67 protein-coding genes, 2 pseudogenes and 1 CRISPR repeat array (1 of these 70 running past the window's edge) are annotated in these 57,671 nt (G+C 39.7%); of the genes and pseudogenes, 62 read left to right on the top strand and 7 right to left on the bottom strand.

Annotated elements, in window-relative coordinates; translation table 11 throughout:
- Both rpoC and Q0C76_RS05895 read left to right on the top strand, forming a co-directional pair.
- Positions 1-1,746, top strand: partial view of a DNA-directed RNA polymerase subunit beta' gene (gene rpoC, locus Q0C76_RS05900; RefSeq protein ID WP_295730892.1) — the final stretch only. It extends 1,920 nt beyond the left edge of the window; the window shows 1,746 of its 3,666 coding nt (coding positions 1,921-3,666); its start codon lies off the left edge, out of view; the stop codon is at positions 1,744-1,746.
- Between the two features lie 115 nt (positions 1,747-1,861).
- A complete protein-coding gene (locus Q0C76_RS05895; RefSeq protein ID WP_295730889.1) occupies positions 1,862-3,028 on the top strand; it encodes an ABC transporter permease in 1,167 nt (388 codons plus the stop codon).
- 22 nt (positions 3,029-3,050) lie between these two features.
- Here Q0C76_RS05895 and Q0C76_RS05890 read toward each other — a convergent pair whose 3' ends face one another.
- Positions 3,051-3,722, bottom strand: a complete 672-nt coding sequence (locus tag Q0C76_RS05890) for an A24 family peptidase (RefSeq protein ID WP_295730886.1) — start codon at positions 3,720-3,722, stop codon at positions 3,051-3,053.
- Positions 3,723-3,967: 245 nt separating this feature from the next.
- Between Q0C76_RS05890 and rpsL the strand changes: the two genes are divergently transcribed.
- The 49 genes from rpsL (at position 3,968) to Q0C76_RS05645 (ending at position 39,063) form a co-directional block, all read left to right on the top strand.
- Positions 3,968-4,381 (top strand): 30S ribosomal protein S12, encoded by a 414-nt coding sequence (gene rpsL, locus Q0C76_RS05885; RefSeq protein ID WP_006916608.1) that lies wholly within the window; start codon positions 3,968-3,970, stop codon positions 4,379-4,381.
- Positions 4,382-4,404: 23 nt separating this feature from the next.
- Positions 4,405-4,875 (top strand): 30S ribosomal protein S7, encoded by a 471-nt coding sequence (rpsG, locus tag Q0C76_RS05880; RefSeq protein ID WP_295730883.1) that lies wholly within the window; start codon positions 4,405-4,407, stop codon positions 4,873-4,875.
- A 103-nt stretch (positions 4,876-4,978) separates the two neighbouring features.
- A complete protein-coding gene (fusA, locus tag Q0C76_RS05875) occupies positions 4,979-7,066 on the top strand; it encodes an elongation factor G (protein ID WP_295730880.1) in 2,088 nt (695 codons plus the stop codon).
- 300 nt (positions 7,067-7,366) lie between these two features.
- On the top strand, positions 7,367-7,675 hold the full coding sequence (gene rpsJ / locus Q0C76_RS05870; RefSeq protein WP_295730878.1) for a 30S ribosomal protein S10: 309 nt from the start codon (positions 7,367-7,369) through the stop codon (positions 7,673-7,675).
- Between the two features lie 50 nt (positions 7,676-7,725).
- On the top strand, positions 7,726-8,388 hold the full coding sequence (gene rplC, locus Q0C76_RS05865; protein WP_295730876.1) for a 50S ribosomal protein L3: 663 nt from the start codon (positions 7,726-7,728) through the stop codon (positions 8,386-8,388).
- 18 nt (positions 8,389-8,406) lie between these two features.
- Positions 8,407-9,030, top strand: a complete 624-nt coding sequence (gene rplD, locus Q0C76_RS05860; protein WP_295730874.1) for a 50S ribosomal protein L4 — start codon at positions 8,407-8,409, stop codon at positions 9,028-9,030.
- Positions 9,030-9,323: a 50S ribosomal protein L23 gene (gene rplW, locus Q0C76_RS05855; protein WP_295730871.1), complete on the top strand. Its 294-nt coding sequence runs from the start codon at positions 9,030-9,032 to the stop codon at positions 9,321-9,323. Before rplD ends, rplW begins: the two co-directional genes overlap by 1 nt.
- 25 nt (positions 9,324-9,348) lie before the next feature.
- Positions 9,349-10,194, top strand: a complete 846-nt coding sequence (rplB, locus tag Q0C76_RS05850) for a 50S ribosomal protein L2 (protein WP_295730870.1) — start codon at positions 9,349-9,351, stop codon at positions 10,192-10,194.
- A gap of 34 nt (positions 10,195-10,228) precedes the next feature.
- The gene (rpsS, locus tag Q0C76_RS05845; protein WP_251545483.1) at positions 10,229-10,510 is read left to right on the top strand and encodes a 30S ribosomal protein S19; all 282 of its coding nucleotides are present in this window, start codon (positions 10,229-10,231) and stop codon (positions 10,508-10,510) included.
- 19 nt (positions 10,511-10,529) lie between these two features.
- Positions 10,530-10,877: a 50S ribosomal protein L22 gene (gene rplV / locus Q0C76_RS05840; RefSeq protein ID WP_006916619.1), complete on the top strand. Its 348-nt coding sequence runs from the start codon at positions 10,530-10,532 to the stop codon at positions 10,875-10,877.
- A 12-nt stretch (positions 10,878-10,889) separates the two neighbouring features.
- Positions 10,890-11,549: a 30S ribosomal protein S3 gene (gene rpsC / locus Q0C76_RS05835; RefSeq protein ID WP_295730862.1), complete on the top strand. Its 660-nt coding sequence runs from the start codon at positions 10,890-10,892 to the stop codon at positions 11,547-11,549.
- 3 nt (positions 11,550-11,552) lie between these two features.
- The gene (rplP, locus tag Q0C76_RS05830) at positions 11,553-11,987 is read left to right on the top strand and encodes a 50S ribosomal protein L16 (protein WP_006916621.1); all 435 of its coding nucleotides are present in this window, start codon (positions 11,553-11,555) and stop codon (positions 11,985-11,987) included.
- The gene (gene rpmC / locus Q0C76_RS05825) at positions 11,977-12,183 is read left to right on the top strand and encodes a 50S ribosomal protein L29 (protein ID WP_006916622.1); all 207 of its coding nucleotides are present in this window, start codon (positions 11,977-11,979) and stop codon (positions 12,181-12,183) included. The genes rplP and rpmC overlap by 11 nt, the downstream gene beginning before the upstream one ends.
- A gap of 24 nt (positions 12,184-12,207) precedes the next feature.
- Positions 12,208-12,474, top strand: a complete 267-nt coding sequence (rpsQ, locus tag Q0C76_RS05820; protein WP_295730858.1) for a 30S ribosomal protein S17 — start codon at positions 12,208-12,210, stop codon at positions 12,472-12,474.
- A 68-nt stretch (positions 12,475-12,542) separates the two neighbouring features.
- Positions 12,543-12,911, top strand: coding sequence for a 50S ribosomal protein L14 (gene rplN, locus Q0C76_RS05815; protein WP_006916624.1), 369 nt, complete (start codon positions 12,543-12,545; stop codon positions 12,909-12,911).
- Positions 12,912-12,942: 31 nt separating this feature from the next.
- Positions 12,943-13,251, top strand: a complete 309-nt coding sequence (rplX, locus tag Q0C76_RS05810; RefSeq protein ID WP_295730854.1) for a 50S ribosomal protein L24 — start codon at positions 12,943-12,945, stop codon at positions 13,249-13,251.
- A gap of 29 nt (positions 13,252-13,280) precedes the next feature.
- Positions 13,281-13,823, top strand: a complete 543-nt coding sequence (rplE, locus tag Q0C76_RS05805; RefSeq protein WP_295730851.1) for a 50S ribosomal protein L5 — start codon at positions 13,281-13,283, stop codon at positions 13,821-13,823.
- 18 nt (positions 13,824-13,841) lie between these two features.
- A complete protein-coding gene (locus Q0C76_RS05800) occupies positions 13,842-14,027 on the top strand; it encodes a type Z 30S ribosomal protein S14 (RefSeq protein WP_295730849.1) in 186 nt (61 codons plus the stop codon).
- Positions 14,028-14,056: 29 nt separating this feature from the next.
- Positions 14,057-14,455, top strand: a complete 399-nt coding sequence (gene rpsH / locus Q0C76_RS05795) for a 30S ribosomal protein S8 (RefSeq protein ID WP_006916628.1) — start codon at positions 14,057-14,059, stop codon at positions 14,453-14,455.
- 27 nt (positions 14,456-14,482) lie between these two features.
- Entirely contained in the window at positions 14,483-15,019 is a 537-nt protein-coding gene (rplF, locus tag Q0C76_RS05790) for a 50S ribosomal protein L6 (RefSeq protein ID WP_295730847.1), read from the top strand.
- Positions 15,020-15,074: 55 nt separating this feature from the next.
- Positions 15,075-15,431 (top strand): 50S ribosomal protein L18, encoded by a 357-nt coding sequence (gene rplR / locus Q0C76_RS05785; protein WP_295730845.1) that lies wholly within the window; start codon positions 15,075-15,077, stop codon positions 15,429-15,431.
- A gap of 22 nt (positions 15,432-15,453) precedes the next feature.
- Entirely contained in the window at positions 15,454-15,963 is a 510-nt protein-coding gene (gene rpsE / locus Q0C76_RS05780; RefSeq protein ID WP_295730843.1) for a 30S ribosomal protein S5, read from the top strand.
- Between the two features lie 15 nt (positions 15,964-15,978).
- On the top strand, positions 15,979-16,161 hold the full coding sequence (rpmD, locus tag Q0C76_RS05775) for a 50S ribosomal protein L30 (protein ID WP_006916632.1): 183 nt from the start codon (positions 15,979-15,981) through the stop codon (positions 16,159-16,161).
- Between the two features lie 29 nt (positions 16,162-16,190).
- A complete protein-coding gene (gene rplO / locus Q0C76_RS05770; protein ID WP_295730840.1) occupies positions 16,191-16,625 on the top strand; it encodes a 50S ribosomal protein L15 in 435 nt (144 codons plus the stop codon).
- Positions 16,625-17,923 carry a preprotein translocase subunit SecY gene (gene secY, locus Q0C76_RS05765; RefSeq protein ID WP_295730837.1) on the top strand — a complete coding sequence of 433 codons (1,299 nt, stop codon included), beginning with the start codon at positions 16,625-16,627 and terminating at the stop codon, positions 17,921-17,923. The genes rplO and secY overlap by 1 nt, the downstream gene beginning before the upstream one ends.
- A 22-nt stretch (positions 17,924-17,945) precedes the next feature.
- Positions 17,946-18,596 (top strand): adenylate kinase, encoded by a 651-nt coding sequence (locus Q0C76_RS05760; protein WP_295731000.1) that lies wholly within the window; start codon positions 17,946-17,948, stop codon positions 18,594-18,596.
- A gap of 135 nt (positions 18,597-18,731) precedes the next feature.
- Positions 18,732-18,950, top strand: a complete 219-nt coding sequence (infA, locus tag Q0C76_RS05755; protein WP_006916636.1) for a translation initiation factor IF-1 — start codon at positions 18,732-18,734, stop codon at positions 18,948-18,950.
- Between the two features lie 32 nt (positions 18,951-18,982).
- Positions 18,983-19,099, top strand: coding sequence for a 50S ribosomal protein L36 (gene rpmJ, locus Q0C76_RS05750; protein WP_006916637.1), 117 nt, complete (start codon positions 18,983-18,985; stop codon positions 19,097-19,099).
- 24 nt (positions 19,100-19,123) lie between these two features.
- Positions 19,124-19,489, top strand: coding sequence for a 30S ribosomal protein S13 (gene rpsM / locus Q0C76_RS05745; protein WP_295730831.1), 366 nt, complete (start codon positions 19,124-19,126; stop codon positions 19,487-19,489).
- Between the two features lie 25 nt (positions 19,490-19,514).
- On the top strand, positions 19,515-19,901 hold the full coding sequence (rpsK, locus tag Q0C76_RS05740; protein ID WP_006916639.1) for a 30S ribosomal protein S11: 387 nt from the start codon (positions 19,515-19,517) through the stop codon (positions 19,899-19,901).
- Positions 19,902-19,981: 80 nt separating this feature from the next.
- Positions 19,982-20,923, top strand: a complete 942-nt coding sequence (locus Q0C76_RS05735) for a DNA-directed RNA polymerase subunit alpha (RefSeq protein ID WP_295730827.1) — start codon at positions 19,982-19,984, stop codon at positions 20,921-20,923.
- 29 nt (positions 20,924-20,952) lie between these two features.
- A complete protein-coding gene (gene rplQ / locus Q0C76_RS05730) occupies positions 20,953-21,333 on the top strand; it encodes a 50S ribosomal protein L17 (protein WP_295730825.1) in 381 nt (126 codons plus the stop codon).
- Positions 21,334-21,534: 201 nt separating this feature from the next.
- Positions 21,535-22,371, top strand: coding sequence for an energy-coupling factor transporter ATPase (locus tag Q0C76_RS05725; RefSeq protein ID WP_295730822.1), 837 nt, complete (start codon positions 21,535-21,537; stop codon positions 22,369-22,371).
- Positions 22,338-23,216, top strand: coding sequence for an energy-coupling factor transporter ATPase (locus tag Q0C76_RS05720; RefSeq protein ID WP_295730820.1), 879 nt, complete (start codon positions 22,338-22,340; stop codon positions 23,214-23,216). The genes Q0C76_RS05725 and Q0C76_RS05720 overlap by 34 nt, the downstream gene beginning before the upstream one ends.
- A complete protein-coding gene (locus tag Q0C76_RS05715) occupies positions 23,206-24,006 on the top strand; it encodes an energy-coupling factor transporter transmembrane protein EcfT (RefSeq protein ID WP_295730818.1) in 801 nt (266 codons plus the stop codon). Before Q0C76_RS05720 ends, Q0C76_RS05715 begins: the two co-directional genes overlap by 11 nt.
- Before the next feature lie 12 nt (positions 24,007-24,018).
- Entirely contained in the window at positions 24,019-24,777 is a 759-nt protein-coding gene (gene truA / locus Q0C76_RS05710; protein ID WP_295730816.1) for a tRNA pseudouridine(38-40) synthase TruA, read from the top strand.
- Between the two features lie 122 nt (positions 24,778-24,899).
- Positions 24,900-25,343 (top strand): 50S ribosomal protein L13, encoded by a 444-nt coding sequence (rplM, locus tag Q0C76_RS05705; RefSeq protein ID WP_006916645.1) that lies wholly within the window; start codon positions 24,900-24,902, stop codon positions 25,341-25,343.
- Between the two features lie 13 nt (positions 25,344-25,356).
- Positions 25,357-25,752 (top strand): 30S ribosomal protein S9, encoded by a 396-nt coding sequence (gene rpsI / locus Q0C76_RS05700; RefSeq protein ID WP_006916646.1) that lies wholly within the window; start codon positions 25,357-25,359, stop codon positions 25,750-25,752.
- Between the two features lie 126 nt (positions 25,753-25,878).
- Positions 25,879-26,652, top strand: a complete 774-nt coding sequence (locus Q0C76_RS05695; protein WP_295730811.1) for a (S)-acetoin forming diacetyl reductase — start codon at positions 25,879-25,881, stop codon at positions 26,650-26,652.
- Positions 26,653-26,786: 134 nt separating this feature from the next.
- On the top strand, positions 26,787-27,416 hold the full coding sequence (locus Q0C76_RS05690) for a glycoside hydrolase family 73 protein (protein ID WP_295730809.1): 630 nt from the start codon (positions 26,787-26,789) through the stop codon (positions 27,414-27,416).
- Between the two features lie 9 nt (positions 27,417-27,425).
- A complete protein-coding gene (locus Q0C76_RS05685) occupies positions 27,426-27,995 on the top strand; it encodes a xanthine phosphoribosyltransferase (protein WP_295730807.1) in 570 nt (189 codons plus the stop codon).
- A gap of 18 nt (positions 27,996-28,013) precedes the next feature.
- On the top strand, positions 28,014-29,174 hold the full coding sequence (locus tag Q0C76_RS05680) for an ATP-grasp domain-containing protein (protein WP_295730804.1): 1,161 nt from the start codon (positions 28,014-28,016) through the stop codon (positions 29,172-29,174).
- 110 nt (positions 29,175-29,284) lie between these two features.
- Entirely contained in the window at positions 29,285-31,564 is a 2,280-nt protein-coding gene (pcrA, locus tag Q0C76_RS05675; protein WP_295730801.1) for a DNA helicase PcrA, read from the top strand.
- Between the two features lies 1 nt (position 31,565).
- Positions 31,566-33,590 carry an NAD-dependent DNA ligase LigA gene (gene ligA, locus Q0C76_RS05670; RefSeq protein ID WP_295730798.1) on the top strand — a complete coding sequence of 675 codons (2,025 nt, stop codon included), beginning with the start codon at positions 31,566-31,568 and terminating at the stop codon, positions 33,588-33,590.
- Positions 33,591-33,594: 4 nt separating this feature from the next.
- The gene (locus Q0C76_RS05665) at positions 33,595-34,701 is read left to right on the top strand and encodes a CamS family sex pheromone protein (RefSeq protein ID WP_295730796.1); all 1,107 of its coding nucleotides are present in this window, start codon (positions 33,595-33,597) and stop codon (positions 34,699-34,701) included.
- Between the two features lie 133 nt (positions 34,702-34,834).
- Positions 34,835-35,146 carry an Asp-tRNA(Asn)/Glu-tRNA(Gln) amidotransferase subunit GatC gene (gene gatC / locus Q0C76_RS05660; RefSeq protein WP_295730793.1) on the top strand — a complete coding sequence of 104 codons (312 nt, stop codon included), beginning with the start codon at positions 34,835-34,837 and terminating at the stop codon, positions 35,144-35,146.
- Complete coding sequence (gene gatA / locus Q0C76_RS05655) at positions 35,146-36,618, top strand: Asp-tRNA(Asn)/Glu-tRNA(Gln) amidotransferase subunit GatA (protein ID WP_295730790.1); 1,473 nt, start codon at positions 35,146-35,148, stop codon at positions 36,616-36,618. Before gatC ends, gatA begins: the two co-directional genes overlap by 1 nt.
- Position 36,619: 1 nt before the next feature.
- On the top strand, positions 36,620-38,044 hold the full coding sequence (gene gatB, locus Q0C76_RS05650; RefSeq protein WP_295730787.1) for an Asp-tRNA(Asn)/Glu-tRNA(Gln) amidotransferase subunit GatB: 1,425 nt from the start codon (positions 36,620-36,622) through the stop codon (positions 38,042-38,044).
- A gap of 14 nt (positions 38,045-38,058) precedes the next feature.
- Positions 38,059-39,063 carry a diacylglycerol kinase gene (locus tag Q0C76_RS05645; protein WP_295730785.1) on the top strand — a complete coding sequence of 335 codons (1,005 nt, stop codon included), beginning with the start codon at positions 38,059-38,061 and terminating at the stop codon, positions 39,061-39,063.
- A gap of 73 nt (positions 39,064-39,136) precedes the next feature.
- Here the strand turns inward: Q0C76_RS05645 and Q0C76_RS05640 are convergent, their stop codons facing one another.
- Positions 39,137-39,391, bottom strand: coding sequence for a GlsB/YeaQ/YmgE family stress response membrane protein (locus Q0C76_RS05640; protein ID WP_295730998.1), 255 nt, complete (start codon positions 39,389-39,391; stop codon positions 39,137-39,139).
- 297 nt (positions 39,392-39,688) lie between these two features.
- Here Q0C76_RS05640 and rlmD point away from each other — a divergent pair, with 297 nt between their 5' ends.
- The gene (gene rlmD / locus Q0C76_RS05635) at positions 39,689-41,065 is read left to right on the top strand and encodes a 23S rRNA (uracil(1939)-C(5))-methyltransferase RlmD (RefSeq protein WP_295730782.1); all 1,377 of its coding nucleotides are present in this window, start codon (positions 39,689-39,691) and stop codon (positions 41,063-41,065) included.
- Between the two features lie 381 nt (positions 41,066-41,446).
- Here the strand turns inward: rlmD and Q0C76_RS05630 are convergent, their stop codons facing one another.
- Positions 41,447-41,740 carry a hypothetical protein gene (locus tag Q0C76_RS05630; protein ID WP_295730779.1) on the bottom strand — a complete coding sequence of 98 codons (294 nt, stop codon included), beginning with the start codon at positions 41,738-41,740 and terminating at the stop codon, positions 41,447-41,449.
- Between the two features lie 237 nt (positions 41,741-41,977).
- On the opposite strand from Q0C76_RS05630, the gene Q0C76_RS05625 reads away from it, so the two are divergent.
- Both Q0C76_RS05625 and Q0C76_RS05620 read left to right on the top strand, forming a co-directional pair.
- On the top strand, positions 41,978-42,265 hold the full coding sequence (locus Q0C76_RS05625; protein WP_295730995.1) for a helix-turn-helix domain-containing protein: 288 nt from the start codon (positions 41,978-41,980) through the stop codon (positions 42,263-42,265).
- Between the two features lie 103 nt (positions 42,266-42,368).
- A complete protein-coding gene (locus Q0C76_RS05620) occupies positions 42,369-42,959 on the top strand; it encodes a DUF4767 domain-containing protein (protein WP_295730777.1) in 591 nt (196 codons plus the stop codon).
- Positions 42,960-43,093: 134 nt separating this feature from the next.
- Here the strand turns inward: Q0C76_RS05620 and Q0C76_RS08935 are convergent.
- Together Q0C76_RS08935 and Q0C76_RS05615 are read right to left on the bottom strand one after the other, a co-directional pair.
- A pseudogene (locus Q0C76_RS08935) lies at positions 43,094-43,270 on the bottom strand (transposase); the annotation flags it as partial.
- Positions 43,271-43,348: 78 nt separating this feature from the next.
- Complete coding sequence (locus Q0C76_RS05615) at positions 43,349-43,495, bottom strand: hypothetical protein (protein ID WP_295730774.1); 147 nt, start codon at positions 43,493-43,495, stop codon at positions 43,349-43,351.
- Positions 43,496-44,583: 1,088 nt separating this feature from the next.
- Here Q0C76_RS05615 and cas9 point away from each other — a divergent pair.
- From cas9 to csn2, 4 genes are all read left to right on the top strand, one after another.
- A complete protein-coding gene (cas9, locus tag Q0C76_RS05610; protein ID WP_295730772.1) occupies positions 44,584-48,681 on the top strand; it encodes a type II CRISPR RNA-guided endonuclease Cas9 in 4,098 nt (1,365 codons plus the stop codon).
- A gap of 205 nt (positions 48,682-48,886) precedes the next feature.
- Positions 48,887-49,795 carry a type II CRISPR-associated endonuclease Cas1 gene (cas1, locus tag Q0C76_RS05605; RefSeq protein WP_295730993.1) on the top strand — a complete coding sequence of 303 codons (909 nt, stop codon included), beginning with the start codon at positions 48,887-48,889 and terminating at the stop codon, positions 49,793-49,795.
- On the top strand, positions 49,773-50,078 hold the full coding sequence (gene cas2 / locus Q0C76_RS05600) for a CRISPR-associated endonuclease Cas2 (RefSeq protein WP_295730770.1): 306 nt from the start codon (positions 49,773-49,775) through the stop codon (positions 50,076-50,078). The genes cas1 and cas2 overlap by 23 nt, the downstream gene beginning before the upstream one ends.
- Positions 50,075-50,746 (top strand): type II-A CRISPR-associated protein Csn2, encoded by a 672-nt coding sequence (gene csn2 / locus Q0C76_RS05595; RefSeq protein ID WP_295730769.1) that lies wholly within the window; start codon positions 50,075-50,077, stop codon positions 50,744-50,746. Before cas2 ends, csn2 begins: the two co-directional genes overlap by 4 nt.
- A 31-nt stretch (positions 50,747-50,777) precedes the next feature.
- Positions 50,778-51,275: a CRISPR direct-repeat array (repeat unit 36 nt; unit sequence GTTTTAGATGTACTTCAGATCAATGATGTTTAGAAC).
- Positions 51,276-51,896: 621 nt separating this feature from the next.
- Here csn2 and Q0C76_RS05590 read toward each other — a convergent pair.
- A pseudogene (locus Q0C76_RS05590) lies at positions 51,897-52,463 on the bottom strand (sugar O-acetyltransferase).
- Between the two features lie 717 nt (positions 52,464-53,180).
- Between Q0C76_RS05590 and Q0C76_RS05585 the strand changes: the two are divergent.
- Genes Q0C76_RS05585 through Q0C76_RS05575 form a run of 3 tightly spaced genes read left to right on the top strand, consistent with a single transcriptional unit; the run spans position 53,181 to position 55,647 of the window.
- A complete protein-coding gene (locus Q0C76_RS05585) occupies positions 53,181-54,956 on the top strand; it encodes an oleate hydratase (RefSeq protein ID WP_295730767.1) in 1,776 nt (591 codons plus the stop codon).
- Positions 54,957-54,986: 30 nt separating this feature from the next.
- A complete protein-coding gene (locus Q0C76_RS05580; protein ID WP_295730764.1) occupies positions 54,987-55,229 on the top strand; it encodes a hypothetical protein in 243 nt (80 codons plus the stop codon).
- A gap of 4 nt (positions 55,230-55,233) precedes the next feature.
- On the top strand, positions 55,234-55,647 hold the full coding sequence (locus tag Q0C76_RS05575) for a hypothetical protein (RefSeq protein WP_295730763.1): 414 nt from the start codon (positions 55,234-55,236) through the stop codon (positions 55,645-55,647).
- A gap of 8 nt (positions 55,648-55,655) precedes the next feature.
- Here Q0C76_RS05575 and Q0C76_RS05570 read toward each other — a convergent pair whose 3' ends face one another.
- Positions 55,656-56,357 (bottom strand): hypothetical protein, encoded by a 702-nt coding sequence (locus Q0C76_RS05570; protein WP_295730762.1) that lies wholly within the window; start codon positions 56,355-56,357, stop codon positions 55,656-55,658.
- A gap of 188 nt (positions 56,358-56,545) precedes the next feature.
- Here Q0C76_RS05570 and Q0C76_RS05565 point away from each other — a divergent pair, with 188 nt between their 5' ends.
- Complete coding sequence (locus Q0C76_RS05565; protein WP_295730760.1) at positions 56,546-56,890, top strand: hypothetical protein; 345 nt, start codon at positions 56,546-56,548, stop codon at positions 56,888-56,890.
- Positions 56,891-57,671: the final 781 nt, after the last annotated feature.

Genomic DNA, 57,671 nt, shown 5'->3' with positions numbered 1-57,671 from the left:
GACCGCATTAAGGACCTTGGTTACTATGAATCAACCATCTCTGGTTTAACAGTTGGGGTTGCCGATATCACGGACTTAAAGGAAAAGCCTGAAATTATTGAAAAGGCGCACAAGCAAGTTGCATTAATTACGAAGCAATTCCGTCGTGGGTTAATTACAGACAATGAACGTTATGAACGGGTAATTGGTGTTTGGAATGATGCCAAGGACGAAGTTCAAGAGAAATTAATTGAACATATGGATATCCATAACCCAATCAACATGATGTCTGACTCCGGTGCGCGTGGTAACATTTCTAACTTTACTCAACTTGCCGGAATGCGTGGCTTAATGGCTTCACCATCTGGTAAGATTATGGAATTACCAATTCTTTCTAACTTCCGTGAAGGGCTATCAGTTCTGGAAATGTTCATTTCCTCTCACGGTGCTCGTAAAGGGATGACAGATACCGCTTTGAAGACTGCCAACTCTGGTTACCTAACTCGTCGTCTGGTTGATGTTGCTCAAGATGTCATCGTTCGTGAAGAAGATTGTAGAACCGATCGTGGGCTTGACGTTTCAGCAATTACTAACGGTAACGAAATGATTGAACCACTGTATGACCGAATCCTTGGTCGTTACACAATGAAGTCGGTCTTCGATCCTTCCACTGGTGAACGAATTGTTGGTAAGAATGTCTTAATTGATGAAGCCATGGCTCAAAAGATCGTTGATGCTGGAGTGAAGACAGTAACGATTCGCTCAGCATTTACTTGTAACACTGAACATGGTGTGTGTGAACGCTGTTATGGACGAAACGCCGCTACTGGAGACAAGGTCGAAGCTGGTGAAGCAATTGGGACTGTCGCAGCTCAATCAATTGGTGAACCTGGTACGCAACTAACGTTACGTAACTTCCACACCGGTGGGGTTGCTGGAAACGAAGATATTACTCAAGGGCTTCCTCGTGTGCAAGAAATTGTTGAAGCACGGAATCCAAAAGGTCGGGCTACTATTTCAGAAGTTACCGGTGAGATTGAATCAATTGAAGAAAATCCAGCTGAACAAACTAAGGATATTACCGTAAAGGGCGAGAATGATACGCGGACTTATACTTTGCCAATCACTGCTCGGTTACGGGTTTCTGAAGGTGACTTTATTCACCGTGGATCAGCTTTGAACGAAGGTTCCATTGATCCAAAGGAATTAATTCGTGTTCGGGATGTCCTCTCAACTGAAACTTACTTGCTGGAACAAGTCCAAGGTGTTTATCGGATGCAAGGGATTGACTTGTTAGATAAGCACGTTGAAATTATGATTCGGCAAATGATGCGGAAAGTTCGGGTTATGGATCCTGGTGATACTGATGTTCTTCCAGGTGAATTGATGGACATTAGTCAATTCCGGGATGCTAACTATCAGACGTTAATTTCTGGTGGAATCCCAGCAACTGCTCGTCCGGTAATTCTTGGAATCACTAAGGCTGCTTTGGAAACTAATAGTTTCTTATCTGCCGCTTCCTTCCAAGAAACGACCCGGGTACTTACCGATGCCGCTATCCGTGGCAAGGAAGACCCACTTGTTGGTCTAAAGGAAAATGTTATTATTGGTAAGATTATTCCTGCTGGTACAGGAATGAGTGCTTACCGAAACATTAAGCCAAAAGAAGTTAGCGTTGGGGCGACTGCTGATAGTGCAGTTACTGCAATGCCAAACGGTTCCATTCGTGAAATGGAAGAACAAATGAAAGAAAATGACGATCAGTAATTTTCTTCTAAAATGAATAAGACGTGAGTCGATTTGGCTCACGTCTTATTTTTTGCTTGTATTTATTATAAAAATGGTGTTAATGTAATTAAGTTACAAGTTGGGGAGGATAAAATTGAAAAAATATGAAATTGAAATTCCTGAGGCGGCATTAAAACAACTGGAAATAGATAATACCGAATACTCAATGCGGTTGGAGCATAATTCGATTTTAGTACGACCTGCTAATGTGGTGGATTTAATCCCACAAATTCATTTCTGGTGGTACGGAATCTTTGCAACACTTTCGGCAGTTGCCTTTTTGCTTTATGTAATGAGTCAACACTACCATGTTATTCCGCTTAGCGGAAATGATTCGATTGCCACTGCTTCAATCCTGCTCAGTGCCATTTGCGGAACGTTGGCATTTGCGATTACCTTTATTGTTGAAAAGATGCGGGGTAGCGGCCCGGCACGATCGTTTTCATGGCGAAGCTTACCACCGCTCATTGTTGCAAGTGCGATGATTATTATTTTCATCATGCTTGCGGTTTATTGGTTATTAGGAGAATTATTTCATGGGCTGCGCTTGGATATCTATACCTCAACAGTTTTGATATTTATTGCGGAGGCCGTAGTCAACTATTTAATGATTAACTTGGCAATGACGATTTCACCTGGAGTAATAACCAATTTAATGACGATTATGATTGTTGGTGGGGTTGGATTCTCCATGTTAACTAATTCAACCAAGAACTGGTGGCGTCACAATTTTAGTTTTCTCGGGACCAATCAAAATAGTAACCACTTTTCCTTTAATATTACGTTAGTTTTCTCTGGCTTACTTTTAATGATTTTAATTGATTACTTGTTTGTTAACTTGAATCATAAGTACCGCGGGTGGAAAGTTAACACTTTGCGTGGATTGTTATATGCACTTGGTGCATGTATCGGTTGTATCGGACTATTTCCAAATAATCCAGAGTTTCACATCCTTCATGATCGGATTGCAATGTGGTTGGTCTACTTATTATTAATCCTAATTGTCGCCGTCCGTTGGATTTTACCTGAAGTTACTAAAGACTTTTTGAAAGTTTCCCACATTATTGGAGCTGTGATTGCGGTTGATTATATTGTGTTTGAAGCATTTACATATTTATCCTTAACAGCTTTTGAATTAATTGCCTTTATGTTAGCGTTCGCCTGGATCTTGTTGTTGCTTCAATATATCGAAACACTTGTTAATAACAATGTCCAGATCTTCCCAGTTTCCATAAAGGTGGTTCCTGATCGATCTGAATAATAACTTGCTATACTGAACACGTCTAGACAAGGGCGTGTTTTTTTATAATTAGGCTTAAAAATAGTCCACACCACAGAAAGGGAAGAAATGGGATGGCGACTTTATGAAAAAGTTTTGGGTGGAATAGAGAAAAGAAACAAGCTAAAAAAATCATCTGATTGGCAACGGTCGCCCCACAACTTAAAATGGCTAATAAAATGAAGTCCACATCCCCATTGCCGATTTTGCGGTACCAGTAGCAAACGCTCCAGATCACTACGTAACCAATTGTCAGAATCTGAAATGGTTCCATAATTGTGAGCCAGTGAAGGAATCCAATACTAATTAACCAAGCGCCGTTAAACTTTTGAGTAAACCAATCTTCAGTGCAGGTAATAAGCATACATGAATCGACTAAAATGAAAATGATTGCGTCAGAAATTGAGAAAATGGGAAATTCCATCCACAGAAATGCGGATAGTATCTCGGTTGTGATCCAGAAACGATTAATCGGCTTTCCACATTGTTTACATTTTCCTTTTTGAATGACGTATCCAATAATGGGGATGAGATGGTACCAACGGATTATTTGCTTGCAATGATCACAAACAGACCGCTGGTTAAAAGAGCAACTGCGAAAAAATAATTTTCGCCAAGTCATGGTAGTTAAAAAAGAGCACCAACAGGCACCAGTTAAAAATAAAACAATTGACATAGTTTCACCTCAATAAATAACTACGCAAGATTTACAAAAGTTAAACGAATTTCCTAATCGATATCATTTGACAATAAACAAGTCACATGTTAAATTAGTCAAGGTGCTTTTGTTAGCAGCGAGTGTGTCTGTCGTTGGACAGACGAACGTCCGCGATAGCACAAATTAAATAACCATCCATTTTTTTATTCTCAAAAAAGAACCACCTGGATGTGTGGACTTAAATCAAAGAAAGGGGATTAATTATGCCTACAATTAATCAACTGGTTCGTAAGGGCCGGAAGAGTCACAAGGACAAGTCAAAGTCACCTGCCTTGGGCTTTGTTTACAACAGTTTTAAGAAGGAAGAAGTTAAGACACCATCACCACAAAAGCGTGGGGTTGCAACCCGTGTTGGTACAATGACGCCAAAGAAGCCAAACTCAGCTTTACGGAAGTATGCCCGTGTTCGTCTTTCTAACTTAATCGAAGTTACTGCTTACATTCCTGGGATTGGTCACAACCTTCAAGAACACTCAGTTGTTCTAATTCGTGGTGGTCGTGTAAAGGACTTGCCAGGGGTTCGTTACCACATTATTCGTGGGACACTTGATACTGCCGGCGTTGAAGGTCGTCGTCAAAGCCGTTCTAAGTACGGTGCAAAGAAGCCTAAGGACTAATCATCAAAGGGAGGAAATAAGAAATGCCTCGTAAAGGACATATTGCAAAACCAGAAGTTTTACCAGATCCAATTTACAATTCAAAGCTGGTAACTAGCATGATTAACCACTTGATGTTAGATGGTAAGCGTGGTACCGCTTCCAAGATCTTATATCAAGCATTTAACGAAATTAAAGACCAAACTGGTAATGATCCAGTTGAAGTATTTGAACAAGCAATTGAAAATGTTCAACCTGCACTTGAAGTTAAGGCACGTCGTATTGGTGGTTCTAACTACCAAGTTCCAATTGAAGTTCGTCCAGACCGTCAACGGACGTTAGCACTTCGTTGGTTAACCCAATTCGCACGTCTTCGTGGTGAACATACAATGATTCAACGGTTAGCTGCTGAAATTATTGATGCATCAAACAACACTGGTGCTTCAATTAAGAAGAAGGAAGATACTTTACGGATGGCTGAAGCCAACCGAGCATTTGCACATTACCGCTGGTAATAAATTGAAACTGGTCGCCGACCTAGTTTCTCTGAGGGCGACGCAATCGATTAAAAACGTCACCCTTTTTTTAAGAAAGATTTGAAGGGAGATACACAAAAAGATGGCTAACAAACGTGAATATCCACTTGCCAAGACTCGTAACATTGGTATCATGGCCCACATTGACGCGGGGAAGACTACTGCCACTGAACGGATCCTTTACTACACTGGTAAAATTCACAAAATTGGTGAAACTCATGATGGTGCTTCACAAATGGACTGGATGGATGAAGAAAAGGAACGTGGGATTACGATCACTTCTGCCGCTACTACTGCGGTTTGGAAGGATCACCGGATTAACATCATTGATACCCCAGGACACGTTGACTTCACAGTTGAAGTTGAACGTGCCTTACGGGTACTTGACGGTGCCGTAACGGTTCTGGACGCCCAAGCTGGGGTTGAACCACAAACTGAAACTGTTTGGCGTCAAGCTGATGACTTTGATGTTCCACGGATCGTTTTTGCTAACAAGATGGATAAGATGGGTGCTAACTTTGATTACTCAGTTCAAACAATCAAAGATCGTTTAAACGTTACCCCATTACCAATTCAATTACCAATTGGTGCTGAAGATGACTTTGCCGGAGTAGTTGACCTTGTCAAGATGGTTGCTTACGTTTATGACGAAGATAAGTTGGGCACTAACTGGGATACTGTTGATATTCCAGCTGACCTTAAGGACGAAGCGGAAAAGCGCCATGATGAAATGCTTGAAACTTTGGCTGATGTTGATGACAACATTATGGAAAAGTACCTTGATGGTTCAGAAATTTCTGTTGATGAAATTAAGGCTGCCATTCGTAAGGCAACTCTTGCCCAAGAACTGTTCCCTGTATTAGCTGGTTCTGCATACAAGGATAAGGGTATTCAAATGATGCTTGATGCAGTTATTGACTACTTACCATCCCCATTAGATGTTAAGCCATTTGTTGCTCACGATGCAGATGGTAATGAAGTTGAATTAACTGCTGGTGATGACAAGCCTTTTGCTGCCTTAGCATTTAAGATTGCTACTGACCCATTTGTTGGTCGTTTGACGTTCTTGCGTGTTTACACCGGTTCCCTTCAATCTGGTTCATACGTTTTGAACGCTACTAAGGATAAGCGTGAACGGATTGGTCGTCTGCTTCAAATGCACTCTAACCAACAACACGAAATTCCTGAAGTGTTCTCTGGTGATATTGCTGCGGCAATTGGTTTAAAGAACACAACAACAGGTGATTCATTAACTGATCCTGATCATCCGCTTCAGCTTGAATCTATGGACTTCCCTGAACCAGTTATTCAAGTTTCTGTTGAACCTAAATCTAAGGCTGATCAAGATAAGATGGATAAAGGTCTGCAAAAGCTTGCTGAAGAAGACCCAACGTTTAAGACCGAAACTAACCCTGAAACTGGTGAAACATTAATCGCCGGAATGGGTGAACTACACTTAGACATCATTGTTGAACGGCTCCGTCGTGAATTCCACGCGGAAGTAACCGTTGGTAAGCCACAAGTTTCCTATCGTGAAGCATTTACTAAGCAAGCAAGTGCACAAGGTAAATTTGTTCGTCAATCTGGTGGTAAAGGTCAATACGGTGATGTATGGATTGAATTTACTCCATTGGATGAAGGTAAAGGTTTCGAATTTGAAGACGCTATCGTTGGTGGGGTTGTTCCTCGTGAATACATTCCTGCTGTTGAACAAGGTTTGAAAGAGGCAATGGAGAACGGTGTTCTTGCTGGTTACCCATTAGTTGATATGCACGCCAAACTTTATGATGGTAGTTACCACGAAGTCGACTCATCCGAAGCTGCTTTTAAAGTTGCTGCTTCACTTGCACTTAAGAATGCAGCCAAGAAGGCTGATCCCGTAATTCTGGAACCAATTATGAAAGTTGATATTGTAACTCCAGAAGACAACCTGGGTGATGTTATGGGTCACGTTACTGCTCGTCGTGGTTCAATTGATGGAATGGAAGAACGTGGGAACGCACAACTTGTTCATGCATTCGTACCATTGTCAGAGATGTTTGGTTATGCAACGACTCTTCGTTCTGCTACCCAAGGTCGTGGGACGTTCACGATGACATTTGACCATTACTCTGCAGTTCCAAAGTCAGTTCAAGAAGATATCATTTCTAAGAATGGTGGCAACAACTAAAAACTTTATCTTAAGTTTGTCCAAAAAAGTTCGCACAAATAATGTGCGGACTTTTTTTGTAATATACTTTTAATAAAAAAATCCGAATTAATTACGATAAACCCTTGCGACATCAATGATTCTCTAGTATTATGGTTAAGTGCTTGAATTTATGGGGAGCAGTCTGCTTCCGATTAATATATTCAAGATCACAGGCGATGAAGTGGAAGGTTGCGACACACCCGGCCGCTTTGCCACAGGATGTGGCGGTAATTTCCATGGAGCTAGTCAAATTTTAAATCTGACGAAGGAGGGAACATAATGGCAAACCAAAAGATTCGTATTCGTTTAAAGGCTTATGAACACCAAGTTTTGGATCAATCTGCTGACAAGATTGTTGAAACTGCAAAACGGACTGGTGCTCAAATTTCAGGCCCAATCCCGTTACCAACTGAACGGACTTTATACACGGTGCTTCGGTCACCACACAAGTTCAAGAAGTCACGGGAACAATTTGAAATGCGTACCCACAAGCGTTTGATCGACATTGTTGATCCTACGCCAAAGACGGTTGACTCTTTAATGAAGCTTGACCTGCCTAGTGGTGTTGACATTGAAATTAAGCTTTAATTTAAAGCAATTAAGTAAGAAATAAATCAAACTAAATTGGAGGTGTACTCATGACCAAAGGAATCTTAGGTAAAAAGGTCGGCATGACTCAAGTTTTCACTGATAATGGTGAATTAGTTCCTGTTACTGTAATCGATGTAACGCCAAACGTTGTAATGCAAATTAAGACTGTTGAAAATGATGGTTACAATGCTGTTCAACTGGGTTTTGATGACAAGCGGGAAATCTTGAGCAACAAGGCTGAACAAGGTCATGCAGCAAAAGCAAACACGGCTCCTAAGCGCTTCATCGGTGAAATCCGCGATGCTGAATTAGGAGACGATATTAAAGTCGGAGACGAAGTTAAGGCGGATATTTTCGCCGAAGGTGAGACAGTTGATGTAACTGGTATCACAAAGGGTCATGGTTACCAAGGGAACATCCATAAGGATGGTCAATCTCGTGGACCAATGGCACACGGTTCTCGTTATCACCGTCGTCCAGGTTCTCTGGGTGCAATCATTAACCACGTCTTCAAAGGCAAGAAGCTCCCAGGACGGATGGGTGGCAACACTCGGACTATGCAACACTTACAAGTTGTAAAGGTCGATACTGATAACAACGTATTACTTATTAAGGGTAACGTTCCTGGTGCCAACAAGTCTTACGTAACTATTAAAAACTCTGTTAAGGCTAACACTAAGAAGAGCCTTAGCAAGCAACACAACAATTAAGAAAGGAGGAACTAAATTATGACTAGCGTTGCATTATTCAACCAAGATGGTAGCCAAAACGGTACTATCGATTTAAACGATGCAATTTTTGGTGTAGAAGTGAACGAAAACGCTGAATACGAAGCCATCATTCGTCAACGTGCTTCACTCCGCCAAGGTACACACGCAGTTAAGAACCGCTCCGCAGTTAGCGGTGGTGGGAAGAAGCCATGGCGTCAAAAGGGTACTGGTCGTGCTCGTCAAGGTTCTATCCGTTCACCACAATTCCGTGGTGGTGGAATTGTTTTTGGACCAACTCCACGTTCATACAATTACCGCTTACCTCGCAAGGTTCGTCAACTTGCTATTAAGTCTGCACTTTCTCAAAAGGTTGCAGATGACAAATTTGTTGTTGTTGACTCAATTAACTTTGATGCACCAAAGACGAAGAAATTCGCAAGTGTATTAGATAACTTAAAGGTCAACGAAAAAGTGTTGATCGTTGTAACTGACGATGATAAGAATGCTGAATTATCAGCTCGTAACTTAGCAAAGGTTAGTGTTGTTACTCCTGCAGGTGTAAACATTCTAAACGTTGTTGATGCTCAAAAGATCGTCATTACTAAGTCAGCTCTTTCTCAAGTAGAGGAGGTGCTCGCATAATGGAAGCACGCGATATTATTTTACGTCCGGTTATTACTGAAGCATCTACTGCTGCAATGGACGACAAGCGTTATACATTTGATGTTGATTTACGAGCAACCAAGACTCAAGTTAAGAATGCGGTAGAAGAAATCTTCGACGTTAAGGTTGTAAAAGTTAACATTATGAACATTAAGGGGAAGCAAAAGCGTCAAGGACGTTACGTTGGTTACACTAAACGCCGTCGTAAGGCCATTGTTCAACTTTCTGCTGACTCTAAAGAAATCAAGTTGTTTTCAGACGACAACAACTAAATTTAAAGGTTAGGAGGAAAGAATAGTGGGAATTCGCAAATACAAAGGTACCACTAACGGTCGCCGTAACATGAACGGATTTGACTTTGCTAATATTACAAAGACAGCTCCTGAAAAATCATTATTGGCACCTTTAAAGCACACCGCTGGGCGTAATAGCCAAGGTAAAATGACTGTTCGTCACCGTGGTGGAGGTACGAAGCGTCAATACCGGATTATCGACTTTAAGCGGAACAAGGATAATGTTCCAGCAACTGTTAAGGCAATTGAGTACGATCCAAATCGTACTGCTAATATTGCATTGTTGGTATACGCTGATGGTACGAAGTCATATATTTTAGCACCAAAGGGTCTCGAAGTAGGAATGACAGTTGAATCTGGTCCAGAAGCTGACATCAAGGTTGGTAATGCATTGCCATTAAAGAACATTCCTGTTGGTACTGTTATTCACAACATTGAATTAAAGCCAGGCAAAGGTGGTCAATTAACCCGGTCAGCTGGAGCTTCAGCTCAATTACTTGGTAAGGAAGAAAAGTATGTCCTTGTACGGCTTTCTTCAGGTGAAGTTCGGATGGTTTTGGCAACTTGCCGTGCAACCGTAGGTTCAATTGGTAATGAAGAGCGTGCTTTGCTTATTAAGGGTAAGGCTGGTCGTAATCGTTACGCTGGTCGTCGTCCACACGTTCGTGGTTCTGTTATGAACCCTAACGATCACCCACATGGTGGTGGTGAAGGTAAGCAACCAGTTGGTTTACCATCTCCACTTTCTCCATGGGGTAAGAAGACAGTTGGTAAGAAGACCCGTTCACACAAAGCACGTTCAAACAAATTTATTGTTCGTGGTCGTAAGCGTGGTCCACACACCCGTTAATTTAAATTGATAATACCTGAGAGGAGGTACAAATATGGCTCGTAGTTTGAAAAAAGGACCTTTTGCTGATGCATCATTGCTGAAAAAGGTTGAAGCGCAAGCCGATAACGAAAAGAAATCAGTTATCAAGACTTGGTCACGTCGTTCCACGATTTTCCCAAGCTTCATTGGATACACCTTTGCTGTTTACGATGGTCGTAAACATGTGCCAGTTTACGTGCAAGAAGATATGGTTGGTCACAAGCTTGGTGAATTTGTTCCAACACGGACTTTCCATGGTCATGCATCTGATGATAAGAAAACTCAAGCTAAGTAATTAAGGAGGGAATTGAGTAATGGCTGAAAATGTTACTTCAGCTAAAGCAACTGCTAAGATGGTTCGTGTATCATCACGGAAGGTTCGTCTTGTATTAGACACTATCCGTAACAAGAGTGTTGCTGAAGCATTTGCTATTCTGAAGTTCACTCCTAATGGTGCTGCTTCAGATGTTGAAAAAGTTTTAAAATCTGCTGTTGCAAACGCTGAAAATAATTTTGATCTTGATCGTGCTTCATTGGTTGTTTCTGAAGCCTTTGCAAACGAAGGACCTACCCTTAAGCGGTTCCGTCCACGTGCGAAGGGTTCTGCTTCACCAATTAATAAGCGGACCAGTCATATTACAGTGGTTGTTACAGAAAAATAGGAGGAATGAATAGTGGGTCAAAAGATTAATCCTAATGGTTTCCGTGTTGGGGTCATTCGTCCATGGAGTGCTAAATGGTACGCTGATAAGAAGCACTACGCTGAAAACCTGAACGAAGACCTTCGGATCCGTAAATATATCGAAAAGCGACTTGCTGATGCCTCTGTTTCAACCATCGAAATTGAACGTGCTGCAAATCGCGTAAACGTTTCAATTCATACCGCTCGTCCTGGGATGGTAATTGGTAAAGGTGGTTCAGAAGTTGAAGCACTTCGTCTTGAATTAAATAAATTAACTGGCAAGCGTGTTCATATCAACGTTGTTGAAATTAAGAAGCCTGATTTGGACGCTCACCTTGTCGGACAAAACGTTGCAGAACAATTGGAAAACCGGATTGCTTTCCGTCGTGCTATGCGTGGTGCTATGCAACGCGCAATGCGTGCTGGTGCAAAGGGTGTTAAGATCCAAGTTGCTGGACGTTTAAACGGTGCAGATATGTCACGGGTTGAATCATACTCTGACGGTACTGTGCCATTGCACACACTTCGTGCAGATATTGATTATTCATGGGATGAAGCTCGTACCACATATGGGGCTTTAGGTATTAAGACCTGGATTTACCGTGGTGAGGTTCTTCCTGAAAAGAAGAATAGTTCTAAAGGAGGGAAGTAAAACATGCTAGTACCAAAGCGAGTTAAGCACCGTAAGGTTCAACGTGGTCACCTTCGTGGTGAAGCTAAAGGTGGTAAGACTGTCGCTTTCGGTGAATACGGTTTACAAGCTTTAGATTCTCATTGGATCTCAAACCGTCAAATCGAAGCCGGCCGTATTGCAATTACCCGTTATATGAAGCGTGGTGGTAAGGTATGGATTAAGATCTTCCCACACCTCTCTTACACTAGCAAAGGTGTTGGTGTCCGGATGGGTAATGGTAAGGGTGCTCCCGAAGGATGGGTTGCCCCTGTTAAGCGTGGTAAGGTATTATTTGAAGTTGCAGGTGTTTCTGAAGAAGTTGCACGTGAAGCTTTACGTCTTGCCGGTACTAAAATGCCAGTTCGCACTAAGATTATCAAACGTGAGGAAGTAGGTGGACAATCTCATGAAGAGTAAAGATTTTGTAAAAGAACTGAATGGATTAACCACTGATCAATTGCTTAGCCGTGAAAAGGAATTGAAGGAACAATTGTTTAACTTACGTTTCCAATTAGCAACCGGCCAGTTGGAAAACACTGCAAGCCTTAAGAACGTTCGTAAGGACATTGCTCGGGTTAAGACAGTTCTTCGCCAACAAGAATTAAATAAATAAGAATACGAAAAGGAGGATTAGCGCATGAGTGACGAACGTAATGCACGTAAGGTGTACCAGGGTCACGTTGTTTCAGATAAGATGGACAAAACGATTGTAGTATCAGTTGATACCTATAAGAGTGCTCCCATTTATGGTAAGCGTGTGAAGTACTCAAAGAAGTTCTACGCCCACGATGAAAACAACGAAGCTCACGCAGGTGACACTGTTCAAATCATGGAAACTCGGCCGCTTTCTGCAAAGAAGCGTTTCCGGCTTGTAAAGGTTGTCAAGAAGGCTGTAATTCTATAATGCTTTCTAAAGCAATCATTAAATTCGTATTCTAAATTCTTATAAAAGATGGAAGGAGGACATTAACCGTGATTCAACAAGAAAGTCGGTTGAAGGTCGCTGATAACTCAGGTGCCCGTGAGATTTTGGTCATCAAGATCTTGGGAGGTTCCCGTGTTAAGACCGGTAATATTGGTGATATTATTGTTGCTACTGTTAAACAAGCAACACCAGGTGGCGTTGTCAAAAAGGGTGACGTTGTTAAGGCTGTTGTTGTACGGACTAAGCATGGTCTTCATCGTAAGGATGGTTCATACATTAAGTTCGACGAAAATGCTGCTGTTTTAATTAATAATGACAAGAGCCCTAAGGGTACCCGTATTTTTGGCCCAATCGCTCGTGAGCTACGTGATGACGACTTTATGAAGATCGTTTCACTGGCCCCAGAAGTTCTTTAAGATTACCAGAAATAAGGAGGTGTACTACCACATGTTTTTAAAGACAGGTGACAAGGTTCGCGTCATTACCGGTAAGGATAAGGGTAAAGAAGGTACAATCAAGAAAACCCTTGCTAAAGAAAACCGTGTAATCGTTGAAGGAATTAACAAAATTAAAAAGCACCAGAAGCCAAGCAATGCCAATCCTAATGGTGGGATTGTTGATACTGAAGCTCCTATTCAAGCATCAAATGTGATGTTGATTGATCCATCAACGAATGAACCAACTCGTGTTGGTTTCGAATTTGTTGACGGCAAGAAGGTTCGGATTGCTAAGAAGTCTGGTAAACAGATCGACTAATAATTAAGGAAAGGAGGAAATAATTTCTCATGGAAAACCGTTTAAAGGCTAAATACGAAAATGAAGTTCGCCCATCACTAATTGAAAAGTTTAACTATTCTTCTGTGATGGCTGCGCCAAAGATTGAGAAGATCGTTTTAAACATGGGTGTGGGTGATGCAACACAGAACTCAAAGAACCTTGATGAAGCTGTCGAAGAATTAGGTTTAATTGCTGGTCAAAAGCCAATGATTACTAAGGCTAAGAAATCAATTGCCGGTTTCCGTTTGCGTGAAGGTATGAAAATTGGTGCTAAGGTTACATTACGTGGTGAACGTATGTATGATTTCTTAGATAAGTTAGTTAATGTATCATTGCCTCGTGTTCGTGACTTCCATGGTGTATCAAACAAATCGTTTGATGGTCGTGGAAACTACACTTTAGGTGTTCGTGAACAATTAATTTTCCCAGAAATTAATTATGATAATGTTAAGCGTGTCCGTGGTTTAGATATCGTAATTGTAACTACTGCAAACACTGACGAAGAATCACATGAATTATTGGCACAATTGGGTATGCCATTCGCTAAGTAAAAGGGAGGTTTCACAAAAGTGGCTAAAAAATCATTGATTGCTAAGTGTAAGCGTCCAGCTAAGTTCTCATCACGTGAATATACACGTTGTGAACGTTGTGGTCGTCCACACTCAGTTTACCGTAAATTCCACCTATGCCGGCTTTGCTTACGCGACCTTGCCCATGAAGGTAAAATCCCTGGCATGAAGAAGGCTAGTTGGTAAACAATTCGACAAAAGGAGGAAAAACATCGATGTCTATGAGTGATCCAATTGCAGATTTCTTAACTCGTATTCGTAATGCTAATATGGCACATCACGAAACAGTTGAAGCACCTGCATCAAAGATGAAGAAGGACATTGCTGAAATCTTGAAGCAAGAAGGTTTCGTACGCGATGTTGAATATGTTGATGACAACAAACAAGGCATCATTCGTGTGTTCTTAAAGTATGGTCAAGATGGGGAACAAGTTATTTCTGGTTTGAAGCGGATTTCTAAACCTGGTCTTCGGACATACGTTAAGGCAGATGCTGTACCAAAGGTTCTTAATGGTTTAGGCATTGCTATCATTTCAACATCAAATGGTGTTGTTACTGATAAAGTTGCTCGCGCCAAGAAGGTCGGCGGCGAAGTTATTGCTTACGTTTGGTAAAAAGAATAGTCGATAGGAGGTGTATTTATGAGTCGTATTGGTTACAAGGAAATTGACTTACCTGAAGGCGTTGAAGTTTCACAAAAAGGCAATGTTGTTACCGTAAAGGGACCAAAGGGAACTTTATCCCGTGAAATTTCTCCACTAATTACGATGACCGTAGATGGTAACGTCGTAAAATTCGACCGTTCCAAAGATGATAACCGTAACCGTTCTTTACATGGAACAACTCGTGCTAATGTTAATAACATGGTTGAAGGTGTTGTTAAAGGTTACTCCAAGACTTTGAAGCTTGTTGGTGTTGGTTACCGTGCACAAATGAAAGGCAAGACGTTAGTTCTTACTGTTGGTTACTCCAACCCTGTTGAAGTCGAAGTTCCAGAAGACCTTGAAGTAAAGGTTCCAAATAACACTACTATTGAAATTAGTGGTATCAATAAAGAAGAACTTGGTGAATTTGCTGCTAATGTACGTTCAGTACGTTCACCAGAACCTTACAAGGGTAAGGGTATTCGTTACGAAAATGAACACATTATTCGTAAGGAAGGTAAGACTGGTAAGTAATTCGTACTTATTAGTTAGTTAAATAATAAGTAATTAAAATATAGAGGTGACAGTTGTGATTTCAAAACCAGATAAGAATAAAGTCCGTCAACGTCGTCATAAGCGCGTACGCGGCAAGATCTCTGGTACTGCAGAGCGCCCACGTTTAAGTGTTTACCGTTCTAACAAAAACATTTACGCTCAAATTATTGATGACGTAAAGGGTGTGACGCTCGCAAGTGCCTCAACTTTAGACAGTGAAGTTAACGGCGAAACTAAGTCAGAAAAGGCTGCAGGTGTTGGTGAATTAGTTGCTAAGCGTGCTAACGAAAAGAACATTACCAACGTAGTTTTTGATCGTGGTGGTTACCTTTACCATGGTCGTGTTCAAGCCCTGGCTGAAGCTGCTCGTGAAAACGGACTGCAATTCTAATAAGAAGGAGGAATAACCCGTAATGGCTAAATCAACTTATATTGACCCAGCTAAGCTAGATCTTGATGACCAAGTTGTTGCTATCAACCGAATTACTAAGGTTGTTAAAGGTGGTCGGCGGATGCGGTTTGCTGCCTTAGTTGTTGTTGGTGACCGTAATGGTCACGTTGGCTTTGGTACTGGTAAGGCTCAAGAAGTTCCTGAAGCAATTCGCAAGGCTTCGGCCGCGGCTCAAAAGAACTTAATTGAAGTACCAAAAGTTGGTACTACGATTCCACATGAAGTTATTGGTACATTCGGTGGTGGTAAGATTATGCTTAAGCCAGCCGTTGAAGGTTCTGGTGTTGCTGCCGGTGGTGCCGTACGTAATGTTATGGAACTCGCAGGTGTCGAGGATGTTACTTCAAAGCGTTTAGGCTCCAACACCCCAATTAATGTTGTTCGTGCAACATTTGAAGGCTTGAAGTCATTGAAGAGTGCCGATGAAGTTGCTAAGCTTCGTGGTGTTTCTGCTGAACATCTCGCAGAATAATAGGAGGACAAAATAATGGCTAAAGTTAAAGTTACTTTAATCCGGAGTGCTGCCCACCGTGAACCAACTCAACGTCGGACAGTTAAGGCCTTAGGGCTCGGTAAGTTACATAGCTCTGTTATCCTCCCAGATAACGCAGCTACTCGTGGAGCAATTTTCAAAGTTGCTCACTTAGTTTCAATTGAAGAAGTTAAGTAATACATTTTAAAATAAGGAGGTGCAACCTAATGAAATTAAATGAATTAAAGCCTTCTGAAGGATCCCGTTTTAAGCGTCTCCGTAAGGGACGTGGCTTATCATCAGGTCATGGTTTTACTTCTGGCCGTGGTACCAAGGGACAAAAGGCTCATGGAAAGACTCGTCTTGGTTTTGAAGGGGGCCAAATGCCTTTGTACCGTCAAAAGCCAAAGCGTGGTTTTACAAGTATGAACCATAAAGATTATGCTTTAGTTAACTTGGCAGCTCTTAACAAATTTGATGATGGTGCTGAAGTAACACCAGACGTATTAGTTGAAGCTGGTATTGTAAAGAACGCTAAGAATGGCATTAAGATTCTTGGAAGCGGTAAGTTAGCAAAGAAGCTAACTGTCAAAGCTAATAAGTTCTCCGCCTCAGCTGTTAGTGCAATTGAAGCAGCAGGTGGTAAGACTGAGGTGATCTAATGTTCACAACCGTCAAAAATGCAATCAAAGTTAAAGAAATTCGCAGTAAGATTTTGTTTACTTTGTTTGTATTGATTGTTTATCGGTTAGGTGCATCCATCACTGTGCCAGGTGTTAATGCAGCAGCATTAGCACAAATTTCCTCAACTGGTTTGGCTTCGATTTTGAATACGTTTAGTGGTGGGGGTCTTGAAAACTACTCCGTGTTTGCAATGGGAGTGTCGCCTTACATCACAGCACAAATTGTTGTTCAGTTGTTACAGATGGACATCGTGCCAAAATTTGTTGAATGGAGTAAACAAGGAGAAGTTGGTCGACGAAAGCTGAATCAAGCGACAAGATGGTTGACTATTCTACTAGGTTTCATCCAATCAATCGGAATTACGGCCGGATTTAATGCATTGAGCACTATTAAATTGGTGAACAATCCGGGTGTGAAAACATATTTGACAATTGGTTTAATATTAACTGCAGGAACAATGTTTGCCACCTGGTTAGGTGATATGATCACTGAGCGTGGATTAGGTAATGGAGTTTCAATGTTAATTTTTGCCGGAATTGTTGCACAGTTTCCTAAGGGACTGCAACAGTTGTGGGATGACCAAATTGTTGGTGAATCCGGATCAGCACTTTGGGCTGGAATTGGTTTTATAGCAGTAGTTGCACTTTGTTTGTTAATCATTGTTGCCTTTGTGACATGGGTTCAACAAGCAGAAAGACGGTTACCAATTCAATATACAAGAAGGACAACTACTTCACCAAAGAGTAGTTATTTGCCACTAAAGATTAATGTTTCCGGTGTTATTCCGGTTATTTTTGCTGGATCATTCATTTCAACGCCGCAAACTATCTTAATGGCTTTTCAACGAACACATGGTGGTGATTCTTGGTACCAGATCATGACAAGCATTTTTAATATGCAATCCGGCCCTGGGATTACCCTTTATACATTACTGATTATTATCTTTACGTTCTTTTATGCGTTTGTTCAAGTTAATCCTGAAAAGTTAGCTGAGAACTTACAAAAGCAAGGTAGTTATATATCAGGTGTTTGGCCTGGAAAAGGGACTCAAACTTTTGTTTCACATTTACTAATGCGTTTGTCAACAGTTGGTTCACTTTTCCTTGGAATTATTTCATTAATTCCATTGATTGCTAGCAATGTTTGGAACTTGAGCCAATCAATTGGTTTAGGTGGTACTAGTTTATTAATTGTTGTTCAAATCGCTTTAGATGTTAACCGTCAATTGAATGGTTTAACGATGAAGCGTGAGTATATTGGATTTATCCATGAGTAATTAGGAGGACACTGTTATGAGTATGAACCTAGTTTTGATGGGTTTACCAGGTGCCGGTAAAGGCACTCAAGCACAAAGAATTGTTGAAGACTTCGATATTCCTCATATTTCTACTGGGGATATTTTCCGGGCGGCTATGAAAAATGGTACGCCAATGGGAAAGGAAGCTAAGAAGTATATCGATAAAGGTGAATTAGTACCTGATGAAGTTACAAATGGCATTGTCAAGGAACGTTTATCTGAAGATGATACGAAAAGCGGCTTTATGTTAGATGGTTTTCCAAGAAATTTAGTTCAGGCGAAAGCTTTGAATGAAATGCTTGAGAGTGATGGACGGAAATTGGATGCTGTCATAAATATTCACGTTGAGCCAGATGTTTTGGTTGATCGCTTATCTGGTCGGTTTATTTGTAAGAATTGTGGTGCAACATATCATAAGCTTTATAATCAACCAAAAGTTGAAGGAACTTGTGACGTTTGTGGACATCATGAATTCTTCCAACGTGATGATGATAAACCGGCTACTGTAAAAAATCGCTTGGATGTTAACATTAAGTTAAATACACCGCTAGTAGATTTTTATGAAAAACAGGGTGTTTTGCACCAAATCAATGGTGAACAAGATATTGATAAGGTTTATCAAGATGTTAAGCAAGTATTAGATAACCTTTAAAATCGGTGATATTAATACTCTTGCGCAAAATGGCGGTCTATGTTAAACTATGCAAGGTTTATCTAGCTCGTAGTGGGTAGCTTTTTGCACCCACCTTTTTACGTAATTTCAAGTCCGGCAAGGAGGAACCATTCAGTGGCAAAAGCTGATGTAATCGAAGTTGAGGGTAAGGTTACAGAAACTTTACCTAATGCAATGTTTAAAGTTCAACTGGAAAATGGGGTTGAAATTTTAGCACATGTTTCTGGTAAGATTCGTATGCACTATATTAAGATCTTACCAGGGGATCGTGTTAAAGTTGAAATGTCGCCATATGATCTGACTAAGGGTCGGATTACTTTCCGGTTTAAATAGGTCTTAGTCTATACTAGAGGAGGATTTTTACAATGAAAGTACGACCATCTGTAAAAAAGATGTGCGATAATTGCAAGATCGTCAAGCGTCGTGGTCGGGTTATGGTTATTTGCTCTAACCCTAAGCACAAGCAACGCCAAGGTAAGTAATTTTTAAGAATAGGAGGTGTAAAAATGGCTCGTATTGCTGGTGTCGATTTACCTCGTGACAAGCGAATTGTAATCGGCTTAACATACATTTATGGTATTGGTAACTCAACTGCGCAGAAAATTTTGGCTGATGCTGGAGTTTCTGAAGACGTTCGTGTACGTGATCTAACGCCGGATCAAGAAGAAAAGATTCGTGCGCAAGTTGAAAACGTTAAGGTTGAAGGTGATCTTCGTCGTGAAGTTTCATTAAATATCAAGCGTCTTCAAGAAATCGGTTCTTACCGTGGAATGCGTCATCGTCGTGGATTACCAGTCCGTGGTCAACACACGAAGAATAACGCCCGTACTCGTAAGGGTAAGGCCGTTGCAATTGCTAACAAGAAGAAATAAATAAGTAAAGGAGGTTAGTTAGTTTATGGCAGTTAAGAAAACGCGGAAGCGTCGTGCAAAAAAGAATGTTGAAACTGGAGTAGCTCATATTCACTCAACTTTCAATAACACTTTAATTATGATTACTGATGTTCAAGGAAACGCTGTTGCTTGGTCATCAGCTGGTGTTTTAGGCTTTAAGGGTAGTCGTAAGTCTACACCGTTTGCTGCACAAATGGCTTCTGAAGCCGCTGCAAAGCAAGCAATGGAACATGGTATGAAGACTGTTGAAGTTGCTGTTAAGGGTCCAGGTTCTGGTCGTGAATCTGCTATTCGTGCACTTCAAGCAACTGGTCTAGAAGTTACTGCAATTCGTGATGTAACTCCTGTACCACATAACGGTTCTCGTCCTCCAAAGCGTCGTCGTGTTTAGTAGTGCATCTACGGCGATGTTTAAGCCAGATGCCTTTCTGGAAAATACGATCCACGTTTTGAAAGGGGTACTAGAGTAGAATGATCGAATTTGAAAAGCCAAACATTCACAAAGTTGAAGAAACCGATAATTACGGTAAGTTTGTTGTTGAACCACTAGAACGTGGTTACGGGACGACCCTTGGGAACTCTCTTCGTCGTGTTATGCTTGCTTCATTACCAGGTGCTGCTATTACCAGCATTAGTATTGATGGTGTTTTGCATGAATTTAGCACTGTTGATGGAGTTACTGAAGATGTTACTCAAATTATTTTAAATTTGAAGAAAGTATCTTTACGGATTGATTCTGAAGATCAGAAGAATCTTGAATTAGATGTTAAAGGTCCTGCAGAAGTAACAGCTGGGGACATCCAAGGTGATGGCGATGTTACTGTTTTAAATCCTGATCTTCACATTGCTACAGTTGCTGATGGCGCTGAATTGCACATCCAAATGACTGCTGATAAGGGTCGTGGATACTCCTCTGCTGATGATAATAAAGCAAGAATGGATTTAGCAATTGGAGTTTTGCCAATTGATTCCATCTATACCCCAATCGAACGTGTAAATTACACCGTTGAAAATACTCGGGTTGGTCAAAATAATGATTACGACAAACTAACTCTTGACGTTTGGACCAATGGTTCATTAACACCGACAGAGGCTGTAAGTCTGGCTGCTAAGATTCTTACGTCACACTTAACAATGTTTGTTAACTTAACTGAAGAAGCTCAGAGCGCCCAAGTGATGGTTGAACGGGAAGAATCACACCAGGAAAAGGTACTTGACAAGACAATTGAAGAACTTGATTTATCAGTTCGTTCATATAACTGTCTTAAGCGGGCTGATATTCAGACTGTTAAAGATTTAACTGAAAGAACTGAGGCTGATATGATGAAGGTTCGAAATCTTGGTCAAAAGTCGTTAGATGAAATTAAGATCAAGTTAAATGAACTTGGTGTTGGCTTTCGTCAAGAAGATTAACTTATAAAAGTAAAAGGAGGGAGCACTTCATGAGTTACCGTAAGTTAGGACGTACTAGTTCACAACGTAAAGCTTTATTACGTGACTTAACAACTGATTTAATTGTTAATGGTTCAATTAAAACTACTGAACCAAAGGCAAAGGAAGTTCGCAAGACCATGGATCAAATGATCACTCTTGCTAAGCGTGGTGATCTTTCATCACGTCGTAAGGCTGCTTCATTTGTTCGAAATGTTGTTGCTGATGTGAAGGAAGATGGCGATGACATTAAGGTACAATCAGCTCTTCAAAACCTGTTTGAAGAACTTGGACCAAAGTATGCTGACCGTAATGGTGGTTACACACGGATTTTGAAGACCATGCCACGTCGTGGTGATGGGGCCAAGATGGTTATTTTGGAACTGGTCTAGTTTAGTTGATTAATTAATCGTAATAAAGAATCACTACAATTGATGGTATAAAGCGTCATGATGATGGGATACAATTCCTTAGTCTAGCTTGAATGTGGGAAATCACGCGCGGCAATTGTAAGTGATTTTTTTTATACATATACATATAAGACAATCTTTTTGGTAGAATAATATCAGAAAACTAACGGGGAGGAAAAAAGCATGGCGATTATTGAGATTCATGATGTTTCTTATACATATCCAGGTAATCAAAAACCAACGTTGCAGCATGTTTCTGCCACTTTTCCTGCTAACCAGTGGACTACGATTATCGGTCATAATGGAAGTGGCAAAAGTACACTAGCACGGTTAATTGATGGTTTGATGCCGGTAGATAGTGGATCGATTTTTGTTGATGGGGTTGCCGTTAGTGAAGATAATTTACCTGAAATTCATCAAAATGTTGGCTTTGTTTTTCAAAATCCAGAAAATCAATTTGTTGGTACTACGGTGGAAGATGACGTGGCTTTTGGCTTGGAGAATCATCGGGTGCCAAGGTCAGAGATGGATTTTCGAATAAAACAAGCATTAAATGATGTCGTCATGCAAGACTATGCTACAAAGGAACCAAGTATGCTTTCTGGTGGGCAAAAGCAGCGGGTGGCAATTGCAGGAATTCTAAGTCTTCGTCCTAAAATTTTGATTTTTGATGAGGCAACAAGCATGTTGGACCCAGTGGCGCGGCAGACAATTTTGCGACTTTTAAAGAAATTAAAAGTTGAAAAGGGCTTTACAATTATCGCTATTTCTCATGATCCCGTTGAAGCAACCTATGCTGATAATATTGTGATTATGGATCAGGGGAGGATTGTAGCTGTTGATCAGGCCCATAAGATTTTATGCGATACCAACCTTCTTAACCAGTACCAACTCAAGTTACCGTTTACTGAAGAATTAAAGAGAAGATTAGCATCAAAAGGAATGCAAGTTCCATCGCAGTATCTGACTGAGGAGCAAATGAATAAATGGTTAAACCAGCAGTTAACATCCGAAAACTAAATTATATTTATGAGAATGGGACATCATTCGCTCATCATGCTTTGAAAGATGTTACTGTTCAGATTATGGAACATCAGATTACGGCAATCATCGGTCCAACTGGTAGTGGTAAATCGACGTTAATGCAATTGGTCGATGGTTTATTGACACCCACTTCAGGTCAAATTACTGTCCAAAACCAAACAGTCAACCATCATTCATCCAAAGATGAATATACCAAATTACGGCACCATATTGGCTTTGTCTTTCAGTTCCCAGAGACGCAATTATTTGCTGATACAGTCATTCAAGATGTAATGTTTGGGCCGCTTAATAAGGGATTATCAGAGGGTCAAGCTCGCGAACAGGCGCAAGAGGCACTTAGGTTGCTAAAATTTCCTGAACAATTATTTGATCATTCGCCATTTCAATTATCTGGGGGACAAATGCGTCGAGTGGCGATTGCTGGTGTCTTGGCTATGAAACCATCCATTCTAATTTTAGATGAGCCAACGGCGGGACTAGATCCCAGTGGCCAGCGCGAGTTGATGCAAATTGTACAACAACTGTACAAACAAGGGATTACGATTATTTTAATTACTCATCAAATGGAGCAGGTTGTGGAATATGCAAACCAAGTGATTGCTTTGCAAAAGGGAGAAGTAGTCTTTCAAGGGACTCCTAATCAACTGTTTACTAATCATGACCTTGTCAGTTCAATTGGCTTGGCGGAACCACAAACGGTTGCTTTTGCCCGACAATTACGTGAGCAAGGCTTAATTAATGGCACGCCGTTGACAATTGATAGTATTGCTGAAGAAATTATTAAGAGCCAAAAGAAGAGGATGATTAGTGATGGGCAGTAAAGTAATTTTTGGACGATATGTGCCAACATCATCAATCATTCATCGTCTAGATCCGCGCCTTAAATTTGTTGCTTGCTTTTGGTATGTAATCTTAGTGTTTTTTGCAAATAATGTCTGGACCAATGTTTGGCTTGGCGCCATTTTACTAGTTTTAATTAAGTTAAGCCGAGTTTCATTAAAGATGTATTGGGCGGGAATTCGGCCATTAATGTGGATTATTATTATCACCGCTGCAGTTCAATTATTATTCTCTTCAGGTGGACAGATCTACTGGCAATGGCACTTTATGAGTGTTACTTCGTCTGGAATCGTCCAATCACTGTATTTAATTGTTCGGTTTGCGTATATTATTACCATTTCTACAGTTTTAACAGTCACTACTACAACCTTACAATTAGCTGATGCGATTGAAAGCTTGATGAAGCCATTGAACTATTTAAAAGTTCCGGTTAACCAGATTGCGATGATGCTTTCGATTGCCTTACGGTTCATTCCCACGATTATGGATGAGGTATCCACAATTATGAATGCACAACGGGCACGTGGAATGGACTTTAACACGGGGAATTTTTATCAGCGAGCGAAGAAATTAGTACCCGTGATGATTCCATTATTTGTCTCTGCTTTTAAACGTGCCGAAGAATTGGCAGTTGCCATGGAAGCACGAGGGTATAGTCCAAATGGTCAACGGACCAAGTATCGTTTGCTAGTTTGGCACCGGCAGGATACACTGGCGATAATCTTGCTAATTGCTATTACATTGATTCTATTTGGATTAAGATTATTCTGATTGGAGAACGTTTTGATTCGTTATAAAATTACTTTTGCATATGATGGTACTAATTTTTCCGGGTTTCAAATTCAACCCCATAAGCGGACGATTGAGCAAACTCTCAAAACGATTGTTAATCGGATGGCCAAAAATCCAGACCCAGCGATTGCGATTATTGGGTCAGGAAGAACGGATGCAGGCGTCCATGCATTGAATCAAGTGGCACACTTTGACTTTCCTTATCATATTCCTGAAAAATCAATGGTGCGCGCTTTAAACAGTCAGTTACCACTGGACATTATTGTGAAAAAAGCAGAGATTGTTTCGCAGGAGTTCCATGCTCGCTATAATGCTCACCGAAAAAGGTACCGCTATCGAGTTACGCAAGGCGAGTTTGTGAATCCCTTTAAGCGGAACTATACGGCGCATTTTAAATATCCTGTTGATGTTGCAAAAATGGATCTAGCAGCACAAGCCTTGGTGGGTACTCATGATTTTACAAGTTTTGTGGCTTCTGGATCTCAAGCGAAGAGTAATGTGCGGACGATTTATGAAGCAAAAGTTTATTATGAAGATCATGATCATGAAGTGGTGTTTGAATTTGTAGGCAATGGTTTTTTATATAATCAAGTTCGTATTATGGTGGCATTATTATTGGAAATTGGATGTGGTCAACGGCCAGCCAATGATGTTCCACGAGTTTTAGCTGCACGTGATCGTCAAGAAGCACGGATGACTGCCCCGGCTAGTGGACTTTATCTAGTTAATGTTGACTATGGTGGTGAATAACTTGAATAAACCATTGACTGATAAGGGATAATCAAGTACACTAGTAGCTGGTATTTCTTTTCCATAAATTACTCGGTACACAATTTATTGTAAAAGAAAGACAAAAATTGGAGGACTTAATCGTGAGAACGACATACATGGCAAAACCTGGTGAAGTTGACCGTAAGTGGTACATCGTTGACGCCAAAGACGTTTCTTTAGGTCGTGTGGCATCCGTTGTTGCTTCAATCTTACGTGGTAAGAACAAGCCAACGTTCACCCCTCATGTTGATACTGGTGACAATGTGATTGTTATCAATGCAGCAGATGTTAAGTTAACTGGTAAGAAAGCTAGTCGGAAGATTTACTACCGTCACTCAAATCACCCAGGTGGTTTAAAGCAACGGACTGCTGGTAACTTCCTTGCTGAAGAACCAGCCAAGATGGTTGAACAAACCATTAAAGGGATGCTTCCACACACCCCGCTTGGTCGTAAGATGGGTATGAAGTTGCACGTTTACGCTGGTGAAGACCACAGTCATGCAGCTCAAAAGCCTGAAAAACTCGATATCACTAACTTAATCTAAGGAGGGAACGGAATTGGCTCAACAAGTACAATACAGCGGTACTGGACGTCGGAAGGATTCTACTGCACGTGTCCGCTTAGTACCAGGTTCTGGTAAGATTACTATGAACGGCAAAGCAATCGAAGACTACATTCCGTTTGCTAACTTACGTGCCATTGTTAATCAACCATTTGCCGTAACGCAAACTGAAGGTCAATATGACGTATTAGTTAACGTTAACGGTGGTGGCTTCTCTGGCCAAGCCGGTGCAACTCGTCATGGAATTGCCCGTGCTTTACTCGCTGTCGACCCTGACTTTCGTGATGCCTTGAAGAAGGCTGGTCTCTTAACTCGTGACCCACGGATGAAGGAACGTCGTAAGCCAGGTCTGAAGAAGGCTCGTAAGGCTGCTCAATTTAGTAAGCGTTAATTTCGATTATCGTTTCAAAATAAAAGCGTCAGGATCTGCCTGGTGCTTTTTTTCGTTGACTTGATAAATCGCTTCGCTTAAAATTAAACTAGTTTGAGAAAAGTTTCACACAAGGGAGCGATTATTATGGCAAAAAAAGTTGCATTAGTTACTGGAGCCGGTCAAGGAATTGGTGAAGCAATTGCTAAGCGTCTTGCTAAGGATGGCTTTGCGGTGGCATTAGTAGCTCGTCATATGGACAATCTTCAAAAAGTTGCCAAGGAAATTGAATCAGTTGGTGGCGAAGCCTTTCCAGTGACTGCAGATGTCTCTAAACGGGACGAAATTTTTGCTGCAGTTGATAAGACTATTGATCAGTTTGGTGATTTTAATGTGATGGTTAATAATGCTGGTGTCGCTCCAACGACTCCAATTGACACTGTTACTAAGGATGACCTGGATTATGTTTATACAATTAATGTTTATGGCACAATTTGGGGCATTCAAGCTGCACATCAGGCTTTTAAGAAGTTAGGCCATCCAGGTAAGATTATTAACGCTACTTCTCAAGCGGGGGTTGTGGGGAACCCAAACTTAACTGTTTACTCGAGTTCTAAGTTTGCCATTCGTGGAATTACCCAGGTTGTTGCTCGTGAGTTGGCGGAAGAAGGGACAACGGTGAATGCCTTTGCTCCAGGAATCGTTAAGACACCAATGATGTACGACATCGCCCATAAGGTTGGCCAAAATGCTGGTCAAAATGATGAGTGGGGGATGCAAACCTTTGCCAAGGACATTGCTTTGAAACGCCTCTCTGAACCTGAAGACGTTGCTAATGCTGTGGCCTTTCTTACTGGTCCAGATTCTGACTATGTGACTGGTCAAACCCTTGAAGTGGATGGTGGAATGCAGTTCCATTAAAATCATTGTCATAAAAACAAACCGGTTGGTAATTAATGACCAACCGGTTTTTTAATATTAAATTAATTTAAAATCCAGTGGAAAATGCGGTAGAATTATTACATTAGAATATTCAATAAAGGAGTCAACAGACTGTGGCGCGTAAAAGAAAACGACGAACGAGTTCGCGACGAAAGAAACGTTCTGGTTCATCAAAATGGTTAACTGTAATTTTGGTGATCTTAGTTGTTTTAACGGCTGGCTATGTAGGTCACCATTTATATCAAAGACATTTACAGCAAGAGATTATTGAAAAACAACAGCATTCCAAACAGCTTTTTATTAAAGCCATTGCCCCAGAAGCGCAAGCAATGCAAGACCAATACCATATCAAGGCATCGATTACAATGGCTCAAGCCATTTTGGAATCTAATTGGGGAACGAGTAAGTTAGCTGCCAATTACCATAATTTGTTTGGAATCAAGGGTTCAGGAGCTAATTCGAAGCTGATGACCACTAAAGAGTATACCCATGGAAAGTGGGTGGTGATTAAAGACCGCTTTAAAGTTTATCCAAGTTGGTCAGCCTCTATTAAGGACCATACTCAATTAATGCTGAATGGGACGCAGTACAAGAAGGAAAATTACCAAAGGGTGATTGATGCGGATAACTATCGTCAAGCTGCCCAAGCACTTCAGGACGCCAACTACGCAACAGATCCAGACTACGCAAGTAAGTTAATTGGCGTGATTAAAACTTATCACTTAGACCAATACGATCGTTAGGAGAAAATTATGCAAGAATTAAAAGATAAGATTGAACAATATGGGACTGTTTTACCAGGTAACGTTTTAAAAGTAGACGCTTTTTTAAATCACCAAGTCGACACGGATTTAATGTATAAGATTGGTCAAGAATTTGCCAAGCATTTTGCTAATCAAGGAATTACGAAAATTTGGACGGTTGAATCTTCAGGAATTGCTCCAGCCGTAATGACCGGTTTAGCTATGCATCGGCCGGTCATTTTTGCCCGAAAACACAAGAGTTTAACGCTCAACAATAATATGTATACGGCGGATGTTTATTCATATACGAAGAAAACGACTAATCGGATTTCGATTTCCAAAAAGTACGTCGAAACTGGCGAAAAAGTATTACTAATTGATGATTTTTTGGCTAATGGTCAGGCGGTTGAAGGGATGATGGAGATTGCTGACCAAGCCGGGGTGCAAGTGGCCGGTGCAGGAATTGTGATTGAAAAGAGTTTCCAGCCTGGTGGTAAAGAATTACGGGATAAGGGTGTCGAGGTCTACTCTTTGGCACAAATCAAGTCACTTGCTGATGGTCAGGTTGAATTTTTGTAAAGAAGTGAAGGTGCGGTTATGAGTACGGATGTTTTATACCAAGGTGATACCTTGGGAATTATGGGGATTGATCGTAATGGTAAGAAACTGATTTTGGCTGCTAAGGAAGCCGGTTTGAATGTTGGTGTCTATCTTGACCATTCTGAACCCGAGATTACCAAGCAGGCAGATTTTACGCTAATCGGCAATTACCGTGATAAGGATAAGCTGACGGAGTTTGGGCAAAACTGTAATGCGGTAATTTATGAAACAGCAGCGATTGATTCCATCGTGATTAAGTACCTAAGTCAATACACCGCCATTCCACAAGGACTCGATCCACTAGAAATTATGCAAGATCGACTAATGGAACGCGCCTTTTTAGACCAGATTAACGTTAATGTGGCACCATATGTTACGGTGATCAGTCTTGATGATATCTATCAATCCATTGATTCGATTGGTTATCCAGCTGTATTAAAGCCAATTCAACGTGGAGTGGGTGAAAATTTATTAGTAATTCGCAAAGAATCAGATATTGCGCGAGCAGCAGATTTTATTCAGGCCGGAACGTATTTATTAGAATCATGGATTGATCATACGGCAGAATATGCAATTACTATGGCGATTGATGCAGACGGTAATCACTTGTATCCATTAAGTGAATTGCAATATGGTGCAGAGGGTCATCTTCTACAAGCTGTGAAATCACCGGTGATTGTTCCTGATGATATGCACCAAGAAATGAAGCGCATTGCTAATTCGATTGGTAATCAGTTGGGGTATAAAGGGATCATCTCCGTTAACTTTTATGTCACCAGCACTGGCAACCTTTATGTCAAGGATCTTGAACCTGGGGTTTCGACAAGCGGCAACATTTTCACAGAAAGTGCGAACGTCAGTCAATATGAACAACAAGTTCGTATTTCTGCAGGACGACCAGCTCACTTTATTCAAGAAGTTCAACCAGCCGTCTTTTTGATCGGCCGTCAAGCCCAGTTGCCAGCTTTAGAACGACAGGTACTTATTCGTGATAATTGGAAATTTAGTTTCTTTGCCACAAATGATCATCAGCAGAACCCAGTTGTTGCGTATGTTTGGGCAACTGCTGAAGATGGCACTGTCGACGAAATCCAAAGCCAAGTTGACGATACCGAAGTGTGGTTTAGCCAAGAAAATACTGATACGACAAATGAATAACGCATTTTAGAAAGGTAAATTGTCGACCTTTCTTTTTTTGACGGAAATCAAACTTAAGTTTGGTATAATGATCATTGACTGATTTTGAGAGAGGATGGAGTGTCGTGACAATGCAATCAGCACTAGCTGGAATGAATGACAAACAGCAAGAGGCAGTTTTAGCAACAGAGGGTCCGGTATTAGTAATGGCTGGTGCCGGTTCAGGAAAAACACGGGTGTTAACCCACCGAGTTGCTTATTTAATTGAAGAAAAAGATGTCTTGCCTTGGCATATCTTAGCAATTACCTTTACTAACAAGGCGGCTCGTGAAATGAAAGAGCGGATTGGTAAACTACTGGGTGAAAGTGCTAATGATATTTGGGTTTCGACTTTTCATGCACTCTGTGTCCGCATCTTAAGACGTGATATAGATAAATTAGGATTTAATACTGCGTTTACGATTGCTGATCCAGGTGAACAGCGGACGTTAATGAAACGGATCTGTGCAGAATTAAATATTGACACCAAAAAATTTGATCCACGACAGATCCTGAGTGCAATTTCTAATGCGAAAAATGCAATGCTGACACCAGAAGAATATGAGAAACGGTACCAGGACCCATTCCGTAAGATGGTTGGAAGAGCTTATCGGTTGTATCAGCGTGAATTGGAAACTAATCAGACTCTGGATTTTGATGATCTAATTATGAAGACCATCCAATTATTTAAAGCTGATCAGGAGACTTTACAGTATTACCAAAATAAATTTCAGTATATTCACGTGGATGAATACCAAGATACCAATGATGCTCAATATGAACTGGTTCATATGCTGGCGGATGGCTATCACAACCTATGTGTTGTTGGTGATGCTGACCAAAGTATTTATGGCTGGCGGGGGGCGAACATGAATAATATTCTGAACTTCGAGAAGGATTATCCTGATGCCACCACGATTATGTTGGAACAAAATTATCGGTCAACACAGACCATCTTAAATGCCGCCAATGAAGTGATTGCTAATAATCAAAAGCGGAAGGATAAGAATCTGTGGACTGAGAATGGCCAAGGAGAGCAGATTTCTTATTATCGGGCACAGAGTGAACACGATGAAGCTTATTACGTGGTTAAAAAAATTCAGGAACAGATGCAAGAGCATGGTTATAAATATGGTGACTTTGCCGTTTTGTACCGGACGAACGCTCAATCACGGGTAATCGAAGAAACTTTTTTAAAGAGTTCCGTTCCTTACACAATGGTTGGTGGGCATAAGTTCTACGACCGAAAAGAAATTCGTGACATTTTAGCTTACTTAACTTTAGTTGCCAATCCAAATGATTCCATGAGTTTTGAGCGAGTAGTCAATACTCCAAAGCGTGGTATTGGCCCGACTAGTATTGAGAAACTTCGTGAATTTGCTGCCAGTGCGAACATGTCGTTATTAACGGCGACGCAAAATATTATGATGGCTAACCAAATTTCCACTAGCGTTCGAAATAAGCTAGATGGCTTCGCTCAAGAAATGCGGGCAATTCAGGAGCAAGCAGACCAATTGTCAATTACGGAATTAACTGACTTGATTTTAGATCAGACCGGCTATCGCAAGGCACTGCAAGACGAGGCTGAAAAGAGTCTGCAAGCGCAATCTCGGTTAGATAACCTAGACGAATTTAAATCAGTAACTCAAGAATTTGATAAGAACAACGATCAGGATGATGCCAACGCTCAAGAAAAGCTCACCCGCTTCTTAACTGATTTGGCACTGGTTTCTCCGCAAGATGATATCGAAGACCAAGAAAATACAGTCACTTTAATGACTTTGCATGCTGCTAAAGGGTTGGAATTTCCGGTTGTTTTCCTGATTGGGATGGAACAAAGTATCTTCCCAATGGCCAGGGCGTTGAACAACGCAGAGGAAGAGGAAGAAGAGCGTCGATTAGCCTATGTCGGGATTACTCGGGCACAAAAAAAGCTGTTTTTAACGAATGCAATGTCCCGAGTCTTATATGGACGAATTCAAAGAAATCCAGAATCTGAATTTATTGATGAAATTGATGATAAGTTGTTGGAGTTCGATAATGATCAGCGACTTCGAACGCCATTTGGCAATGGTGGACGAAATAGTTTTGTACAACGGGCGGCGACGGCAACAACTTATGGAGCTAGTCGACCTTCTCATTCATATGCTTCTGCTGGTAAGCGAGTAGCGCCGAAAACCAATAATGGAACAGGTGCTGACAAACAGGATTGGCATGCAGGCGATAAGGTTCAACACAAAAAGTGGGGAATTGGTACCGTCGTGGCTGTTAATGGTTCGGGCAGTGATATGGAATTAGACATTGCCTTTCCCAAAGAGGGCGTTCGACGACTCTTGGCCACCTTTGCTCCAATTGAAAAGGTAGATGAATAACATGACTGAAAACGATTTAACATTGACAGAAGCGCGTAAAGAAATTGGTCCGCTTCGACAACAGTTAATTCAGTGGGGAAAAGAGTATTATGAACAAGATAATCCGACTGTGGAGGATTATGTTTATGATCGAAAGTACCAACGATTAGTTGAGCTGGAAGCACGGTATCCTGAGTTAGTAACTCCAGATTCACCAACGCAACGGGTCGGCGGACATACAGATACTCAACTGGCTAAGGTTACGCACGACATCCCAATGCTGTCGATGGGGGATGTCTTCTCGGTTGAAGAGCTGCATGACTTTAACGTTCGCCAACAAAGCAATTTAGACTCTTCTGAAGAGATTAAGTATGATCTGGAGTTGAAAATTGATGGGCTGTCACTGTCTTTGGTTTATGAAGATGGCCAATTAGTTCAAGCTTCGACCCGAGGAAATGGTGTCATCGGGGAAGACATTACCGCTAATGCAATGACGATTAAGGACATTCCGCATCAACTACCGGAGCCACTATCGTTGGAGTTTCGGGGGGAGTGCTACATGCCTAAGGCGTCGTTTGTAAAATTAAACGCTGATCGAGAAGCCAATGGCCAGCCGGTTTTTGCTAATCCACGAAATGCTGCGGCGGGCAGTCTCCGGCAATTAGATCCTCAAGTCACGGCACATCGTAATTTAGCAACATTTATGTACTATGTTCCTGAATATGAAAAATTAGGGGTCGCAACACAGGAAGAAGCTCTCCAACGGATGCGTGATTTGGGATTTAATGTTAATCCTCATAACCGGACTGTCAGCAGTGAAGAAGAGTTGGCACAGTATATTGCTGAATATACTGCCCAACGGGATCGTCTGGAATATGGTATTGATGGTATTGTTGAAAAAGTTAATAATCTAACATTACAAACAAAACTTGGAAATACCGTTAAAGTACCCCGATGGGAAATTGCTTACAAATTTCCACCAGAGGAACAAGCGACGATCGTTCGCAAAATTGTTTGGACAGTTGGGCGGACTGGTAACGTGACCCCAACGGCAGTAATGGATCCAGTCCAATTAGCAGGGACTACGGTTAGCCGTGCTTCCTTGCACAATCCCGATTATTTACGTCAGAAAGATATTCGCATCGGCGATACCGTACTTTTGCACAAAGCGGGGGACATTATTCCGGAAATTTCTCAGGTAATATTGGATAAACGTCCCGTGGATAGTGAAGAGTATCAGATTCCGACCCAGTGTCCAGTTTGTCAATCGAACCTCGTTCATTTAGATGGGGAAGTTGCGCTTCGTTGTGTGAACCCAATGTGTCCAGCGCAGATTAAGGAAGGCCTGGCGCACTTTGCTTCCCGAAACGCAATGAATATTGATGGCCTGGGTCCGAAGATTATTGAACAACTATGGGAGCGAAAGCTGGTACGTGATTTTGCAGACCTATATCGCTTAACCCAAGACCAATTATTAACTTTAGATAAATTTGGCCTTAAATCCGCGACCAACCTATTGACATCAATCGATAATAGTCGTCATAATTCAGTCGAACGTTTATTATTCGGTCTGGGCATCCGGCACGTTGGTGCTAAAGTGGCGCGCTTGATTGCTGAACATTTTGGCTCTTTAGACACAATTATGAAGGCTTCAGCAGCCGATATTGCGGCGGTGGACACAATCGGTCCAACCATTGGAGATAGCGTAGCTACCTATTTTGCCAATCAGCAAGTTCACCAATTAGTGAAGGAATTGAAAGATGTTCAGGTGAACATGGAGTATACGTCGGCAGTAAAAGAAAATCTTTCTAGCAAGTGGAACGGTCAGCGAGTTGTACTCACTGGAAAACTAGCGACATTGACACGCAAGGAAGCCCAAAGCTGGTTAGAAGAACGTGGCGCTCAAGTTACCGGGAGTGTCTCCAAAAAGACCAACTTATTGATTGCTGGCGAAAAGGCCGGAAGTAAATTGCAAAAGGCTCAGGAGTTGGGGATCCCGGTGTGGGACGAGCAACGCTTTAGCCAAGCAATGAAGGAGGATAATTAGGCTCGTGAAAGTCAAAAAAATACTAATCACTAGTTCAGTATTGCTCACTGTGTTAGTGCTGGCTGCTTGTGGAAAAAGTTCTAGTAAAGGAAACTATACGACGACTGGCGCAGGAAGCGGTACCTATCAGGGTGTGATCAAAGGTGGGCGTTACCGAACAAGTAAGGCTCGTGGTGTTAATACAAGCCAAAACAATAATCAATACAACCTTAAGAGTTTTGAAAATGGTTTAACGCAAGTTTCCAAGCGGGTATTTTCAACTAAGAACTACATTTTCCAAGAAGGACAGTACTTAAGCTCAGATACGATTGAAAGCTGGTTAGGTCGGAAGTCGAGTAGCAATCCGAATGGTTTAAACCCAAAACAAGGGAAAAAGAGCAACCCGAACCCCGAATTTATCCAGCAAATTGAAGAGCAGGACTACATGACGGAGAGCGGTAATTCCTTAAAACTCAAGGGAATGACGATTGGGATTGGGATTAACAGCGAATATCAGTATCATAAGAAGAAGGATGGTCCTTCTTATACCAAGAAGATTTCTGATGAAGAAGTGCAACTGCAAGGAAAACTAGCGGCAGCTAAAGTTCTTCGCCGACTTCGTCAACGGAAAGATCTTAAAAATATTCCAATTGTGATTGCTCTGTATAAGCAAGCGCCGGATGATAGTTTAGTGGGTGGAACCTTCTTTGCTTATAGTAAAAATAAGGGGGACTCGATTTCAAGTTGGACCAAATTAAATTACCGGAATGCAGTCTTACCGAAAGCCAGTGCAGAAACCAGTGAAAATTCTGGGAACTCAACCGATAATGACAGTTTTTCCAATTTCAAGAGTCAAGTTCAAAACTTCTTCCCGAACTTAAGCGGGGTAACTGCCCAAGCGCAATACCATAATGGCAGCCTTTCAGGGATGCACATTACGATTACGACGCAATTCTATAGTCAATCGGAAATTACTAGTTTTACGCAATATATTGCCCGAGCTGCTAAACGGTACCTGCCACATGGAATTCCAATTGACATTAAGATTCAATCTGATTCGGAAATGCAAGCAGTGGTCTACAGAAACTCTGGATCAGATAGTTTCCAATCACACGTTTTTAATTCATATTAAATAAAAATAGAGACTGGAGAAAGCGTCAGCTTTTGTCTTGTGAAAAGCGCAATGAACAGCGGTAAATGGATTGGGCATGTGATAAAATAGTTTCGTGTAATATTTTTTGAAGGAATGGAAAGAGGTTAAGAGAATGGCTGAGAAAATTGATCGGCAAGAAGTACAACACGTCGCTGACCTCGCCAAGTTATCTTTTGATGACGCGGCATTAGATAAGATCACTCCACAATTAGAGGAGATTATTGATTTGTTTACGGACTTGCAAAAGGTGGATACGGATGGTGTTGAACCGATGTATACACCAACGACGGAACATAATGTGATGCGTGAAGATCAAGGAGTACGAAGTAATCAACGTGATGAACTGTTAGCCAATGCTCCAGAAACGCATGATGGATTAATTAAGGTGCCAGCAATTATTGATGAAAGTGAGGATGGCGAATAATGAATTTTAACCAAACCAGTATTACCGATCTTCACGAGCAACTGGTCAAAAAGGAAGTCAGTGCAACAGATCTGACTAAGGCGGCATTTCAAAGGATTCAGGAGACCGAAGATGATGTTCAAGCATTTCTAACTTTGAATGAGGAAGCCGCATTGAAGCGGGCTGCCGAAATCGACAAAGCTGGGATTGCCAACGATCACTTACTTGCTGGGATCCCGTTAGCCGTCAAGGATAACATTGTGACTAAGGGACTGCGGACTACGGCTGCTTCTAAAATCTTGGGTAACTTTAAGCCAGTTTATGATGCAACAGTAGTTGAAAAGATGAACGCAGCCGGGTTTATTAATGTTGGTAAAACTAATCTGGATGAATTTGCGATGGGGTCTTCCACCGAAAATTCAGGTTTCCACAAGACTAAGAACCCATGGGATCTGACTCGGGTTCCCGGTGGCTCTTCGGGTGGTTCAGCAGCAGCAGTGGCTGCTGGTGACGTCTTAGCTGCCTTTGGTACTGACACTGGTGGGTCCATTCGGCAACCAGCTTCATTTAACGGCATTGTTGGTATGAAACCAACGTACGGACGGGTATCACGTTGGGGAGTGATTGCGTTTGGTTCCAGTTTTGATCAAGTTGGCTGGCTTAGTAACAATGTTAAAGATAACGCCATCTTAATGCAGGCCATTAGCGGCGTTGATCGACACGATATGACTTCAGCTGATGTTACAGTTCCAGACTGGGCGGCAAATCTTGATCAAGCAAGTGTTAAGGGACTGAGAATTGCGGTTCCAGAAGAATATACTAGTGATGCCATTGACGATGATGTCCGCGAAGTGATTCAGGCAGCGCTTAAGCATCTTGAATCATTAGGGGCAACGGTGGATACCGTATCCTTACCACACACTAAGTATGGAGTTTCAGCATACTATATCCTGGCTTCTTCTGAAGCGTCATCTAATTTACAACGGTATGATGGAATTCGTTACGGCTTCCGTGCGGATGATGTTAAGAACCTGGATGATGTGTACACCAGGACGCGGACAGAAGGCTTTGGTGATGAAGTCAAACGGCGGATTATGCTCGGTACATTCTCTCTGTCTGCTGGTTTTTATGATGCTTACTTCAATAAAGCAGCTAAAGTTCGTCGGTTAATTGCTGACGACTTTAATAAGGTCTTTGAAAATTATGACGTCATTCTAGGCGCTACTGATGCGACAACAGCATTCAAACTTGGTGATAAGGTGATGGATCCAACCAAGATGTATCTGAATGATGCACTGACCATTCCAGTTAACATGGCCGGATTACCGGCGATGTCACTGCCGGCTGGATTCTCTAAGGACAACGGGATGCCGGTTGGCTTACAAATTATTGGGAAGCCATTTGATGAACAAACGGTCTACAACACTGCCTATGTCTTTGAACAAACAACTGATTTTCACAAGAAAAATGCTAAGTTAGGGGGTCAAGACTAAGATGAATTTTCAAACAACCATTGGTCTTGAAGTCCACGTTGAATTAAAGACTAACTCAAAAATTTACAGTCCATCACCGGTTCAGTATGGTGTTGAACCAAACTTAAATACCAACGTAATTGATTGGGCCTATCCTGGGACTTTACCATCCTTGAATAAAGGAGTGGTACGTGACGGAATCATGGCCGGATTGGCTCTCCATGCCAACATTACAAAACACATGCACTTTGATCGAAAAAACTATTTCTATCCCGACAACCCTAAGGCCTATCAGATTACCCAATCTGAAACACCGATTGCGACTGATGGTTGGGTAGAAATCGAAGTCAATGGTAAGAAAAAGAAGATTGGAATTGCGGAAATGCATATCGAAGAAGATGCGGGGAAAAACACTCACACCGGCCAATATTCTTACGTTGACTTAAATCGGCAAGGAACGCCTTTAATTGAAATTGTTTCCAAGCCAGACATTGCTTCAGCCGATGAAGCAGTTGCCTACCTAGAAGCTCTTCGTCAACGGATTCAATTTACGGGTATTTCTGACGTGAAGATGGAAGAAGGATCAATGCGGGTTGATACCAACATTTCGATTCGGCCATTTGGGTCTGATCAATTTGGTACTAAGACGGAAATGAAGAACATTAATTCCTTCAATTATGTCAAGAATGCGCTGGAATTTGAAGAAAAACGTCACCAACAAGTGATTTTATCAGGCGGCACCATTGCCCAGGAAACCCGTCGTTACGATGAAGCAACCAAAGAAACGGTTTCAATGCGGAGCAAGGAAGGGAGCGAAGATTATCGTTACTTCCCAGAACCTGATATTCCGCCGTTAGATGTTTCTGACGAATGGATTAATGAGATTAAGGGAGAAATGCCAGAAATGCCTGGCGAACGACGGGAACGGTATACAAAGGAACTTGGCCTGTCTGACTATGATGCCATGGTCTTAACCCAAACGAAGGAAATGTCTGACTTCTTTGATGAAGCGGTCAAGGATGGCGCTGACCCGAAGCGGGTTGCCAACTACTTGATGAATGACGTTAACAGTTATCTAAACGATGAACAAGTTGACTTGCAAGATACGAAGCTGACGCCAGCTAACCTTGCTGGAATGGTCAAGTTGATTACTGATGGCACGATTTCATCCAAGATGGCGAAGAAAGTCTTCAAAGGGATCATTGCAGGTGAAGAGCCAGCGGCTTATGCGAAATCCCATGGTTTGGTTCAATTGTCTGATCCAAAGGAATTGCAACCAATTATTGATGATATTTTGGCGAATAATCAACAATCCATTGAAGACTTCAAGAATGGGAAGGATCGTGCGGTTGGCTACTTAGTTGGTCAAATTATGAAACAGACTCGTGGTAAGGCTAACCCGCAAGTGGTTAACCAGTTATTAATGAAGTCGTTAAATGCACAATAACCAGGAGGTCAGCAATGCGGAAACGAGCACGGATTATTTATAACCCAGTCGCTGGTCGTGAAGCGATGCATGATGACCTGGCGGATATTTTGGCGATTTATGAACGGGCTGGGTATGAAACGAGTGCGTTTGCAACGACCCCGGACCCGGATTCGGCGAAAAATGAAGCAACTCGTGCAGCGAAGGATGGATTTGACCTAATTGTTGCTGCTGGTGGGGATGGCACTTTAAATGAAGTGATTAACGGTCTTGCCGGTTTAGATCACCGGCCGCGGTTAGCGATTATTCCTGCGGGAACGACGAATGATTACGCCAGAGCACTTCATGTCCCACGAGAAGACCCGGTTGCGGCAGCTAAGTTGATTTTAAATCCGCAAAACCATTTTAAGATTGATTTGGGTAAGGCTGGCGATAATTACTTTATGAACATCGCTGCTGGTGGGACCTTAACGGAGCTCACTTATGATGTTTCAAGTCAAATGAAGTCGCTCTTTGGGTATATGGCGTACTTTGCCAAGGGTGCTGAAATGCTGCCCCAAGTTAAGCCAATCCACATGAATATTAAGTATGATGGGCATGAGTTTGATGGAATGGCGTCAACGGTGTTCTTAGCACTTACCAATTCCGTTGGTGGGTTTGAACAGATTGTCCCAGATGCAGCGCTTGATGATGGACTGTTCTCTTTAATCATTGTTAAAGACAGTAATATGGTGGGGTTAATGCAGTTAATGGCCAAGGCACTCAAAGGGACGCACATTGGCGACCCGCGGGTGATTTATGTTAAGGCCAAAGATGTTGAGATTACGCCAGTTGATCAAAATGATCGGTTAATGATTAACCTTGATGGTGAATATGGTGGCGATGCCCCAATGCATTTTCAAGCATTACAGCAACACTTAGATATTGTGGCGGATGTGAAGTCCATCCCAAATGATGCCATTTCAACTTTGACGCCTGATATGAAAAAGGCAGAAGATGATTTTGTACGGGGCGTTGATCAGATGAATCAAGAATCATAAAAAAGTAAGCAGCGTAATAGTTACGCTGCTTTTTTGTACAAAAAAAGCGTTGCACGACAACGCTTAGGACTATCTAGGCAGGATCACGTTTGACTCCAAAGATCAGGGAAACGATAAGGACTAAAATGACCGCACCCACTAAGGACGGGATGATTGCCATTCCAGCTAGACTTGGACCCCAAGATCCTAGCAATGCTTGTCCCAGGGAAGAGCCAACTAAACCAGCGATGATGTTGGCAATCCAACCCATTGAACCGCCACGCTTTGTAATGGCCCCTGCCACTAAACCGATTAAACCACCAACAATTAATACCCAAATCCAGTACATAATTTTCACCTGTGTTCTTTCTTTGCCATGAACAAATGATATTTGTTCAACCAGTGAGTGTCGTGCCGGGTTTGACCATGATAACGCGTTTATCAGAGACAAGTGGCGATTTGATGTCTTAATCATATCCGAATGTCTGATGAAAAGATAGATTAATTTGATCGTCTTATGAAAAAGCTAATCTAAAATAATTTTTTCGTAAGGATCAGAAAAGAGATTGGCAAAACGGTCCATTTTTGTTAGCCAACCTTTGTTATAATAAGAAAGATTTAACCGTTAGAAAATGGAGGATCAATTGTGAAGAGAAATATTCCAGTCCATAAAAATGAAGAATACTCAGCTCAGGTAACTGATTTAACATACGAAGGAAACGGATTAGTCAAGATTAATGATTTCCCGGTATTTGTTCCCAATGCTTTGCCTGGAGAAAAGATTACCGTCCGAATCACGAAAGTGGTAAGTCATTTTGCCTGGGGACGGGTGATGGATTGGCAGACCAAAAGTCCAGATCGCGTGGAGGTTAAAAATAACCAATATATTCAGACAGGAATTGCACCACTTGGTCATCTCAAATACGCAGCACAGTTAAAATTTAAGCAGCACCAAATTCAAGAACTCTTAACGAAGGCGCATTTGGATGAAATTAAAGTCCTCCCCACAATGGGGATGGAACAACCATATCATTATCGGAATAAGGCGCAGGTGCCAGTGAAGATAGTACATGGTCAATTGGCAACCGGCTTTTATAAGCGGGGCAGCCATACATTAGTACCGATTGAAGACTTTTATATTCAGGATCCGGTGATTGACCAAACGATTGTGGTGGTGCGTGATCTTTTACGAAAATATCATATTACACCCTACAATGAACAAACTGGTCAGGGGGTTATTCGCACTGTGATGGTGCGCCGTGGTTACTATAGCCATGAGGTAATGGTCGTTCTGGTTACTAACACTAAGCACCTGCCAATGGGATCAAAAATTGTTGACGGAATTGTTGCTAGTGTATCCGAAGTAAAGAGTGTTGTTCAAAACATCAATGATAAAAAGACCAACCGTTTGCTAGGCGACAAAAATAAGACGCTGTGGGGTGCCGATGAAATCCATGATCAATTGTTAGGGATTGACTTTGCAATTTCACCATTGTCTTTTTACCAAGTTAATCCGCAACAAACGGAACGCTTATACCAAACTGCGATTGATAATGCTGGACTTGATGGTTCACAAACGGTCATTGATGCCTATTGTGGCATTGGGACAATTTCTCTAGCAGTAGCTAAGCATGCCAAGCAAGTGTATGGTGTCGAAATCGTCCCCGCGGCAATTACGGATGCCAAGAAAAACGCGCAAAATAACGGAATTACCAACACTGAGTTTGTGGTGGGCAAAGCTGAAGACCAATTTGCCAAGTGGCAAGCGACTGGCTTGAAGCCAGATGTTGTAATTGTGGATCCACCGCGGAAAGGGCTTGCTGAATCCTTAATTGAAGCTACCGGCCAAATGGCGCCACAAAAAGTGATTTATGTGTCGTGTAACCCGTCAACATTAGTTCGCGATATTCAGCGATTTGCCGAACAAGGTTATCATGTTACCAAGCCGATCCAACCGGTCGATCAGTTTCCGCAGACGACGCATGTCGAGAGCGTTACTTTGCTTGAACGCACAGAAAAATAGGCGATAAACGTCGGTGTGAAGTTAATATTAATAGATTGAAAGTGTACTAATTCCAGTTTTATTGATGGAAATTTGTACACTTTTTACTTTTTCGGGTGGAGGTTTGAGTGTTCCTTGTCCTTTTTTTACGGGATGAGTGTGCAAGTGTCCATTTTGATATGAGGTTATGGAATGAGCTGTAAAAGTTGATATGACAGCGTTAAGAAATGTTAAAATGGCTGGTTTTGAGTTAACAAATGAGTGGACTAAGCTACTGACATAGAATCGAGTTTTCACTTATTGGGTAAATTTTCTTGAGAAGAATGTACATTCAGCTATAAATAAAAAGGCACTCAGTCAAAATAACTGAATGCCATAGAGATAAAATATCTGCCGACAAAGTTAACCAGCTACAGCTAAAATACATACTGCTGGATCAGAAGACCAGGTTGGTTTTAAGCCAGGAAAGACATGCTTAGTAAACATATCACTCTTTAAATGAGCTTTAGCATGTTCTACCAAATCAAATCCATGAAGAACTTGGACATATTCATCACGAACTAATAGTTGCTTAGTTTCTGCTCCAGGAATTGTTTTAAAAAGTGGTTCTCGATAATCTGTATAAAATTTTGCGGCTGCTTCACGATTCTTTTCAGGGATAACCATCGTTACTTGTAAATATGCTTTGACTGCCATTATTAAAACTTCCTGTCTTAATTAATCCTTCAATTTTTATGATAGGATTTCATTGAGTAGATTGATATATTTTCAAAAGAGATTAAGGTACTCAAAAATTGATTATGATGGTTAGCATGTATCAACATAAGTTGCCGAAGGAATACTATTGTACGGTTGATTAAGCATTAAGTGTCTTTGGCGGTAAGTGGAAACCGCGTTTACTTTGTATTTTGGGGCACAACGGCAGTGTTCGTTATGGTACTTAAAAATTCAATGGATAATATCTCTGATATTGCGTTATTTAATTCACTTAAGGAATTACAAGAGGATGACATTGTGATTCGCCATCAATATAATAAAATGCCGGTGAGAGTTGAGTATTCATTATCTAAAAAAGGTAAAACACTTATTCCAGTCTTGGATGTTATTTCAACCTTGGCCTTCCATAATAGTGATATTAGTTTGTATAAAGGTAAGCATTTTGAGAAATTTCATCGAAGTAGTTTTAAGCCATTGTATAAGAAAAACATCCAGCCAAAATAGATGAGGACCGCATATTTTAAATATTCACATCACAAATTAGTATTTCTTTTGAAAAAGTAAAGAGTTAAACTGAAACGGTAATAACAAATTTGAAGATTAAGTTATGAAAAAGTTTTTACTAACTACGTTAGCAATTGCTAGTTTGGGGATGCTAACGGCATGTGGAAAGCAAAGTTCGCCGACTAACCATCGTAATATTACTAGTACGTCTTCATCTAGTACGGCCAATGATAATCAAAATAACTATAATGATGGTAGAAGTACCGCTAGTTCTCATCACCAGAGTGGTGTGTTATGGAATTCTTCAAAGGATAAGCAACTAGAAGGATTTATGAATAGTTGGGCACCAACAATGCACCAGTCATATGAAAAATATTCTGGTGATGGTGACCTTCACGTCAATGTTGGTATGGATTATCCATCAGGCTTCAGTAAGGAAGTTACCCCAGACGGGGGTTCAATTGGTTGGTCACCATCTGGTAAGGGGCCTTACGACTACAATGTGGTTGCAATTTATAATTACAACCACAATGGTGGTGGACAATTAATGCGGATCACGTATTTCTTTACTTTCCATAATGGGAAGCCGGTTGCATTGGTTGACCAAACTAATAACGGGGATCCAACATGTAGGCCAACTGCTAACGTCAATGTTTCGTCAAACTTTGAAAAGATCGCGAATGGTCAAAACTAATATAAAGATCGATGTTGTTGCTGAAGCAACATCGATCTTTTTCTGGCTATTTGTCAATTTCAACTGATAGTTAATTTTGACCAGTTCAAGCAACTAGTTTGCTTGGACTGGTTTTTCTAATCAGTATGGGTTCGTTAAACATGATATTGGAATTTTTTTAATACTATTAGGATGTGAATGCGTAATCGAAAAAAGTTACAAAAGTTATAAGCCTTCCGTTTAAGCACTTTAATCTTGTTGTTAGTGCTTTCAATTTGGTCGTTAGTCAACTGGTATTTAAAAATCCTAATGATTTCATCATGGTGTTGACGTAAAGTCCGCTGAAATTATTGGGATTGCTTAGGCAGACTGTTTAGTTTACGCTTTAAAAGCGCCGTTAGTTCGGCCACTTAACTAATTGCATCAACCAAGGTTTGGTAGTAGTTATAAGCTTTTTGTAAGTCGTCTGACATAACTATCAAACGGTCCACGACTTCACTACTGGACAACCAATCGCTACGAAAGTTACGTCGTGGACGGTGATGAACATTATCCAAGAAACTAGCTTTCTGTAAAAGTAGTTCCAAAAACGCTTCGATGCGTGATATTCATGAGTTTAATGACCATAATTATTCATTACCTTGATCCGGACAGTTTGAAGGGCTCGATAAGCCTGGGCGACGATGAAAAATAATGTTCGCATTAGAAAACAATTCTTTAATTAGGTCTTGGAAGGGTTGGTAGAGACAGACCACAATTAACCGTACTGCCAGCCATGATTGACGGGATTCAATAAGAACATACTAATCCCACTTGTCGCAAGCTTGCCTTACTGAAAGCCATCAAAAAGTAGCCAGTTTTTATCTGGGATGAAGAGATCTTCTAGCGAATCAATGGTTATGGCAAAGATGTTGGCAGAACCATGGTAATCCTTAGTTAACTCGCTCTGTGAAATATTCCGGTGAAGGTCTTTGGTATAACGTTATTGGCAATCCGTTAGCCACTGATAATATCGTTAATCGTGGCGATTTTCGTTACAGTTTCCGAACATTTGGCTGTTGGCTTACAAATATACTGTTATTTTCTAAACATCAGAAAGGTCTTTACACCAGCGATCGATAGGGCGGTGACAACTACCAGATGATGGCGGAAGCCGTTCTTTAACATTGGTGGCCACAGATTGGACAAGGTACTTGCGAGTCTTGAGAAAATGAATGACTTTGGTGTTACCACCAATCGTTTCGGTTCTTCCATGATCTAAATTGAAGCCTTGGGTCTTGGATGACGGTTAAAAAATTTGATATCATTAGTCATGAGGATTAATTTCTTTTCTGGATGACAATCACCACGTTTTGGGGTTGTGTGGTGATGTATGACCATATAAATGAAAAAACGGCACTGATGAAATATTACATCAGTACTGAATAGTGTAGAACCGCTATCAGTGAATTCTTGACGTTGTGAGGCGAGTGTCAGTTTCAATTTCTACACTTAATTTTAATATATTTAATTTCAGCAGAAAGTGATAAAAGAAGGTGTAAAATTGGCACATTGTTCTCTACAGTAAAGAAAAAGAATTAATAATAGTATCCGCTTTCATTCTCTTGTGATATAGTTAACTTGCCTAACAAAGGAGGAAGCATATATGTATAATAAGGAATATTCTGTTGGCCTCGATATTGGGACGACATCAGTTGGTTTTTCAGCAATTGATAAAGATTATAAGCCCATCAAATTGAAGGGTAAAACTGTCATAGGTGCTAACTTATTTAAGGAAGGTGAAACTGCGGCTGAGCGACGTGGTTATCGGACTACTCGTCGACGTCTTAAAAGGCGAAAATGGCGATTAGCCTTGTTAGAGGAGATATTTGATCCGTATATGGCGGAAGTTGATCCGACCTTCTTTGCTAGACTAAAGGAATCTAATTTATCTCCAAAGGATAGTCGAAAGCAATTTACTAATTCACTACTATTCCCCAAAAGAACCGATAGTAGTTTTTATGAAGATTTTCCAACAATTTACCATTTACGAAATCATTTGATGAAAGGCAAAGAAAAATCCGATCTTCGTGAAATTTTTTTAGCGATTCATCACATTGTAAAATATCGTGGTAATTTTCTATATAATATGTCAGTTGATGATTTTAATACTGACTCTGTTGATTTTTCTCAGGATTTTTCAGCTGTTAATGAAGCCTACTTACAATTAGACCCAATCAAGCTATTTCAGTTAAATAAAGATAATATTGAAGAAGTATCTCATAATTTATTAGATAATGGTATGAGTAATTTAGACAAGCAAAAGACGATTGCAAAACTACTTTTTGTGAAGTCCGAAGATAGGGAGGCTAATAAAGCTAATAACATAATTGTCAAGCAAATTAGTAAGGCTATGCTAGGTTATAAGTTCGATTTAGCTAGTGTTTTAAAAGTAATTACTGAAGATAAAAGCAAATGGAAAATTAGCTTTGGTGCTGAAAATATTGATGAAGTTTTAGAAGATTTAATTACTGATTTAAATGAACAACAACTAGAAATTTTGAATATTCTTTTAAAACTTCATTCGCAGATTGCTTTGAATGATATTGTACCTAGTGGCATAACTTTAAGTAAATCAATGATCCAAAAATACAATGATCATAAAGAGCACTTAAAAATATTGAAAAAGTATGCCAAATCCTTAAATCGTGAGTCTTATCGAAAAATAATGGATGCATATGCTGCCTATATTGGAAACGATTCTGTGAAAAAGGCTACGCAAGAGGATTTCTATAAGGCCATTAAACGTCAATTAAATGATTCGGAATTAGCCAGTGAGATTAATGAACTGATTGCTAATAATAAATTTATGCCTAAGCAGCGAACTAATCAAAATGGGGTTATTCCATATCAGTTGCATCTTAAAGAATTAAACCAGATTATTAAAAATCAGAGTCAGTATTATCCTTGGCTTGCGGAGTTGAATCCTAATAAAGCGCGACGACGTAAAGCAAAATATAAGATTGGTGAACTAGTGGCTTTTCGGATACCATATTATGTCGGTCCGTTGATTACGGAAGAAGATCAACAAAAGACATCAGATGCGGATTTTGCTTGGATGATTCGAAAGGGTGAAGGGAAAATCACTCCTTGGAATTTTGATGAAAAGGTTGATCGCATGGCATCCGCAAATAAGTTTATTAAGCGGATGACGACTAAGGATACTTATTTGTTAGGGGAATCCGTCTTACCGGATCATAGTTTGTTATATGAACGTTATAAGGTATTAAGTGAACTTAATATCGTCAGAGTTAATGGTCATAGATTAAACATTGGCTTAAAGCAAGATATTTACCATGATTTATTTGAAAAGCATAAAAGGGTCACTAAAAAGCAATTAGTAAATTACCTTGAGTCCAAAGGTTTTCCCGCTAATCCAATCATTAGTGGCTTATCAGATCCAGCTAGGTTTAATTCTTCGTTAGCAACATTTATTGATTTTAGAACCATTTTTGGATCAAAGATTAATGATCCGGATAAGTTTGAAAAGATTATTGAATGGATTACTATTTTTGAAGATAAAAAAATTTTAAAAGAAAAAATTTCTGAAGAGAAATGGATAAGTGATTCGCAAATTACAGAATTGCTTGCTAAACAATATCGCGGTTGGGGACGCTTATCGATGAAATTATTGTCAGAATTTAAGGATCAAAATGGTAATTCGATTATTGATCTTATGTGGAATTCTTCAAAAACTTTTATGGAAATCATTAATGAACCTGTATTTGCTGAACAAATAAAAAATGAGAATCAAGATCAGTTAAAAGAAGAGGATTACAAATCGATACTAGATGATGCGTATACTTCTCCGCAAAACAAAAAGGCAATTCGCCAAGTAATCAAAGTTGTAGATGATATTGTAAGTGCGGCAGGGAAAGCCCCCAAATTTATTTCTATTGAGTTTGCTCGCGAAGATCAATCCTCACGGAGAACTCAATCTCGGTTAACACAATTGAAGCGAATTTATGAAAGTACTGCTAAGGAATTAGTTCAGAACGAAAGAGTAAGAAAAGAATTTGGTAATATAAAGGACTTGGATGATCGATTATATTTATACTTCACTCAGTTAGGTAGAGATATGTACACTGGTGAAATAATTAATATTGATGAAATCTCATCGCGTTATGATATTGACCATATTCTTCCTCAAGCATTTATTAAAGATGATTCCTTAGATAATAAGGTCTTAGTAAGTCGTGCTATCAATAATGGTAAATCTAACAATGTTCCACTGAATTTATTTGGCAATAAGATGAAACCTTTCTGGGATAAGTTAAAAGATCATCGTTTAATTAGTAAGCGGAAGTATGAACATTTAATAACTAATCCAGATACAATTGATAAATATAGGGCAAATGGCTTTATTAATCGTCAATTAGTTGAAACTAGACAGGTAATAAAACTAGCAGCTAACATTCTTTCTAGTCGTTATTCGGATGCTGGAACACAGATTATTGAGGTGAAGGCTAATTTAAACCACCAAATGCGTAAGTCGTTTAACCTTTATAAAAATCGGGAAGTTAACGATTATCACCACGCTGTAGATGGGTATTTAAGTGCTTTTGTGGGACAATATCTTTATAATCGTTATCCAGCGCTTCAATCATATTTCGTATATGGAAAGTATCAGCGTTTTTTTGATCAAAGAGTTAAAACTAATCTCAAGTTTAATCACTTTAATTTCTTATATGATTTAACTTCATCTGATCAAGAAACCATTGTTAATAAAAGTACTGGTGAGATTATTGGTAAGCAATCAGAATTGATTAGCCAAATTAAGCGGGTATATGGACTTAAATATATGCTAATCTCTCAAGAAACATATACGAATTCTGGAGCAATGTTTGATCAAACTATTTATCCTGCTAAATCAAATAAAACACTAATTCCCATTAAAAGTGGCAAACCAATCCAAATTTATGGAGGATATAGTGGCAATAAGGATGCTTATATGTCAATTATTCGGATAAAGGGGAAAAAAGAAGATAAATTAAAAGTTGTCGGTGTACCGATGCGAGCACTTACAAGATTAAATAAATTGAAAAAGCAAGACTATGATAGTTATTTAGAAGGATTATATAGGGTATTAGCTGAGACAACCGCTAAAGTTCAAACGAATCGAAGAAACGGTCAAAAGAAGAAAGAATATCTTCAATTTGATATAGTGATTCCTAAAATTAACTATCGGCAATTAATAATTGACGGCCAGTTAAAGTACACGTTGGGGAGTTCTACTTACCAATATAACGCTCGGCAATTAGTCCTTTCTAATAATTCAGTGAAGATTCTTGCTACAGATTTCACTAAAAGTAGCGATACAATTGAAGAACAAAATGAACAGTTAATGTATGTTTATGATGAAATCTTAAATAAGATTAATCAATACTTACCGCTTTATGATAAGAATAAATTTAGAACTGGTCTTAAAAAGGGGCGGGATAAATTTGAAGCCTTACCAGTTTTACCAGTCTATGATGGTGCTGCTAAAAAAGGAGAAGGTAAAGTTGAAGTATTGAGAAATATTCTAATGGGACTTCATGATGATCCTGCGACGGGAAATTTGAAGTCAATTGGGATAAAAACACCCTTTGGAATGTTGCAATCACCGAAAGGAATATTAATTTCAAAAAATGCTAAGTTGATATACGACTCTCCAAGTGCACTTTTTCAGCGAGAGTTAAGGGTTAGCGATTTAATTAAATAAGCAAGCTACTAGAAAAGGGAAATCGATCATTAGAACGATTTCCCTTTTGACTTATGTATTTGGTCAGATAACTGACTCAAAAATTGAAACTTCTGTACAAAATGTACTGTTTGATTTTAACTCTGTATTTCAGATCAATGATGTTTAAAGTGTCGTTAGCTAAGCGACATAGTTATTTTACCATAGAAAAATGGAGATGACAAATATGGGATGGCGTTCCGTTATAATAACTCAGCACGCAAAATTATCGTATAAATCACATTTAATGGTGGTGCAAACAAGGGATGGAATAAGTCAGGTACCAATAGAAGATATCCAACTACTATTGGTATCTACTACCCAGGCAGTTATTACTACTGCTTTAATTAGCGAATTAGCCAATCAAGATGCAAAGATTATCTTTGTCGATAAAAATATGCAACCAAATTGTGAGATTAATAATTATTATCCAAATAATCGGACAATTGACTTATTAGAAACACAGTTCAGTTGGTCACAGAATTTACGGGAGCTTCTATGGACAAAGATTATTTATCAAAAAATAAAAAACCAAATTCAGGTATTAAAAATTTACGGACATCCGGTTAATAAAGTTGAGACTGAATTGGATAAGTTAGAAATAAATGATTTGACTAATCGTGAAGCAACCGTTGCTAGACAATATTTTCCGCTGTTATTTGAAAACAAGAAATTTTCTCGAAGGACTGGGACCGCAGTTAACGCAGCACTAAATTATGGTTATTCAATATTATTGTCAATGGTTAATCGAGAAATTGTTGAAAGGGGTTATCTGACAACATTAGGAATCCATCATAGAAGTAATGAGAATCAGTTTAATTTAGGTTCTGATCTCATGGAACCGTTTCGTCCAGTTATTGATTATTGGGTAGCTAATCAGAATTTTACGGAATTAACTCCAGATGTGAAATATGGTTTGGTTGATGCGTTAAACATTGAACTTACCTATTGTGGAAAGAAAACTTTATTACGGAATGCTTTGAGTAAGTATGTCGGTAATTGTTTAAATTACCTTAGTGGGATAACTAAAGAGATTAATTTAGAAATGGAGTTAAAGAATGAGGTACCAAATAATGCGCTTATTAATCATGTTTGATTTGCCAGTTGAAACAAGCAAACAAAGAAAAGCATATCGTCAATTTCGAAAAAGACTAATTAATGAGGGGTTTACAATGATCCAATATTCAGTTTACGTTCGGGTTTGTGTTAGTAGACAATCAGCAGGATTTATTGAGAAAAGGGTAGGTCAATTTCTTCCAACAGAAGGCATTATTCAGTCACTAATGCTAACTGAGAAGCAATATAATGATATGCATTTTCTTTTAGGACGAGAGAAAGAAGATGTTAGAAATTACTCAGGAAGGACGGTAATTCTATGAAGCTTACTTATAATGGTCATAAATCAGTTTCTCTTAATCCTGGGGAAATTACTGTTGTTGCAACTAATACGCCAGTCGTTTTTAATGAAATTATGAGTGGTTTAAATGACTTTAATGAATTGGTTAAGCTTGTTGATGACTCATATAATTCTTTAGAAGTAACTAAAATGATTGATTTGGATTCGGAGGTATTGATGAATCACAAATTATATGAAAAATATTCTAAAGACATTGTTAAAGCAGAAATCGACAATATGCCTTTGGAATATCATGAAAAAGTTAATAAAGAAGTGCAACGACTATTTACGGTACTTCAAGAATCACTTTTTATGACAGATTTACCAATTGAAGTGAGTTATGATGGTGACTTAAAAAGGCTATTATCTTATAGCCGAATTAAATTATCAGCAGAGCATGAAATGAGGCCGTATGATATAATTGCTTCAGATCTTAAAATACATCTAGAATGCAATTTAAAAAGCATTGTCTGTTTTTGTAATATAGCTAATTACTTAAGCAGGTCCGAGTTTTGTGAATTACAAGCGGAAGTAAAAAGCTTGAATATCCCGCTTTTATTAATAGAATTCTCAGAAATTAATGAACGATCTTTTTATCAAGAAAGTAATTGTCTCTTTATAGATCAAGACTTCATTGATTGGATGCTCTAAAACCATTGCTTTCATTAATTAGAATTTAATGGTTTTAGATGTACTTCAGATCAATGATGTTTAGAACATTTATTTCATTTAGGTAGGTAAATATGGTGTTTTAGATGTACTTCAGATCAATGATGTTTAGAACCCTGCGCCGTGAAATACGATCCTGCCCGTAGTTTTAGATGTACTTCAGATCAATGATGTTTAGAACATTTATAAAGAATAAAGCAAACAATATCTCGTTTTAGATGTACTTCAGATCAATGATGTTTAGAACCCACTGATTCTGAAACCACTGAAGTAAAAGGTTTTAGATGTACTTCAGATCAATGATGTTTAGAACGATAACTGGTAACGACCGCATAGACGTAGAGTTTTAGATGTACTTCAGATCAATGATGTTTAGAACCCCTTCTTATTTAATGGGCTGGGAAGATCAGTTTTAGATGTACTTCAGATCAATGATGTTTAGAACACACGCCAATTAAGGAACGCTTCCCTGAAAGTTTTAGATGTACTTCAGATCAATGATGCTTAGAATGATTTTATGGAAATATAAAGAAAACAATTGATGTTAGGGCGGAGATAAAACTTTAATGTTATAGGTCTTTTAATGAAAGGTAATACTAAACCTTAAAAGGACAATTATATGACATGCTTCATAATTGTTAGACAGAAAATCGGCTATAATGCCCTCCGAGTATACAGATGAAATAAAAACTCATCTCAAATATTCGGAGGGTTTTTCTATGGGTGGAAAATCAGGAACTCTATGACGCTAAAATGGAGCGTGATATCTTAAAAAATCGCTGTCCCTGTTCAGATTCTCAAAGCCAGTAATAAAACGCAAATAGTGGATCAGATCAGGGACGATCAAGCATAAATGATCAAGAATCAACGTTATAAAATTGGTAACCCGCTCAAAGCAATTTAGCTTGCCCAAGGCAACCTACCTTGATAACGCTCCCCCCACGATAGCGTCCGAAGAATAAGGAGCTTACGACGAAGCAATTCGAAAGATGCAAAATGCGAAGAGTATCGTTATAATGGAGTGCACAGAAAAATAAGCGGCAAACGCATGATAGTATTCATGATAGATTAAAAGTGTACTAATTCCTTTGTTGATGATTGGAATTAGTACACTTTTTAGTACGATAACCTACTATTCTTGTTTTATTTTTTTAATGACTTTTGCTGGGACGCCACCAACAAGGGTATTGTCTGGTACATCTTTAGTAATGACTGCTCCAGCAGCCGCTACGACCCTGTTGCCAATAGTTACCCCGGGACAAATTGTGCAATGACCACCAATCCAGACATCATTACCAATTTTTACTGGTTTACCAATTTCCAGCCGCTTTTACCGACCCTTACCAGTGAGGGGATGGTTAACGGTATAGATATCGGTGTTAGGGCCAATCCATACATTGTTACCAATCTCAACCGGTGCAATATCCAGAATAGTTAAATTATAGTTAGCCAGGAAATTGTCGCCAACATGGATGTTCTTCCGGTAGTCAACATTTAAGCGGCTATGAACAACTAAGTTTTTTTCCTGCTGAGCCAAAATTTCCCTTGCCTTGGCTTCTTGTTGCTGTGGATCATTTTCTGGGATGGCATTAAATTCTTGGCAGAGAGTTGCTGAGTTAACTTTTCGAGCTACAACTTCGGGATCATTGACCTTATACCATTCGCCGTCTTGTAATTTTTGTAATTCAGATTTTTCCATCGTTTACTTTCTCCTTGTGAACTTTCATCTCATCAATCTCTGAACATGAAGTGATTGATGAGATGATAATTCTAATCAATAAACTACTTTATTACACTTCTTCTTACTATTATAAGTTTTTTTCCTTAGGATCGTGAAACCATCCGCTACTGAGGTTAATTCTTAGGGGAAAAGGAGTGAAATCTAGATGCTTTTGTTACTGAGTTTTGCATCATTGTGAATCAAGACAATTTATTGTGCTAACCATATTAGTAAACGTCGTAATGCAATGGCTCGTAAAATCATGTATTGAACAATTAACCGGCTATTCACAACCATCGATGATACATTGGGTCTGCTTGCTATGCATCAAAGAAACCATTTCTCCAAAGCCAAAAATCCAAGAAGATTACAAATGAAGCTGTCCATAAACAAATTAGAACGATCTGCTATAAAATTATGATATTTATCGAGGTAGCAATTAGATGATGAACAGTGAAGTAGAAGTTAAAGAGTGCTAGCGCCTGTAACATGAAAATTAAGCAGAGGGAACGTTGTAAATTGCGATCCCCAATTTACCGTAAAAGACACGTTACGAAAAACAATCCCTACTGTTCACTCTGTAGTGTTGACTATCTTTAGTAAAATTGTGCTAATAAAATTGACACTTTGAACCGCTTTCAATAAAATTGAGGTAACTGTAGCACTATTATTCTGATTCAGAAGGGAGTCATAAAAGTGTACTATTCAAATGGTAATTACGAAGCTTTTGCTCGGCCAAAGAAGCCCGCAGATGTTGAAAAGAAACATGCTTATATTGTTGGTGGTGGACTGGCCGGTTTATCAGCAGCTGTTTTCCTGATTCGTGATGGTCAAATGCCGGGGGAAAACATTCATATTTTTGAAGAATTACCTGTGGCCGGTGGATCCCTTGATGGGGCTGATCGACCTGGCGTAGGTTTTGTTACCCGTGGTGGGCGTGAAATGGAAAACCACTTTGAGTGTATGTGGGATATGTATCGATCCATCCCTTCACTGGAAATTCCTGGGGCTTCCTACCTCGATGAGTATTACTGGTTAGATAAGGAAGACCCGAACAGTTCAAATTGTCGATTAACTTATCATCGGGGGAATGAAGTCCCTTCGGACGGAAAATATGGTCTAAGCAAGAAGTCAATTAAGGAGTTAACCAAGCTGATTATGACTCCGGAAGATCAACTAGGAAGAAAGACCATTAGCGAATACTTCTCTGAAGATTTCTTTAACAGTAATTTCTGGATTTACTGGTCAACGATGTTTGCTTTCGAACGGTGGCACTCATTAGCAGAAATGCGCCGTTACATGATGCGCTTTATCCACCATATCGATGGGTTACCTGACTTTACTGCACTAAAGTTTAATAAATATAACCAATACGAATCCATGACCAAGCCATTGTTGGCTTACCTAAAAGACCATCAAGTTAAGATGGAGTATGATGCTCAGGTTAAGAACGTGATTGTTGACACCCGAAACCAACAAAAGCACGCGAAGAAGATCGTGTTAACTCAAGCAGGTGAAGAAAAAGAGATCGATTTAACTGATGATGACCTTGTTTTTGTAACTAATGGTTCAATTACCGAGAGTTCGACTTACGGCAGTCATCATCAGGCTGCTCGTCCAACCCAGGCACTGGGTGGTAGTTGGAAATTATGGGAAAACCTAGCTAAGCAGTCACCAGACTTTGGTCACCCGGATGTCTTTTGTAAGAATCTTCCTGAGCGAAGTTGGTTTGTCTCAGCTACGGCAACCATTGAAAATCCGCAAGTCGATCCATACATCGAACGCTTAACTAAGCGGGATCTTCATGACGGTAAGGTGAATACTGGTGGAATTATTACCGTTACCGACTCTAACTGGATGCTTTCATGGACCATTCATCGTCAGCCACACTTCAAGCAGCAAAAGAAGAATGAAACGATTGTCTGGATTTATGGCTTATTCTCCAACACTAAGGGAAACTACATTAAGAAGCGAATCGTTGATTGTACTGGTGAAGAAATTACTAAGGAATGGCTGTATCACCTGGGTGTCCCTGAATCCTTAATTGATGACTTAGCCAAGGAAAGTTCTATTAATACGGTTCCGGTTTACATGCCATTTATTACTAGTTACTTCATGCCGCGGGTTAAGGGTGACCGACCAGCGGTGGTTCCTGAAGGCTCGGCAAACCTGGCCTTTATCGGGAATTTCGCTGAATCACCAAGTCGGGATACAGTCTTTACCACTGAATATTCTGTGCGAACCGCAATGGAAGCTGTTTATACTTTACTTGATGTTGATCGCGGTGTACCGGAAGTCTTCAATTCAATTTATGATATTCGTGAATTGATGCGGGCAATGTATTACATGAATGATAAAAAGCCAATTGAAGAAATGGACTTGCCAATTCCAAAGGTGATTCGAAAGCCTTTGCTAAAGAAGCTTAAGAACAACTGGATTGGTGAAATAATGAAACAACAGCATTTACTTTAATTGAATATTGGAAAGGAAAGTGCCCAACAATTGTTAGACGAGGGATCCAATGATTGCTGGGCTCTGTTATATGGTCAAATAACTATTCCGTTAAGGGTTTGGTATCGGAATCGTGATTATTACCATCAACGGTCAGATTTTCGGTGGGTTGAAGTATTTGTTGAGCTTGATATTTCAGAAGAGAAAGTCATTTTAAGTAATTTTGAAGCAGGGCACTTTGGCTTAAATAATTTTTATTACTCATCGGAAACTAATGATGAAGAATGGGAGTAGGTTCATGAAATTTATTCAATATAATCTTACTGGGAAAGTTGTTGAGCAATATTTAACTGACGTCAAGCATTTAAAAGCTAATCCAGTTGCTGAAAAAGTTAGAATTACTATGAATAGTGGAAAGAAATATGTTGGCTTTTGGGATACATTTATAGAGAACCATAAATTACCAGACAAAATTAAGGTTAGTCGATATGACTTGGATGAAGAAACAGGAAAGCTAAGAAGTAATAAAGATATTGCAGATTACGTGCCTGTAAAGAGAATTACTAAAATCGAAGCTATCTTGTATAGCAATCCACGTTGGGGAACCCGCGCTACTAATAAGTTTGTCTTTGCAAAACCAGTAAAGTTTGATTCTGACAAGGATCCATTCTTTAAAAATTGGTCGAAAAAAAACACCCAGCAAAATAGCTGAGTGTAAGATTAGTTGATACTATTTAATAGTTCAACTAATTCTTGGGTGTTCAATGATGAAGGATTGGTTAACCAGTGACGCTTTGTACCGTATTTACTGACGGTTTGATAATACTCTAAGAGTTTAATGCCTGATGGTGTAATACTTATCCAACATGGTTCTTTTAAATAAACTTTATCAATATGAGTATTTGAAGTAATTAGTCCAGTGAATATATTAGCTAGTAATCTTCTAATAGCCCTTGAATTGACAATTTCTGCAAAGAATGCCCCTTCCATGTAAATTGTGGTCTTTCGTACTTCATCAGAAGGTTCAAGTTTTATCTGAAAAGAAGGATTAGTAGAACAACGGTAGACCAAGGCTAACCAAACAAAGTTATAGTAGCCCATCGTTTTATAGGCGTTAGTTTGATTAGAAATCAAAAAGTAGGAATGCAGCTGAGCTCTTAGTTTTGACCAATTTTCATATTCCAAGAGATTAAAGGAAGTATAGGCATGTCCCTTAATTTCGTTATTGTGGGCGGAAAACCTTAAATAATATAGTCTCTGTTTGTATACAACATAAACATAGAGACTCTCGCTAATTGAGGAAGCACTGACAGAAACAATTTTATATCCATTACCGGGGTAGGATTGACGAACAGTGGCTAAAATATCCTGGTGTAATTTTTCCGTCATTTCTTTCGATAGTTTTTTACTAATTTCTAACACCTTCTTTTAAGTTTCAGTAATTAATATATCATGGGTTTATCTTAATTACTTTTCTATCTTTGAACGTTTTTTGTCAAACGGAATCTTTTCTGTTCTGAAAAATTAGATGGTAAGTTTACTGTTATTTTTATTATGATGAGTAATGATTATCTGTGATAATTACTTAGTAATTCTATTTAGAGGAGCTAATGGGGGATTATCATATGCTTACCATTGTGATAATAAGATTTAAACAATTTATTCTAAAAATTCAGAAAGTTATTTTTAAATCGCACGCTAATAATATACAGAAGTTAAATGAGCCGAAAATCAGTAAAAAAGATAATTTAACACAAGAGCAGCGTATTTATTCCATACATAAGGACGAGAAAGTCACTTTAAGAAAAACAATAAAAAATTGTGCAGTGTTAACTAACAATGATGATAGTTCAGTTAACAAACATAGGACAACAAAATCTATCAGTTCAAAGTTTGAAAACCGTAAGGGGAAATTGTTTATCCGCTTGATAGGCACACTTTCCTTACCAGATTAAATTTAAACTATTATGTATCACGTCAACACAAATTAGCTGATATTTATGGGAGAGTTGCTGTTGTAATGGAAGATAAGGTTAGGGATGTTCGCTTTCCTGCTGTTTACTGTCAAACATGTTATAAATTCTTTGTTCTTGAACACGTTTATAGATGGCTACAGAGTAAGGGGTGAGTTTTATGTCGAATAGTAACCAACGAATATTGGACAGATAGGCAAAACCTTATTAAGGAGAATAAATCTACTGATGATATTTATGGTGATCCTGAATCACATCTTCATTACCTTGGATATAATGTTAATTCTAAAATTGGCTTATCAAAGGCACAACGAAGACATATTTTGCGGCAAATTGTTGTAAATAAAGAAATGATTCAAGCAGAAATAACTTATTTAACTCGTCGTAACCAATATAATTACAATTTCAAAAGGGCAATTAATAAATGGTACAATGATCTTTTGTTTATTGAGAATCTTGATTTAAATTATAGCCGAATTCCTATGGCAGAATTAAGGGTTAACAAATATCATCACTACTAATTTAAAATGAGAATTTAGTAAAACTAATCCGAAAGTTTTGCTTTAGTATAAAGTCATTCATTGGTGGAGATTTTCTTTGGAATAAACATTGAAAATTGAATTAGTAGAGATTATCTGATACATTTTTTATTGAAAAAGCAACGAGGAGATTATTGTGATGACACAACACAACACAACACAACACAACACAACACAACACAACACAACACAACACAACACAACACAACACAACACAACACAAC

The sequence above is a fragment of the uncultured Limosilactobacillus sp. genome, from assembly GCF_934202705.1.
GTDB lineage: Bacteria > Bacillota > Bacilli > Lactobacillales > Lactobacillaceae > Limosilactobacillus.
This window is presented reverse-complemented; position numbering and strand designations above follow the sequence as displayed.

Bases quoted from the DNA above. Each gene is read 5' to 3' on its own strand.
- Q0C76_RS05565 (WP_295730760.1), top strand. From the start codon at position 56,546: ATGGGGGATTATCATATGCTTACCATTGTGATAATAAGATTTAAACAA.
- Q0C76_RS05620 (WP_295730777.1), top strand. From the start codon at position 42,369: ATGAAAAAGTTTTTACTAACTACGTTAGCAATTGCTAGTTTGGGGATG.
- rplE (WP_295730851.1), top strand. From the start codon at position 13,281: ATGGAAAACCGTTTAAAGGCTAAATACGAAAATGAAGTTCGCCCATCA.
- csn2 (WP_295730769.1), top strand. From the start codon at position 50,075: ATGAAGCTTACTTATAATGGTCATAAATCAGTTTCTCTTAATCCTGGG.
- Q0C76_RS05890 (WP_295730886.1), bottom strand. From the start codon at position 3,722: ATGTCAATTGTTTTATTTTTAACTGGTGCCTGTTGGTGCTCTTTTTTA.
- rplW (WP_295730871.1), top strand. From the start codon at position 9,030: ATGGAAGCACGCGATATTATTTTACGTCCGGTTATTACTGAAGCATCT.
- Q0C76_RS05720 (WP_295730820.1), top strand. From the start codon at position 22,338: ATGGTTAAACCAGCAGTTAACATCCGAAAACTAAATTATATTTATGAG.
- rpsH (WP_006916628.1), top strand. From the start codon at position 14,057: ATGTCTATGAGTGATCCAATTGCAGATTTCTTAACTCGTATTCGTAAT.
- cas1 (WP_295730993.1), top strand. From the start codon at position 48,887: ATGGGATGGCGTTCCGTTATAATAACTCAGCACGCAAAATTATCGTAT.
- rpmJ (WP_006916637.1), top strand. From the start codon at position 18,983: ATGAAAGTACGACCATCTGTAAAAAAGATGTGCGATAATTGCAAGATC.
- rpsG (WP_295730883.1), top strand. From the start codon at position 4,405: ATGCCTCGTAAAGGACATATTGCAAAACCAGAAGTTTTACCAGATCCA.
- Q0C76_RS05630 (WP_295730779.1), bottom strand. From the start codon at position 41,740: ATGGCAGTCAAAGCATATTTACAAGTAACGATGGTTATCCCTGAAAAG.
- rplP (WP_006916621.1), top strand. From the start codon at position 11,553: ATGCTAGTACCAAAGCGAGTTAAGCACCGTAAGGTTCAACGTGGTCAC.
- rpsL (WP_006916608.1), top strand. From the start codon at position 3,968: ATGCCTACAATTAATCAACTGGTTCGTAAGGGCCGGAAGAGTCACAAG.
- rpmD (WP_006916632.1), top strand. From the start codon at position 15,979: ATGGCTAAAGTTAAAGTTACTTTAATCCGGAGTGCTGCCCACCGTGAA.
- rpsE (WP_295730843.1), top strand. From the start codon at position 15,454: ATGGCTAAATCAACTTATATTGACCCAGCTAAGCTAGATCTTGATGAC.
- Q0C76_RS05685 (WP_295730807.1), top strand. From the start codon at position 27,426: ATGCAAGAATTAAAAGATAAGATTGAACAATATGGGACTGTTTTACCA.
- Q0C76_RS05575 (WP_295730763.1), top strand. From the start codon at position 55,234: ATGAAATTTATTCAATATAATCTTACTGGGAAAGTTGTTGAGCAATAT.
- rpsM (WP_295730831.1), top strand. From the start codon at position 19,124: ATGGCTCGTATTGCTGGTGTCGATTTACCTCGTGACAAGCGAATTGTA.
- Q0C76_RS05640 (WP_295730998.1), bottom strand. From the start codon at position 39,391: ATGTACTGGATTTGGGTATTAATTGTTGGTGGTTTAATCGGTTTAGTG.
- gatB (WP_295730787.1), top strand. From the start codon at position 36,620: ATGAATTTTCAAACAACCATTGGTCTTGAAGTCCACGTTGAATTAAAG.
- rplF (WP_295730847.1), top strand. From the start codon at position 14,483: ATGAGTCGTATTGGTTACAAGGAAATTGACTTACCTGAAGGCGTTGAA.
- rplX (WP_295730854.1), top strand. From the start codon at position 12,943: ATGTTTTTAAAGACAGGTGACAAGGTTCGCGTCATTACCGGTAAGGAT.
- cas2 (WP_295730770.1), top strand. From the start codon at position 49,773: ATGCGCTTATTAATCATGTTTGATTTGCCAGTTGAAACAAGCAAACAA.
- rpsS (WP_251545483.1), top strand. From the start codon at position 10,229: ATGGCTCGTAGTTTGAAAAAAGGACCTTTTGCTGATGCATCATTGCTG.
- rplD (WP_295730874.1), top strand. From the start codon at position 8,407: ATGACTAGCGTTGCATTATTCAACCAAGATGGTAGCCAAAACGGTACT.
- rplC (WP_295730876.1), top strand. From the start codon at position 7,726: ATGACCAAAGGAATCTTAGGTAAAAAGGTCGGCATGACTCAAGTTTTC.
- fusA (WP_295730880.1), top strand. From the start codon at position 4,979: ATGGCTAACAAACGTGAATATCCACTTGCCAAGACTCGTAACATTGGT.
- gatA (WP_295730790.1), top strand. From the start codon at position 35,146: ATGAATTTTAACCAAACCAGTATTACCGATCTTCACGAGCAACTGGTC.
- gatC (WP_295730793.1), top strand. From the start codon at position 34,835: ATGGCTGAGAAAATTGATCGGCAAGAAGTACAACACGTCGCTGACCTC.
- rpmC (WP_006916622.1), top strand. From the start codon at position 11,977: ATGAAGAGTAAAGATTTTGTAAAAGAACTGAATGGATTAACCACTGAT.
- Q0C76_RS05715 (WP_295730818.1), top strand. From the start codon at position 23,206: ATGGGCAGTAAAGTAATTTTTGGACGATATGTGCCAACATCATCAATC.
- rplV (WP_006916619.1), top strand. From the start codon at position 10,530: ATGGCTGAAAATGTTACTTCAGCTAAAGCAACTGCTAAGATGGTTCGT.
- cas9 (WP_295730772.1), top strand. From the start codon at position 44,584: ATGTATAATAAGGAATATTCTGTTGGCCTCGATATTGGGACGACATCA.
- Q0C76_RS05625 (WP_295730995.1), top strand. From the start codon at position 41,978: ATGGTACTTAAAAATTCAATGGATAATATCTCTGATATTGCGTTATTT.
- Q0C76_RS05645 (WP_295730785.1), top strand. From the start codon at position 38,059: ATGCGGAAACGAGCACGGATTATTTATAACCCAGTCGCTGGTCGTGAA.
- pcrA (WP_295730801.1), top strand. From the start codon at position 29,285: ATGCAATCAGCACTAGCTGGAATGAATGACAAACAGCAAGAGGCAGTT.
- Q0C76_RS05735 (WP_295730827.1), top strand. From the start codon at position 19,982: ATGATCGAATTTGAAAAGCCAAACATTCACAAAGTTGAAGAAACCGAT.
- Q0C76_RS05680 (WP_295730804.1), top strand. From the start codon at position 28,014: ATGAGTACGGATGTTTTATACCAAGGTGATACCTTGGGAATTATGGGG.
- Q0C76_RS05760 (WP_295731000.1), top strand. From the start codon at position 17,946: ATGAACCTAGTTTTGATGGGTTTACCAGGTGCCGGTAAAGGCACTCAA.
- ligA (WP_295730798.1), top strand. From the start codon at position 31,566: ATGACTGAAAACGATTTAACATTGACAGAAGCGCGTAAAGAAATTGGT.
- rplO (WP_295730840.1), top strand. From the start codon at position 16,191: ATGAAATTAAATGAATTAAAGCCTTCTGAAGGATCCCGTTTTAAGCGT.
- Q0C76_RS05725 (WP_295730822.1), top strand. From the start codon at position 21,535: ATGGCGATTATTGAGATTCATGATGTTTCTTATACATATCCAGGTAAT.
- rpsK (WP_006916639.1), top strand. From the start codon at position 19,515: ATGGCAGTTAAGAAAACGCGGAAGCGTCGTGCAAAAAAGAATGTTGAA.
- rpsQ (WP_295730858.1), top strand. From the start codon at position 12,208: ATGAGTGACGAACGTAATGCACGTAAGGTGTACCAGGGTCACGTTGTT.
- rpsJ (WP_295730878.1), top strand. From the start codon at position 7,367: ATGGCAAACCAAAAGATTCGTATTCGTTTAAAGGCTTATGAACACCAA.
- Q0C76_RS05695 (WP_295730811.1), top strand. From the start codon at position 25,879: ATGGCAAAAAAAGTTGCATTAGTTACTGGAGCCGGTCAAGGAATTGGT.
- rplQ (WP_295730825.1), top strand. From the start codon at position 20,953: ATGAGTTACCGTAAGTTAGGACGTACTAGTTCACAACGTAAAGCTTTA.
- secY (WP_295730837.1), top strand. From the start codon at position 16,625: ATGTTCACAACCGTCAAAAATGCAATCAAAGTTAAAGAAATTCGCAGT.